The sequence below is a fragment of the Prevotella micans F0438 genome (assembly GCF_000243035.1).
Lineage (GTDB): Bacteria > Bacteroidota > Bacteroidia > Bacteroidales > Bacteroidaceae > Prevotella > Prevotella micans.
Window position 1 is genome coordinate 703,567 of the sequence record NZ_JH594522.1, and the last position, 57,671, is coordinate 761,237.

At 45.6% G+C, this 57,671-nt stretch carries 41 protein-coding genes, 2 tRNA genes and 1 other RNA gene (1 of these 44 running past the window's edge); 18 read left to right on the forward strand and 26 right to left on the reverse strand.

Annotated elements, in window-relative coordinates:
• The 7 genes from HMPREF9140_RS10675 to HMPREF9140_RS07470 form a co-directional block, all read right to left on the reverse strand.
• Positions 1-212 (reverse strand): hypothetical protein (locus HMPREF9140_RS10675; protein WP_006953038.1); only part of this gene is annotated, 212 nt, incomplete at its 3' end.
• A gap of 26 nt (positions 213-238) precedes the next feature.
• A complete protein-coding gene (locus HMPREF9140_RS07445; protein WP_006953039.1) occupies positions 239-1,510 on the reverse strand; it encodes a phospho-N-acetylmuramoyl-pentapeptide-transferase in 1,272 nt (423 codons plus the stop codon).
• Between the two features lie 12 nt (positions 1,511-1,522).
• Positions 1,523-2,989 (reverse strand): UDP-N-acetylmuramoyl-L-alanyl-D-glutamate--2,6-diaminopimelate ligase, encoded by a 1,467-nt coding sequence (locus tag HMPREF9140_RS07450; RefSeq protein ID WP_006953040.1) that lies wholly within the window; start codon positions 2,987-2,989, stop codon positions 1,523-1,525.
• A gap of 63 nt (positions 2,990-3,052) precedes the next feature.
• Positions 3,053-5,206: a penicillin-binding protein gene (locus HMPREF9140_RS07455; RefSeq protein ID WP_006953041.1), complete on the reverse strand. Its 2,154-nt coding sequence runs from the start codon at positions 5,204-5,206 to the stop codon at positions 3,053-3,055.
• A complete protein-coding gene (locus tag HMPREF9140_RS07460) occupies positions 5,203-5,742 on the reverse strand; it encodes an FtsL-like putative cell division protein (protein WP_006953042.1) in 540 nt (179 codons plus the stop codon). Before HMPREF9140_RS07460 ends, HMPREF9140_RS07455 begins: the two co-directional genes overlap by 4 nt.
• The gene (rsmH, locus tag HMPREF9140_RS07465) at positions 5,739-6,677 is read right to left on the reverse strand and encodes a 16S rRNA (cytosine(1402)-N(4))-methyltransferase RsmH (protein WP_025073411.1); all 939 of its coding nucleotides are present in this window, start codon (positions 6,675-6,677) and stop codon (positions 5,739-5,741) included. The genes HMPREF9140_RS07460 and rsmH overlap by 4 nt, the downstream gene beginning before the upstream one ends.
• A gap of 186 nt (positions 6,678-6,863) precedes the next feature.
• Entirely contained in the window at positions 6,864-8,525 is a 1,662-nt protein-coding gene (locus tag HMPREF9140_RS07470; RefSeq protein WP_006953044.1) for a putative transporter, read from the reverse strand.
• Between the two features lie 149 nt (positions 8,526-8,674).
• Between HMPREF9140_RS07470 and HMPREF9140_RS07475 the strand changes: the two genes are divergently transcribed.
• From HMPREF9140_RS07475 to rprY, 3 genes are all read left to right on the forward strand, one after another.
• Positions 8,675-11,101, forward strand: a complete 2,427-nt coding sequence (locus HMPREF9140_RS07475) for a DNA-directed RNA polymerase subunit alpha C-terminal domain-containing protein (RefSeq protein ID WP_262502420.1) — start codon at positions 8,675-8,677, stop codon at positions 11,099-11,101.
• Positions 11,102-11,346: 245 nt separating this feature from the next.
• A complete protein-coding gene (locus tag HMPREF9140_RS07480; protein WP_006953046.1) occupies positions 11,347-12,900 on the forward strand; it encodes a sensor histidine kinase in 1,554 nt (517 codons plus the stop codon).
• A 34-nt stretch (positions 12,901-12,934) separates the two neighbouring features.
• Positions 12,935-13,645 (forward strand): response regulator transcription factor RprY, encoded by a 711-nt coding sequence (gene rprY, locus HMPREF9140_RS07485; RefSeq protein ID WP_006953047.1) that lies wholly within the window; start codon positions 12,935-12,937, stop codon positions 13,643-13,645.
• A 782-nt stretch (positions 13,646-14,427) separates the two neighbouring features.
• Here rprY and HMPREF9140_RS07490 read toward each other — a convergent pair.
• The 6 genes from HMPREF9140_RS07490 to HMPREF9140_RS07515 form a co-directional block, all read right to left on the reverse strand.
• Positions 14,428-15,411, reverse strand: a complete 984-nt coding sequence (locus tag HMPREF9140_RS07490) for an Ig-like domain-containing protein (protein ID WP_006953048.1) — start codon at positions 15,409-15,411, stop codon at positions 14,428-14,430.
• A gap of 117 nt (positions 15,412-15,528) precedes the next feature.
• On the reverse strand, positions 15,529-15,906 hold the full coding sequence (locus tag HMPREF9140_RS07495; protein WP_006953049.1) for a DUF805 domain-containing protein: 378 nt from the start codon (positions 15,904-15,906) through the stop codon (positions 15,529-15,531).
• Between the two features lie 397 nt (positions 15,907-16,303).
• Positions 16,304-17,776, reverse strand: a complete 1,473-nt coding sequence (locus HMPREF9140_RS07500; protein ID WP_006953050.1) for a hypothetical protein — start codon at positions 17,774-17,776, stop codon at positions 16,304-16,306.
• 184 nt (positions 17,777-17,960) lie between these two features.
• The gene (locus HMPREF9140_RS07505; protein WP_162149804.1) at positions 17,961-19,199 is read right to left on the reverse strand and encodes a BspA family leucine-rich repeat surface protein; all 1,239 of its coding nucleotides are present in this window, start codon (positions 19,197-19,199) and stop codon (positions 17,961-17,963) included.
• Between the two features lie 1,025 nt (positions 19,200-20,224).
• Positions 20,225-21,541, reverse strand: a complete 1,317-nt coding sequence (locus HMPREF9140_RS07510; protein ID WP_006953052.1) for a leucine-rich repeat domain-containing protein — start codon at positions 21,539-21,541, stop codon at positions 20,225-20,227.
• A 90-nt stretch (positions 21,542-21,631) separates the two neighbouring features.
• Complete coding sequence (locus tag HMPREF9140_RS07515) at positions 21,632-22,591, reverse strand: hypothetical protein (protein WP_006953053.1); 960 nt, start codon at positions 22,589-22,591, stop codon at positions 21,632-21,634.
• A 433-nt stretch (positions 22,592-23,024) separates the two neighbouring features.
• Between HMPREF9140_RS07515 and HMPREF9140_RS07525 the strand changes: the two genes are divergently transcribed.
• Entirely contained in the window at positions 23,025-23,258 is a 234-nt protein-coding gene (locus HMPREF9140_RS07525) for a hypothetical protein (protein WP_018572116.1), read from the forward strand.
• Between the two features lie 281 nt (positions 23,259-23,539).
• Here HMPREF9140_RS07525 and HMPREF9140_RS07530 read toward each other — a convergent pair whose 3' ends face one another.
• Both HMPREF9140_RS07530 and HMPREF9140_RS10540 read right to left on the reverse strand, forming a co-directional pair.
• Positions 23,540-25,804 carry a fibronectin type III domain-containing protein gene (locus tag HMPREF9140_RS07530; RefSeq protein ID WP_162149805.1) on the reverse strand — a complete coding sequence of 755 codons (2,265 nt, stop codon included), beginning with the start codon at positions 25,802-25,804 and terminating at the stop codon, positions 23,540-23,542.
• Positions 25,805-25,970: 166 nt separating this feature from the next.
• A complete protein-coding gene (locus tag HMPREF9140_RS10540) occupies positions 25,971-26,159 on the reverse strand; it encodes a hypothetical protein (RefSeq protein ID WP_006953057.1) in 189 nt (62 codons plus the stop codon).
• Between the two features lie 556 nt (positions 26,160-26,715).
• Here HMPREF9140_RS10540 and HMPREF9140_RS07535 point away from each other — a divergent pair.
• On the forward strand, positions 26,716-29,691 hold the full coding sequence (locus tag HMPREF9140_RS07535) for an ATP-binding protein (RefSeq protein WP_006953058.1): 2,976 nt from the start codon (positions 26,716-26,718) through the stop codon (positions 29,689-29,691).
• Positions 29,692-29,779: 88 nt separating this feature from the next.
• Here HMPREF9140_RS07535 and HMPREF9140_RS07540 read toward each other — a convergent pair whose 3' ends face one another.
• The 4 genes from HMPREF9140_RS07540 to HMPREF9140_RS07555 form a co-directional block, all read right to left on the reverse strand.
• The gene (locus HMPREF9140_RS07540) at positions 29,780-31,594 is read right to left on the reverse strand and encodes a choice-of-anchor J domain-containing protein (protein WP_006953059.1); all 1,815 of its coding nucleotides are present in this window, start codon (positions 31,592-31,594) and stop codon (positions 29,780-29,782) included.
• Between the two features lie 614 nt (positions 31,595-32,208).
• Positions 32,209-33,900, reverse strand: a complete 1,692-nt coding sequence (locus HMPREF9140_RS07545; protein ID WP_006953061.1) for a hypothetical protein — start codon at positions 33,898-33,900, stop codon at positions 32,209-32,211.
• 15 nt (positions 33,901-33,915) lie between these two features.
• Positions 33,916-35,949, reverse strand: a complete 2,034-nt coding sequence (locus HMPREF9140_RS07550) for an alpha amylase C-terminal domain-containing protein (RefSeq protein WP_006953062.1) — start codon at positions 35,947-35,949, stop codon at positions 33,916-33,918.
• 24 nt (positions 35,950-35,973) lie between these two features.
• Positions 35,974-37,095: an MORN repeat-containing protein gene (locus tag HMPREF9140_RS07555; RefSeq protein WP_006953063.1), complete on the reverse strand. Its 1,122-nt coding sequence runs from the start codon at positions 37,093-37,095 to the stop codon at positions 35,974-35,976.
• A 225-nt stretch (positions 37,096-37,320) separates the two neighbouring features.
• On the opposite strand from HMPREF9140_RS07555, the gene HMPREF9140_RS07560 reads away from it, so the two are divergent.
• The 5 genes from HMPREF9140_RS07560 (at position 37,321) to HMPREF9140_RS07575 (ending at position 40,017) form a co-directional block, all read left to right on the forward strand.
• Complete coding sequence (locus HMPREF9140_RS07560; protein ID WP_006953064.1) at positions 37,321-37,899, forward strand: hypothetical protein; 579 nt, start codon at positions 37,321-37,323, stop codon at positions 37,897-37,899.
• Positions 37,896-38,573, forward strand: coding sequence for a DUF4230 domain-containing protein (locus HMPREF9140_RS07565; RefSeq protein ID WP_006953065.1), 678 nt, complete (start codon positions 37,896-37,898; stop codon positions 38,571-38,573). Before HMPREF9140_RS07560 ends, HMPREF9140_RS07565 begins: the two co-directional genes overlap by 4 nt.
• Positions 38,570-39,196 carry a DUF4230 domain-containing protein gene (locus HMPREF9140_RS07570; RefSeq protein WP_006953066.1) on the forward strand — a complete coding sequence of 209 codons (627 nt, stop codon included), beginning with the start codon at positions 38,570-38,572 and terminating at the stop codon, positions 39,194-39,196. Before HMPREF9140_RS07565 ends, HMPREF9140_RS07570 begins: the two co-directional genes overlap by 4 nt.
• Before the next feature lie 37 nt (positions 39,197-39,233).
• Positions 39,234-39,635, forward strand: a transfer-messenger RNA (tmRNA) gene (ssrA, locus tag HMPREF9140_RS10340).
• A 307-nt stretch (positions 39,636-39,942) separates the two neighbouring features.
• A tRNA-Val gene (locus HMPREF9140_RS07575) sits at positions 39,943-40,017 on the forward strand.
• A gap of 204 nt (positions 40,018-40,221) precedes the next feature.
• Here HMPREF9140_RS07575 and HMPREF9140_RS07580 read toward each other — a convergent pair.
• The 5 genes from HMPREF9140_RS07580 to HMPREF9140_RS07600 all read right to left on the reverse strand — a co-directional run bounded on the left by HMPREF9140_RS07580 (position 40,222) and on the right by HMPREF9140_RS07600 (position 46,959).
• A tRNA-Arg gene (locus HMPREF9140_RS07580) sits at positions 40,222-40,295 on the reverse strand.
• Positions 40,296-40,395: 100 nt separating this feature from the next.
• Complete coding sequence (locus tag HMPREF9140_RS07585; protein ID WP_018572121.1) at positions 40,396-41,043, reverse strand: trimeric intracellular cation channel family protein; 648 nt, start codon at positions 41,041-41,043, stop codon at positions 40,396-40,398.
• 58 nt (positions 41,044-41,101) lie between these two features.
• Positions 41,102-42,058 carry a D-2-hydroxyacid dehydrogenase gene (locus HMPREF9140_RS07590; RefSeq protein WP_006953068.1) on the reverse strand — a complete coding sequence of 319 codons (957 nt, stop codon included), beginning with the start codon at positions 42,056-42,058 and terminating at the stop codon, positions 41,102-41,104.
• A gap of 8 nt (positions 42,059-42,066) precedes the next feature.
• Positions 42,067-43,332: a replication-associated recombination protein A gene (locus HMPREF9140_RS07595; RefSeq protein ID WP_006953069.1), complete on the reverse strand. Its 1,266-nt coding sequence runs from the start codon at positions 43,330-43,332 to the stop codon at positions 42,067-42,069.
• A gap of 813 nt (positions 43,333-44,145) precedes the next feature.
• Positions 44,146-46,959, reverse strand: coding sequence for a hybrid sensor histidine kinase/response regulator transcription factor (locus HMPREF9140_RS07600; protein ID WP_036883031.1), 2,814 nt, complete (start codon positions 46,957-46,959; stop codon positions 44,146-44,148).
• Between the two features lie 377 nt (positions 46,960-47,336).
• Between HMPREF9140_RS07600 and HMPREF9140_RS07605 the strand changes: the two genes are divergently transcribed.
• The 7 genes from HMPREF9140_RS07605 (at position 47,337) to HMPREF9140_RS07635 (ending at position 54,355) form a co-directional block, all read left to right on the forward strand.
• Positions 47,337-47,600, forward strand: a complete 264-nt coding sequence (locus tag HMPREF9140_RS07605) for a hypothetical protein (protein WP_006953071.1) — start codon at positions 47,337-47,339, stop codon at positions 47,598-47,600.
• A 277-nt stretch (positions 47,601-47,877) separates the two neighbouring features.
• On the forward strand, positions 47,878-49,050 hold the full coding sequence (locus tag HMPREF9140_RS07610) for a hypothetical protein (RefSeq protein ID WP_006953072.1): 1,173 nt from the start codon (positions 47,878-47,880) through the stop codon (positions 49,048-49,050).
• A 232-nt stretch (positions 49,051-49,282) separates the two neighbouring features.
• Positions 49,283-49,837: a hypothetical protein gene (locus HMPREF9140_RS07615; RefSeq protein WP_006953074.1), complete on the forward strand. Its 555-nt coding sequence runs from the start codon at positions 49,283-49,285 to the stop codon at positions 49,835-49,837.
• Between the two features lie 151 nt (positions 49,838-49,988).
• Entirely contained in the window at positions 49,989-50,945 is a 957-nt protein-coding gene (locus tag HMPREF9140_RS07620; RefSeq protein ID WP_006953076.1) for a hypothetical protein, read from the forward strand.
• A 715-nt stretch (positions 50,946-51,660) separates the two neighbouring features.
• Positions 51,661-52,539, forward strand: coding sequence for a DUF6261 family protein (locus HMPREF9140_RS07625; RefSeq protein WP_006953083.1), 879 nt, complete (start codon positions 51,661-51,663; stop codon positions 52,537-52,539).
• Positions 52,540-52,728: 189 nt separating this feature from the next.
• The gene (locus tag HMPREF9140_RS07630; RefSeq protein WP_006953085.1) at positions 52,729-53,262 is read left to right on the forward strand and encodes a hypothetical protein; all 534 of its coding nucleotides are present in this window, start codon (positions 52,729-52,731) and stop codon (positions 53,260-53,262) included.
• A 136-nt stretch (positions 53,263-53,398) separates the two neighbouring features.
• Complete coding sequence (locus tag HMPREF9140_RS07635; RefSeq protein WP_006953089.1) at positions 53,399-54,355, forward strand: hypothetical protein; 957 nt, start codon at positions 53,399-53,401, stop codon at positions 54,353-54,355.
• A gap of 114 nt (positions 54,356-54,469) precedes the next feature.
• Here HMPREF9140_RS07635 and gyrB read toward each other — a convergent pair whose 3' ends face one another.
• Together gyrB and rpsT are read right to left on the reverse strand one after the other, a co-directional pair.
• Positions 54,470-56,443: a DNA topoisomerase (ATP-hydrolyzing) subunit B gene (gene gyrB, locus HMPREF9140_RS07640; protein ID WP_006953091.1), complete on the reverse strand. Its 1,974-nt coding sequence runs from the start codon at positions 56,441-56,443 to the stop codon at positions 54,470-54,472.
• Positions 56,444-56,634: 191 nt separating this feature from the next.
• Positions 56,635-56,889: a 30S ribosomal protein S20 gene (rpsT, locus tag HMPREF9140_RS07645; RefSeq protein WP_006953093.1), complete on the reverse strand. Its 255-nt coding sequence runs from the start codon at positions 56,887-56,889 to the stop codon at positions 56,635-56,637.
• A 238-nt stretch (positions 56,890-57,127) separates the two neighbouring features.
• Here rpsT and recO point away from each other — a divergent pair, with 238 nt between their 5' ends.
• A protein-coding gene (gene recO / locus HMPREF9140_RS07650; protein ID WP_025073342.1) for a DNA repair protein RecO crosses the window boundary here: on the forward strand, positions 57,128-57,671 show its 5' portion. Its footprint extends 182 nt past the window's final position; the window shows 544 of its 726 coding nt (coding positions 1-544); its start codon is at positions 57,128-57,130; its stop codon lies off the right edge, out of view.

A 57,671-nucleotide genomic window follows, 5' to 3' on the forward strand; every position in this document is an offset into this window, starting at 1 on the left:
TTTTGGCTCCAAAAGTTCCCGGAGGCCGAATAAAAAGTTTTTTTTCGACCAAAAAGTCCTCGGAGGTACGAAAAAAAATCTTTTTTGGCTCCAAAAGTTCCCGGAGGCCGAATAAAAAGTTTTTTTTCGACCAAAACGTCCTTGGAGGCCGAAAAAAATCTTTTTTGGCTCCAAAAGTTTCCGGAGGGCGAAAAAAAACTTTTTTTCATCATCTGCCTGATTGTTTCTTCGCGATTTGCTACCTGATTTTGAGGGTTATGATGGTGAGAGCTGCCAAGATTATCGTTATTATGAGGAAGCGTATCGTGATTTTACTTTCGTGAATTGCTTTGTGGGGTGTTTTGACGATGTAGTTGCATTCGGGGTCGAGCTGACTGTCTTGGGTGCGGAAGTTGTCGTGTATCGGGGTTCGTTTGAAGATGCGTTGTTTCTTCCCGTGGCGTTTGCCTGTTTTGTAGTACCACACTTGGAGGATGACGCTCAAACTTTCCACGAAGAAGATGCCGCACAGTATGGGTAGCAAAAGTTCTTTGTGGATTATGATTGCGCCTACGGCTATTATTCCGCCGATGGTTAGGCTGCCTGTGTCGCCCATGAATACTTGCGCGGGATAGGCGTTGTACCACATGAAGCCTATCAGGGCGCCGATAAATGCCATGAAGAATACTACGAGTTCTTCGGAGCCGGGAATGTACATTATGTTGAGGTAGGCGGCATATTGGATGTGACTGCTCACGTAGGCCAATATGCCCAGCGCGACGCCGATTATGGCTGAGTTGCCGGCGCACATGCCGTCCATCCCGTCGTTTAGATTTGCGCCGTTCGATACGGCTGTTACGACGATGATGGTCATGATGACGAACAGTATCCATCCGGCCGCGGTTTTGTATTTGCCCATAAAGCCCATGATGGCCGAATAGTCGAGGTTGTGGTTCTTTACGAAGGGTATGGTTGTTTTGAGGGTTTTTTCGGGCTCTTCTTTGTGCTTTATCACTACTTCTTTGCCGTGTTGATTCTCTACTTCGAGGTTCAGATTGGCCTTCACGTCGGGCGAGGCCCAGAGAACTATGCCTACAATGAGGCCTATGGTTATCTGACCGACGATTTTATACTTGCCCTTGAGGCCTTCCTTGTCGTGACGGAATATTTTTATGAAATCGTCCATCCCGCCCAGGAATCCAAGCCATATCGTGGTGGCAATCATTAGCAGAAGGTAGGTGTTACGCAGTCGGCCAAGCAAAATTATCGGCACCAGGAGTGCTACTATGATTATTATTCCGCCCATCGATGGCACGCCAATTTTTTTGACTCCGAATGGGTCTATCGAGGCGTCGCGCTGGGTTTCGGTTATTTGCTTCCGTTTTAAAAACTTGATGAACCTTTCGCCAAACCATGCCGAAATAATAAGGGCGAGAATCATGGCTACAATGGCGCGGAAACTGATGTAACCCCAAAGATGGGAACCGCTGATGCCGAATTGGTCGAGCCACCGGAAGATGTAGTATAACATAGGTTTCGGATTTTATGATTTTTGGTTTTCGCTGAATATTGAGCGCAGAATTTCGTGGTCGTCGAAGTGGTGCTTCACTCCGTTTATCTCTTGATATGTTTCGTGCCCTTTTCCGGCCACGAGCACCACGTCGCCTTTTTGTGCCATAAGGCATGCTGTGCGTATTGCCTCGCGTCGGTCGGTTATCGTGATGGTTTTCTTTCGTTTTTGTGCGTCCAGGCCTTTTAGCATGTCGTCGATGATTGCCTGTGGGTCTTCGTCGCGCGGATTGTCGCTCGTAAGAATCACTTTGTTGCTCATCCTGGCTGCTTCTTGGGCCATGAGTGGTCGTTTTCCCTTATCGCGATGCCCTCCGGCTCCGCAAACGGTTATCACGTTCCCTCCTTTTCCGTCGAGCACCTCGTGAATGGCTGCCAGCACATTTCTAAGAGCGTCGGGCGTATGCGCATAGTCAACAATTGCCGTAAATCCTTCGGGCGAGGCAATGGGCTCGAGCCTTCCGTTGACACTCTTGAGGGTACTTAGCGCAAGTAGCACATCATCGGTTTCTTTCCCCAGAAGAACGGCCGCAGCATATACGGCTAGCAAATTGCTCGCGTTGAACTTCCCAATAAACTGCACTCCCACTTCGTGACGGTCGATGTCGAGATACATTCCCTCGAAATGGCATTCAAGAATTCGAGCACGAAAATCGGCCATCCTGCTAAGCGAATATGTTTTCACAGCGGCTCGGGTGTTCTGCATCATGAACATTCCGTTTTTATCGTCGACATTCGTGAGCGCGAAGGCGCTTTTCGGCAGTTCGTCGAAGAACATCTTCTTTGCGTCTCGATAATTCTCGAAAGTTTTGTGATAATCCAGATGGTCGCGACTAAGATTAGTAAATATTCCGCCTGCAAAAGCAAGCCCGCCTATTCTACGCTGGTGAATCGCATGGCTCGAGCATTCCATGAACGCATATTCGCATCCACTGTCAACCATCTCGGCCAGGAGCTTGTTTAATTCAATCGGGTCGGGCGTCGTGTGGTCGGCAGGTAGCTCCCGACCGTCGATATAGTTGCAAACGGTCGAAATGAGTCCGGTTTTGTACCCGAACTTTCGGAACATGTCGTAGAGCAACGTAGCAATGGTTGTTTTGCCGTTCGTACCCGTTACGCCCACCAATTTTAGATTTCGCGAAGGCTCGCCATAAAATAGAGTTGCAATTTTTCCGACTGCGGCCTCAGTCGATGCCATTTGAACGTACACAATATCTTTTGAAACGTTCTCAGGCATTTCTTCTACCAAAACTGCGACTGCTCCCTGTTCTATAGCTTTGTCGAGAAAGCGATGCCCGTCGGTTAGCGTTCCTTTTATAGCCACGAACATATTTCCGGCAGTCACTTTTCGACTATCTATTTCGATACCTGTAATTTCAACGTCAACGCTGCCCTGGATGGCAATCGGCTTGACGTTCCTGAGTAATTCGTTTAGTCTCATACGTTGTTTCTTCACCTTTTATATATACATCATTTCACGAGCCCGGTGTGTCTCTCGCCTGATTCATCCCAGCTTGAGCGTACACACCATTCCTTTCTTTATTCTTGTTCCGGCGCCTATACTTTGCTCGAGCACCATGCCACGACCTAAGATTCTTGTTTTAAGTCCGCGTTTCTCCATTATATAAACTGCATCGCGAGCTCCCATTCCATGGACGTCGGGAACAAGATGTGAATTGCTAGGCTTTTCCTGTCGAAGTGTAATCGAGCGTCTGTTGCTCACAACCGTCCCCCAAATGGGCTCGCCGAACGGATAGACACCACCCCAACCGCCGTTTACGTTTATTCCTAAAGCATTCAGAACGTAATCGGCTGCCAGAAGATTACCTTTTTTAGCCGACGGAATCAAGACAGATCCCGGTGTTCGCGAGTCTTTCACATCTAGCTTCAAACTTTGCGCCATTATTCCTTCTGCAATGTCGCGAAAAACCGGACCGCACATTCCTCCGCCCGAAGCCGGTAATCCACTTTTCTGAATGCAAACAATGCAGCTATATTTCGGTTCATCGGCTGGAAAATACCCTGCAAAGCTAAGCAAATAGTTCGTTTCGCCTGATTTATAGCCCAGAGTACCCTTCGACATCTGTGCTGTTCCGGTTTTGCCGGCTACAGGGAATTTTTCTGAGCCGGCATTCTTACCCAATCCTTCCGATACTACTTCCTGCAGAATGCGCTGAATGGCGGCGATTGTTTTCTCCTTTGCAATTTGTTCTTTCACAACTTGCGGCTTGTTATCGAGCAGAATTTCATTGCCTTTCACTATTTGCTTCACAAAACGTGGGCGCATCATTTTACCGTTGTTTGCAATCGCGTTGTAGAATGCCAAAACCGATATGGGCGGAATCTGCGTTTCATAGCCTATGCTCATCCAAGGCAAAGCCGTGGCGCTCCAGTTTACATACTGTCCGTGACTGTTTTTACGTGGCATACGAATCTTTGCGGGAGCATAACCTACAATTGGAATCTTGAAATCAGTTGCCAGTCCTAAGTCGTAGATTCCTTGTACGAAATCCTCTGGGTTTTTATGATAAAATTTATCGATAAGCCGACTCACTCCGATATTCGAACTATATTTCAACGTCCATGGCAACATCAAATTTCCGTAGCCTCCACGATTCCAGTTGTGGTCACGCATCTGCCGTCCATACATATCCCAAATTCCATTTCCGGTGGCTATGGTGTAGGTTGTATCAACAAATTCGTCGTCAAGAATCGTCATCAGTGAGGCTGTTTTAAAAACCGAACCCGGCTCTAAGAGGTCGCTCACTGCATGGTTCTTAACTTCGCGATAAACCCCATCGCTGCCTCGATCTAGATTCACTATTGCTTTCACATCACCAGTCGAGGCTTCCATTACCACGGCGACGCCAACTTTACCGTTGATTTCCTTTAATTCTTTTATGAGCGCACGCTCTGCAAGGTCTTGCATGCCCACGTCGATTGTGGTTATGATGTCGGCGCCATCAACAGGCGGGGTGTCGACTATGTTTAGATATTTATTCCGCACTTTCCGTCGGTGGATTATTCCGTTCGTTCCGCGAAGAATCTTGTCGTAGGAAAGTTCCAGTCCACAACGCGCCGTGTCTTTCGCTCCGAACATGTCGCCCACAGTTCGTTGAGCTAACGACCCGAACGGCCGACGGCGTGCGTTAAATTCATCCCAATGAAAGCCACTTCGATATTTCGACAGATGGAAAACTGGCAACGACTGTACTTCCTTGAAAGTATTGTAGTCTATCCTGCCTTGCCAAATCGGCCAATGCCTACTTTCTTGTCGGAATCCGACCATGAGGTCTTTCTTGAACCGCGATGCCTTTCTCTCTGGAAATATTTTGTTGAGTCCCTTAGTGATGATATCCAGACTATCAATGAAAGCAGTGTCGTTACCGGCCTCTTTCATAGCATTGAAGTCCAGATATATCTTGAACTCGGGCAGCGAACTGGCCATAAGTTCACCATTGCAGCTCAAAATATTTCCTCGCACTGGTGTTACTGGTACATTGTCTTTCTTTTGCTGTGCAGCAACCTCCATCCAGTATGTTCTGCCGGCCGTCATTATGTAGAGTGCCTTTCCCACCACTAAAATAGCCGTCAACAACATAAGGAACACCAGAACGTTGTAACGCGGAATTATTTTCTTGTTGTTGAACTTGCTCATTTCTTTTCCGGAACGTTTATGATGTAGGGCGGACGATCGGCTATTTTGAGAACACTGTCTTTGTTTGTTTTCAACATTTCGAGGATATGACTCTCACGCGTTTTTTCAGTTAACTGACTACTACTTGATAGCGCCCGATATTTAGCATCCTTAAGTTCGATATTTAATTTATCTATCTCGATCAAATCTTTCTGAACACTGTAGCGATTAGATATATAGATAATCATGAAGACCACAATCAGCAAAATGAGCCAGATATTATTCCTCACTAGTTGGCCCGACAGGATATCGCCTCCCAGAATTTTTCTTAGCGTGAAGCCGGTTGAGAGCGGTTGTTCATCTTCGCGAGCCTGCTCCTCAATCGCCGTTTTCAATGTTTCAACTTTACTGAGACTGGGCTCTTCTTTTTCTTCGGGTGTGGGAGCCAAATCATCGGGAGATTCAACAGGTGTTCCATCCAAAAGTTCGCTTTGCTCGTCGATGTCGAGCACAACTTCCCCTCGAACTATTTCGTTATTTTCCTTATTATCGTTCATTTTGCTTTCTTCTCTGCGATTCTAAGTTTCGCGCTCCGGCTTCGCGGATTCTCATTCTGCTCGCTGTCTGTTGGAACAATAACCTTATTGTTAACCAAGCGGAGGGGAGATTCTATCCGCCCATAGAGATCCTGCTTAACCTTGCCTTCGATGTTTCCTGTTTTCATGATGTTCTTCACCATCCTGTCTTCTAAGGAATGGTATGTAATAACCGACAGTCGACCGCCTGGAGCCAACAACTCGACAGATGCTCTAAGCAGCTCGCACAAAGCCTGCATTTCGTTGTTCACCTCAATGCGTAAGGCCTGAAAGAGTCTCGCCATATCCTTCTTGGCCCGTTCTGTTTTGAAAAACTGTTCAACCAGGTCCTTCAAATCTCCGCTCGTACGGATACTTCGCCGCGTTCTGCTACTCACGATTGCCGCGGCTATGCGTTTGGCGTTCCGCAGTTCGCCGTAGACGTAGAACATATCAGCCAGCGCTTCCTCATCGTAAGTGTTAAGCACGTCAGCCGCCGTTCTGCCTGCTCTGTTATTCATTCGCATATCCAACGGCGCGTCGTTGAAACGAAAAGAGAATCCTCTTGTTTTGTCGTCGAAATGATGACTGCTTACACCAAGGTCGGCCAGTAATCCATCTATGTGCTCTATACCGTAATACATCATCCAATTTTTCAGATACCTAAAGTTTGAGCATACGAATGTGAACTCTTCTGCCGATTCATTCTCCAATTTCGGGATGTTAGCCTCGGTGTCGGCATCCTGGTCGAATCCAAAAAGTCGCCCATTCCCATTGAGTCGTGCAAGGATTTCTTTTGAATGACCGCCTCCTCCAAAGGTTGCGTCCACATAAATACCCCCCGGTTTGATGTTGAGTCCGTCGACGCTTTCATTCAGCATTACGGGTGTGTGATAAGATTCGGCGGTTGAGACCATCTTCTCTTGGATATCGATTACGGATTTTGATTTTTCTTGGAAATGCATGTGTGAGTTACGTCTTTGCGGCTTCAAAGTTAAGTAGATGTTCACAATTAATGCCTATAGGTTTATCCCAAGTATGTTGCTCTATTCGATGCTGGGAGTATCTCGAGGCCCGTCGAGCGACTCAATTCGATGACAGGATTATACAAAGAACATAACGAGGATTTGCGCGATGATGACACGCACGAACATGCCGAGAGGATAAACAGTGGCATAGCTGATGTTGGACGTTTCATCTTTCATAGTATCGTTGGCATATCCTAGAGCCATCGGATTAGCCATCGAACCACAAAGGATTCCACAGATAGTGCCGAAATCATATTTCTTGGTTCGAAGCGCTATTATTCCAATAATAATCACAGGAACGATAGTTAGAATGAAGCCGAGTCCTATCCACAACAAACCTTCGGGACGCACAACCGTGGCCAGGAAATCTTTACCGGCATCGAGCCCCAAACAGCCAAGATATAGCGAAAGACCGAGCTTTCGAAGCATCAGCGAAGCGCTACGGGTTGTGTACGAAATAATTTGCAGATGCGGACCGAAAGCGCCAACCAAAATACCCATGATTATAGGTCCGCCCGCAATACCAAGTCGTATGGGCGAATCCATTCCGGGGAGTGAAATTGGAATGGTTCCCAGAGCAAGTCCGAGGAGCATTCCCAAGAAGATACTGGCAATGTTAGGTTCTTTTAGGGTTTTCACGGAGTTGCCGAGGAAATTTTCGGCATGGTCAAGGTCGGCCGGTCGACCAACTATAGTGAGCTGATCGCCGTAGCAAAGTATAAGTTTTTCGGTCGCGAGGAGTTTTATATCGCCTCGAAGAACGCGGCTCACATTCACTCCGTAGGCATCACGAAGATGAAGCTGTCCGAGCCGTTTACCATTGAGCATGGGTTGTGATATGACTACTATTCGGCTTTCGATATTAGAGTCGATATGGTTCCAGTCTATTTGATCCCTATTCCAATCACGTTTCACCTTTTGCCCAAAAAGAATTTCCATTCCTTGTACCTCGTCCTTATTGGTCACGACAAGCAGATTGTCGCCTCTTTTGAGTTGAGTGCCGCCTTTGGGTAGGATAACCTCTCCGCCTCTCCATATTCGAGAAATGATGAACTTCATGTGGGTACCTTGGGCTATTTCAAGGATTGTTTTCCCAACCAAGGCGGGGTTGATTACAAGAAATTGTCCCACATAAGTTTGGTCGTCGTCGTCCTTATGCCGCACTTTGAGGTCACTCTCCTTCACAAAACATTTCCTGATGAAAATCATTGCGAAAATAACCCCCACAACGCCTAGCGGATAGGTAACGGCCGTTGCCAAAGCAGCCCCGGCTCCGCTTATTCCGACATGTTCGAGAGCCGACTGTGCAGCACCCAGTGCGGGAGTATTTGTTGTAGCTCCACAAAGGATTCCCACCATATCCGACATCGGAACTCCCAGAACGTAAGTCATCCCCACAGTCATCAACGTACCCAGAAGAATCACCCACATAGCCCACATATTGAGCCATGTTCCTTCGTTACGAAACGAACCAAAGAAATTAGGGCCAACATGTAATCCTAGGGTGTAGACAAACAGCACTAGGCCGAAGTTCTCACAGTACATGAGCATCTGCCTGTCAATCTGCAATCCGAAATTACCCACGGCTATTCCGAAGAAAAACACAAAGGCAACACCCAGAGAGATTCCGCCGAAACGAATCTTTCCCAATAATAATCCGACAGAGCATATCAGTGATATGACAACCATTGCCTGCAACGCAGAAGGAATGTTGAACAAGCCGTTTATCCAATCCATAAACTAACAATCTTTTTGATTTTGCAAAGATAAGGCAACGCCCTAGATTTTGTTAACCTACTTATAAATAATATCTTTGCATCGAAAGGATTTGAAAATTCAGTCACATTCAGTAACATTTGGACTATATAATTATTAACGGAATGCTCATGACTATTAATTTAAACACCAGGATTTCAGAACTGTTGCACACTGGAATAATCTCCGTTCGAACCTACAATTGCTTGTACTCAAAGAATATGAACACACTCGAAGATGTTTTAGAAAGCATTGACAATCCAATCGATTTACTTAAAATAAGAGGTTTCGGGAAAAAATCGTATTCCGAGATGCTTAATGTGATTAACAACGTCCAAGAAGAACTTACCAACCTCAAGCACACAGACAAGGAAGCTTTTCTCAACTCGCTGGGCGAAGAAATGAAAAACATAATCACCAAAGCCTACAACGACACGCTTGCTGGCAACGACTGCATATACTCCTATCTGAGAACACTCTATCCGCAGCCCATAAACCTACACGAATTCGTGATGACTAATTCGGAACGCTTGCTTGACATCGCCGATGGCTATACACTCGAAGAAAATCTCAGAATAAGATACGCCTACAGAAACTACATCTATGATGTGAAAAGAGGTATGGAGCAAGTTCAAAAGACAAACCGAAAAACTTACAGAATCTACAAACAACGCCTACAGCTCATGGAAAAGAAAATGAGCGAATTTAGCTACGAACAAAGAGCTATGCATTTCTTGTCGCCCACGGCATCGCAATATGTGGAAAAAGTTTATCAAAACATGTGTGAATCGAAGATGAACATCAGAACGAAGAACTTCAAAAATACATTCCTACCACACTTCCTTGACCTACTTAAATATGCCGATAAACCATTGGAAACCTACAGGGAAATCTGCCCTAGACAGAAAATGAAGAAGACACTTACTGAGGTATTCCGATTCAACCAAGAGTTCAGAGAATTTTTCGACAACGTGTTCTCGTTCACAGATGAAGAAATACGCGAAGAATCCATAAAGAATTCCTACCCCTATCTGAAAACTGCCCAATATCACACAGTGTTCGATTACATGCGAAAACACAACTCTCTCCCGCTGTTCTACATAATGCTACAAGGACTGCGTTCGTCGGAAATGCGGTCAGATCAAATCTACAGTATGCTCCACGGCATTTCAGGTAGATTCTGGACACTACATGAAATCGCCAACAAAGTGGGACTAACAGTTGAAAGAGTTCGACAAATTTCCATGGGGACAATCAATATACAAACAACCGAAATTGCATCAAACGAAGATTGGAAACAATACGCTAATCTCTTCGAACATGCCTATATCTGCCCACAAACCGAAGAATATATAAAGGTCAACGAAGAAGAAAAGCTCGACATCAGCTTCAACACATTCGCCTATATCCTGGCCTTGGTAGGCGACTTCCGAGTCGAAGAAGTCGACAAGCACGCTGTGCTAATTAACAAAAACAAACTCGGAGAATTTAAATTCAAAGACTGCATCGATACTCTACAAAGTTTTGTCAACACCAAATACTCCAAGGATAAATACATCCCTATAGACAACGTGCTCTTCACTGTTCCCGAAGACAAGCGCGAACAAGTCCGGGGCCTCATAGAATACATAGCCGCTGAAATCTACAACGTGGAAACAACTCCCGACAAACAACTCTTCATCCCCCAGAACTATATCGACACCCCACAGGAGGTTTACGAGATTCTGACAAAACACGGAAAACCGATGCACGTCAAAGACATCTTCCGCGAGTTCAAAGCAAAATATCCCAACCATAAATACAAAGAAGCACTACAAATAAAACCCTCACTCTATGCAAACGAACATATCAAAGCCGTAGGCAAAAGTTCGAAATACGCACTCGACACATGGGAAGGAGTCTATTTCGGAAGCATACGTGACCTTCTCGTCGACCTGCTCAGTAAATCAGACGAACCACTACACATCGACACCCTTTTTAAAGAAGTAGTCAAACATTATCCGGAAACAAACAAGTCGAGCGTCTTCTCAACAATGTTCGATATCAACAGGCAGCGTTTCGTAGCATTCGAAAGAGGATATTTCGGACTGTCGTCTAAAAAGTATTCCGACAAATACAAGAAAACCAACGGCTCACGACGTAGCAAATTCGAAGACCGATTGAATGCACTCATCCAATTCGTTGAAGAAAACCGACGCTTCCCTACCTACAACGGTAGCAACGAAGAAGCATCACTCCAGAGATGGACCTACAACATCAGGAATAACATTATTGAAATAGACGAAAAACGACGTCAAATCTTTAACGCTACCATAGAGCGATTCGAAAAGCTAGGCTATCCCAGAACGATGCAAGAATATGAGTTCCAAACCAAATGCAAAGAAGTTGAAACCTATATTGTGAATCATCACAATCTGCCTAACCACAAAAATACCCCGAAGCTATACACTTGGTTTCACCGCTCCTACGCCAACCACAAAAACTTCACCGACAAACGCCGTCGCTACATGGAAGAGCTCATCGCCTACATCTCTTCCGTTGGTCTCAACCTGGATTAACTTCATACTATTTCTGTAATTTTCGCCCATGCGGTAGGCATGGGCGAAAATTATATTCAAAATGAGCCTCCAACTTAAATACGCCCCATCTTAAATTACAATAACGCAACTAAATTTCCAGAATCTTGTTAACAGAAATAAATCAGAGCGATTATATTAACCACAAGATGTTAATGGATTAATGAATAACTATCTTTGCCCGCGTTGCATGGCAAGAGTTTATTCTTGCCAACGAGAAAAACATAATGAAGAAGAAAACGATTTGGACAATAGCCGTGATTATGGGCGTTTCGTTTCTCGGACTACTCTTATTGCAATTAAACTACATAGAAGAGATGGCCGACATGAAGCGCGAACAGTTCGACGAGTCGGTTAATCGTGCATTATATCAGGCATCGCGAAATCTCGAACTGAATGAAACACTTCGTTTTCTCGAAGACGATGTTAATCGCAACGAACTCAAAACCGAACAGCATGTCCAGCCTGTAAAGAAAACTGTTACACAGGTACACCAGCCTTTGGGAACAAACTCGCAGGGCGAAGCCTACACCTCGTTTGAATCGAAGATGGTTCAGAGCAATCCGTCGCTCACGCCGAAAGCAATGATATTGCGGAACGACAGCAGTTCGCTATCGTCCACCCGGCGGAGGATGCAAGAAATTGTTCGTAACCGATACGTCTATCAAAAGGCATTGCTCGAAGAGGTAGTTTATAATATGCTCTATTCGGCTTCGGAACGCCCCCTGTCGCAGCGCGTTAACTTCAAGTTACTCGACCAGGATTTGAAGGCCGAAATGATGAACAACGGAATCAACATTCCATATCACTTTTCAGTATGCACGCAAGATGGACGCGAAATCTACAGATGCCCAGACTATGTTGAAAACGGTGAAGAAATATATTCGCAGGTGCTTTTCAGAAACGACCCGCCAAATAGAATGGGAGTAGTTAAAGTTCACTTCCCGAACATGAACAGTTACATCTTTTCGAGTATAAGATTCATGATTCCCTCGATGATTTTCACGATAGTTCTGTTGGTAACGTTCATCTTCACGATTGTCACCATTTTCAGACAGAAGCGATACAGCGAAATCAAAAACGACTTCATCAACAACATGACTCACGAACTCAAAACCCCAATCGCAAGCATATCGCTGGCCGCACAAATGATGAACGACAAAACCCTAACCAAATCGCCCAAAATGATTGAACATCTCGGCGGAGTGGTGAACGACGAAACCAAACGGCTCAGATTTCTCGTTGAAAAAGTGCTCCAGATGAGCATGTACGACCGTAAGAAATCGGTGCTCAAAATGAAATTCGTAGACCTCAACGAAATGGTAGAAAATATAGCCAACTCGTTCACACTCCGAGTAGAACACACCGGCGGAAAAGTGCACACCGACATCCGAGCTCAAGAATCGGCCGTATATATTGACGAGATGCACTTCCAAAACATCATATTCAATCTACTCGACAACGCTGTGAAATATGCCAAGCCCGATAAACCGCTCGACGTCTATCTTAAAACATGGAACAACAACGAGCACCTCTACCTCTCAGTGCGCGACACCGGAAGAGGAATAAAACGAGAGAATCTCAGAAAAATATTCGACAAGTTCTATCGCGTCCACACCGGAAACATTCACGATGTGAAAGGATTCGGACTCGGTCTGGCTTACGTCAAAAGAATGATTGACCTACATGGAGGAGAAATCAAAGTGGACAGCGAATACGGACAAGGAACGAAATTCACCATTATTCTACCCGTACACCGGGAGAACGATGACGAACTATAGAACACAAAAATCATAAACCAAAAAAATTCTGATTATGGAAGAAAAATTTAAAATCCTACTGTGCGAAGACGATGAAAATCTCGGAACACTTCTCAGCGAGTATCTACAAGCAAAAGGCTACTCGCCCGACCTCTGCCCCGACGGCGAAGCAGGCTACAAAGCCTTCATGAAAAACAAGTATGACATCTGCGTACTCGACGTGATGATGCCCAAAAAAGACGGATTCACACTCGCCCAAGACATCAGACAAAACAACACCGACGTGCCAATCATCTTCCTAACCGCAAAACAGCTCAAGGAAGATATCCTCGCAGGATTCAAAATCGGAGCCGACGACTACATCACAAAACCCTTCTCGATGGAAGAACTCGTTTTCCGCATTGAAGCCATCCTACGTCGCGTGCACGGAAAAAGAAGTAAAGAATCGACCCTCTACAAAATCGGCCGATTCACTTTCGACACACAGAAACAGTTGCTCACACTCGACAATAAATCCGACCAAGCAACCAAACTCACAACAAAAGAAAACGAACTGCTCGCCTTGCTGTGCGCTCACTCGAACGAAATTCTGCAACGCGACTATGCATTGAAAACCATCTGGATAGACGATAACTATTTCAACGCCCGTTCGATGGATGTCTACATCACCAAGCTGCGTAAACATCTCAAACCCGACGAGCAAATAGAAATCATCAACATCCACGGTAAAGGCTACAAACTCATTGTGCCCGAGGAAGACAATTAATCTCCTTCCTCACACTTCACGCAAAGTTTCTACACTGATTCAAGCCGTCTGTAACTCGATTTCTGAGTACGGACGGCTTTTATTTGCCACGATATGAGTGTATTCTAATGTGCGAAAATCATCAAATAGCTATCATCAATTCCAGGTATTATATTTCTTATTATAATTACATCATATAGAATATAATACATTAAATTTCTATATAGAAATAAATCACACGCAAGTTCGGGAATTGTATTTCTATATGGAAATACATCATCCGAAATAGCGTATATAGTATTTTCTTATATAAATATATCTGCCGATAATTCGTGTATTCTATTTCCATATGGAAATAGAATACACGCAAATCCGTATGTAGTATTTATTTACGGAAATACAATTGCCGAAGTTTCGGCAATTGTATTTCCAGATAAAAATATATATTACTATATAATATCTTGTGTGTTTTTATATAAAAACAGATGTTATGCAGCTATCTCTAACATCACGCCTTTCTTTATCTCGAAGGATACTCATGTAGACACGATGATGTGAGTTCGTTTTAAGACAGCTACCGAACTCACGTAATTATTACGATGCTTCTCTTGAGTAGAAATACTGGTTAATCGGACTATGATGGGGGCAAAGAGAGAGAGATTCGAGATTAGTGGTCGGGACATAAAAATCCCCCTCTTCTCATCCTAATCAAATAGGGAACGAGAAGAGGGGAATTAATTGTGTTTTCATTCGCCCTCCTTATACCGAGATTTCAACAAAAGGAGAGGGGGGCGAAAAGATAATTATTTCAAGCCTTTGTATGCCGGATAGTCTTCAGTCAGTGGGTCGCCTGCAAAAATAAAGCCGCCACAACCATGAACCATATAATATTCTTGACTAGAACGCTTATACACTGTAACCTCTCGAGTTGGAATGTCGTTTATTCTCGAACCAGAAGTATATACAGATATTTCTATCAAAACTGTATTATATTTTTCATAGCGACTGTATGGATTTGCCGAAGCTTTCATGCTTACAACATAAGGATGACTGGGATTATAACCGTTGCTCCTTTCAGAACCTTCAAGGAATGTTGCAACTTGATATGGACGAGCAAGATCTTGATATTTTCCATATATTCTCTTTAATCCATCTGTTATATCACGATGGTAACTCTGATCGGTTACTAGCTTGACGCATTCCATGCCAATAGCGGGATTACGATGATACATCTCGAATGCCATCAATTCTAGGGCAACAACACCTTCTGGAGTTTTTCCAATTTTTTCGCGTACTTCCTTGAATTCTTTTACCGAAACAGGGAATCTGTTGAACTGAACCTTTGCTGTAGCATTTCTGTCATAGGTTTTAGGGTCAAAACCGCCAATCACCTTCGGGTCTATTGGCTCGAGCTCAACTTTTTTACCGGAAACGGTTATTTTGCATGTGGCGCTAGCTTTCTTACTAGATGCTGTTATGTTTGCCGTACCTTTCGATATAGCCGTAACAAAACCATCGCTGCTCACTGATGCAACTTTAGGATTGCTACTCTTCCATTCCACCTTTTTGATTTTTGTTTCAGCCGGAAGAATTGCTTGAAGCTGGAAAGTTCCATTAATGTCCATATCCAGTCGGGTTTGATTCAGCTCCACCGAAGTTGCATCGCCTTTTTCGCCGCCACCGTTGGGAAAGTCTTCTCCTTTTTCACTCTTGTCACATCCAGCTAGGGTCATTGCTCCTGCTAGGGTTGCAATAGCCATCAGGCTAAGAAAAAATTTCTTTTTCATTGTTTTCTCGTGTTTTAAAAAGTTGTTTGAATTGTGTTTGTTTTTTTATTGATCCCGCCCGGTGTCTTGAGATGGGCACCGGGCGGAGCGTTTGTTTTGTGATTGTTGAAAGAATGGTTATGCTTTCGTTACTTCTTGGTCGTCGAAACGGTTCTTATTCGTTTCGCCAGCTTGAACGGTGAGGATGAAATACCACAGGCCACCAATGAATGGTACCAGAGTGATGAAAAGCCAGCCACCGCCTTTGCCAAGGTCGTGCATACGACGAACATTAACAGCCAATGTGGGAAGCAACAGTCCGAGAGCTACAATACCATAGAGGATGAAGCCGACCATACTCATGCTTTGAGGAAGGAAACTAATGATGATTCCTACAATTCCATAGATAATGGCCATTACGAGGATGTACTGCCAATATTCTGCACGGCTTGCGCGACCTTTGAATTGAGCATACTTCTTTGTTACAATCTCTGTGAAATTACCAATGATGTTCATGATGTTTTGGATTTAAAAAATGAATGTTTATGTTGTTTTAAAAAAATGTTTTGCAGGGGAGAGGGGGTTCTTGGAATGATTTCTCTAGGGGATGGTTACTATGTGGAGAGCGTTATGGTGCTCTACCTGTGGGCCGGCTTTGCTCGGAAAGCTTAACGGGCAATTGGGGGTGGCGTAAATGAGTCTTATTCATTGTTTCTCGGTTTTCAGCTATTCCTCTGACTTCGTTTTCTAGTATTGTGAAGAGTGGAATGCCCTTTGAAATTCGGGATAAAGTTATGAAAATATTTCTAATTGCCCGATTATCCGAGATATGCAACGTCCCTCACCGGTTCAATACTTTGCAGAATAAACTGGTGAGGGAATTTCTATACTAACCAATCTGGACTGGTGTTACTCATTTCACATAGACGGTTTGCGTACCGATACCTTTATAGCGTAAAGAACCGTATTTGCCGGCGCCCATATAGTCTTGGCAGAAGCTGTAGTCGTGGGCTTCGAGCTTGCCTTTTTTGTTACGATAAACAGCCCAGGCCATCACAGAGCGGTCTTTAAGAGAGTGGACCGTCCATGAATCGCTGATTACAACAACGCGAATCACGTCGGGATCCTTTTGCTTCATTATTTTAAGAATCTGGGCGTTGAGCTGCTTATTCATTGCACCGGGCTTGAGAGTCATGGTTGGAGGCTCGGGTTCAACCTGAGCATCATCTATAATCTTCCTGCTCTCTTCGGTGTTGTTGTAGCGGGCGTAGAGCATTGTTTGCTGATTGAACTTCGAGGCGTTGGCCGAGAAATCTTTGTGTTCTTTCAGAATCTGATTATACAACTCGTTGGCGGCGAACATGTATAGCGCTTTGCGGTAAGGCGTGGGGTCGGATTCCACCTTTTGATATAATGTCAACACGCATCGGGCAATAAGCTCTATGTCTACATACTGTCGTGCCATGTGCTTCATAACCCCTTCGCGTTCTTTGGCCGAGAATCGCTCGTATGGAAACATCCAGCCTTTTGTTGCATCGGCTATGCCGGTGTTGGTTGTAACCTCGTATTCTTTAACCATTGTTAGCCACCTGTTATCGTTAACCATTAACATGGCCAGATTCCACACAGAATGCCAGCTGTTGGGGTCGGCAAAGAATAGTGCGGCCCAGGCGTAACGGAATTCTGCGTCGTCCATTTGCATGGCGAGTTTTTGTCCGTCTTCCGAAATGAGTTCTTTAGATTCTTCGTCTACTCCATAGCCCCAAAGCTGTATATTACTAATAGTTCTAACCAAGCCTGTTGACGATGTAAAGCAATTCTTCATTAGAGTAGAGAAGGCCACATCGCTTTGATTGATGCGCTTTTGCCCCAAAGCATATACCACCGGGTATTTGTAGTAGGGCTGAAGCGGAAAGAGGCTCGGCTCAAGATGTTCGAATGTGGCGTATAGTTCCTTGTACGACTTGGTGAAACCTTCGGGCACCTCGTCGCTGTTGGCGAACTGATTGGAAGCCAGAGCTTCTTTCGATGGCTTGAACTTCTTTTTGTAGATGAGCATGAAGTCGGCATCGTCTTCGTCTATGGGACTGCTTGAAGAGCTACTCTCCACTACGTTTACGCCGGTTTTCTTGGCTACTTTTTTACTAGCCTTTTTAACGGCTTTACTAGCTTCTTTCTCTACGTGCTGCTCGGCTTTATCAATTGCGTTGTCAACAGCTCGTTCAGCGGCTCTTTCTGCTCTGTCTTTCACTCCTTGTTCAATTTTTTTCTGAACGCTATTCTTGGCCTTGTTGAGCAGGTTGCCGAACTGCGCATCGGCTGGCGATGTAATTGCGAATGTTAGTACGATTGCTACCAACAATGCGATGATTTTATTTGCTTTCATCTTAATTGTGTTTAGTTATATTCTTTCTATTGTTATGAGATTGGAACACTTTCTTATTGTAGTCTTTTATTGCGTTATTGAGATTGAGAGCCTTAGTTGATGAATCGTAGCAGGCTTTGAGATGACCAGCGCCTTGGCGGCCATGCTCGATGGGATTTGTTTTGTTTTCATTATCTAAAAAATTCTATTTGATTACTTTCTTTCCGTTTACAATGTAAATGCCCTTGGGCTGGTCTTTCAGCTCGCCCGATACTCTTATTCCGCCCACGGTGTATACGCCTTTCTTGTGAGGCTCAACATCGGCCTTGGTTGTTTCGATACCTGTTGGATTGAGAGTGAAATAGCCTGTTTTGGGATTAGCCATCGCCGCATCGACTTTGGCGGGGTCGAAAGGCACAGCGCCTTTCAGCTGTGTGCAACCATCGAACATATTGTACGACGATGCGCATGTCCATGTATTGTTGGAATAGATGGTTTGCAAATTGCTACAGCTCTGAAACATGCGCTCCATGTCTGTAACTTTCGATACATCGAAATAGGCTAAATCCAAAGACTTAAGATTTACGCAATGCCAAAACATACTTGCCATTGAGGTAACGTTCGAGGTGTTGAACTTCGTAACATTTATCGAATTGAGGGTTTTGCAGCCTGAGAACATACCAGCCATATTTTCCACGTTCTTGGTGTTGAAGTTCGATACATCGAGTGTTTTTAGGACTCCACAGTCGGCAAACATACCTCCCATATCAGTTACATTTTCAGTGTTGAAGTTCTCTAAATCTATAGACTCCAAACTCCTGCATCCGGAGAACATGTATTTCATATTTGTAACGCGGTCTGTCATGAAAAACAAAACGTCAACCAAAGGGAGCGCTTCGCATCCATAGAACATATTGCTCATGTTGGTTACAGACGATGTATCGAAGTTCGATACATCGAGCGTCGAGAGTTTCACGCAGCTGCTGAACATGCTACCCATATTGGTTACGTTCGAGGTGTCGAAAGTCTTAGCATTAATAGAGGTGAGTTCAAAACACATGTTGAACATATAGCTCATATCCGTTACACTCGATGTGTTGAGGTTTTCAATGCCAGTGATGTCTATCAACGCTTGGCAATTAGAAAACCATTGGAAGGTACTCGTTGGCTGATAGTTATTAAACGACTCATCGAACACCACATGGGTTAGCGTTTCGTTGGGTTTCTCGTAAGTTCCGGCCCAATCGGGAGTGTTGCCTGAACTCGGAATGTCGTAAACATAGCCGCTCGGATGGGTCGACTTTTTCGTGTCGTAGTAGAATGTAATTGTTCCGCCATCGTTGCTTCTAACCACGTAGGCCTCTTTCGATTGTGCCATTGCAGTTATGCTCCACATCATCGCAACTGTTGCAATGACGGTAGTTAGTAACTTTCGTAGTCTCATAGAAATAGTGCCCTCCGTGGACTCACGCATTACTTTTGTGTGAGAACGCCGTGTCGAGGGCGTGGGCGTTAGAGTTGAAAATGTATTGTTTGTTTTTATTTTCTATTGAGAGGGGTGAGGAGGGGTGAGGGGGGATTTTTGCATCGTCCTAAGTTTGGGAAACGTTCCCGCCAATTGATTTGGCTCGTCCAACTACTTGGAAGACGTCCCGCCAATTGATTTGGCTCGTCCAACTACTTGGAAGACGTCCCGCCAATTGATTTGGCTCGTCCAACTACTTGGAAGACGTCCCGCCAATTGATTTGGCTCGTCCAACTACTTGGAAGACGTCCCGCCAATTGATTTGGCTCGTCCAACTACTTGGAAGACGTCCCGCCAATTGATTTGAATCGTCCAACTACTTGGAAGACGTCCCAAAAACTTACCGACTGTAACCCAACGGATGCCAATTCGGCCGTCAGGCCGCAGTAGGGACAGACCCCGTGTCTGTCCGCCCGGTTCGCAGAACCGGATTCACATGCGGAAATATGTTTTGCGGTCGGGCAGAACGAATTGGCTTGGGGGGCGGACAGACACGGTGTCTGTCCCTACTGCGTGCCGTTCCGGCCCGAATTGGCGCGACCTATCGGCCGAATCGGCATTATTCGAGCCCATCTAAGACCTGATGCTCTTACGGGACTGTAGCCTCTGGGATTTTGTTATGGAAATAAATATTGTTTTTTGAACATTTCTCGGTCGCTTACCGAGAATGTGAAGGGCTGGGGTTGTGAAGGGGTGAAAGGGGTGAAAGATATAAGGGGGTAAACGTGTGGGGTACAAATGTGTGGGGGTGCAAATGTGTGGGGCGCAAACATGAGGGATTAAGGATGAGGGGATGCCGAACAGAGGGGATATGAACGTGAGTTTGAGCTGCGAGTAGCTGCGCTATGCAAGCTAACAAGGGGGCGCCGGTTAAGGCGCTGTTCCCCCTTGAGAGCGTTTACACAAGGGGATAATCCCTTGTGAGCGTTAGCATGAGAGCAGAATTATTCACCTTCGTAATCTTCAAAGGTTCGATAACCATCACTGCCGATGTAAGCCGTACGAGCTTGCCAGCCTTTCGACTTGAGTTCTTGAACTTGTGCCCTGGTTAGGGTTTGAGAATTCTCGCCTTTGAAATGGAAAGCGAAATTAACGTCGTATGTCAAACCTTTGGCCTTGCCTCCCAATTTCACGTTTTCATACGTTAGCTTGTTACCGTAACACCACACATAAGTCCAATTGTTGCTGCTCGACATATCGAGGCTAGTGAGGTAGTTATCAGCACAATCAAGATTGTAGAGATTGGTATTCTTCGAAATGTCGAGTGTGGTGAGTTCGTTTTCAGCGCACTCTAAAAGTCCAAGGAGAGTGTTCTTGGTTACATCCAATGCATTAAGCCCGCACTTATTGCAAGCAAGCAGGGTGAGTTCGGTGTTTCCTGAAACGTCGAGTTTGGTGAGAGGGTTTTCGCTGATATAGAGCTCTTTAATACCAGAAAGGCGCGAAAGGTCGATGCTTGTGATGCCCTCTTTTTTAATATCGAGCATAGAGATTTTGCCACTAATCACTATGGTTTGCGATTTGATTTCGTATTCAAAATTGTATTGGTCGTACTTATAATAGGGATCTTTCACTTTGGTTGCGCCAAGAACGTAGACATCTTCTACATCAGTACCGAAGGATATTGTTTGGCCTATGCTCTTGTTTGTATTTATAACAACTGCCGAGTAATGATCTACTTCGGCCTTTCCTTTCCATTTGGTTTCAAAGGTGTATTCCGTGCCCTGGTAAGTTATCTTGGCGTTTGTTATTTCAACGCTGCTCTCGCCGGTTATAGCGTCGATGTTATATTTCATCGTGCCGTCTGAGAATTTGGCATACTTAGGATCGTTGTGGGCATAGAAAGTAGCTTTTTTGCCTATTAGATATTGGACACCCCATTTTTCTCCCTTACCACTTATACTCTCTGTAAGATCGAAGGTTGTACCATTTTCGTTAGGATCGAAATCAATCGAGAGATGCTCCCACTTGTCGCCATCTTTAAAGGACAGCATAATATCGTATGAGTTATTCAAACCATCGGTGACCACAACGGCTCTCTTCACTTCTCTCATTTTGCCATTAATCTTTACAGCTTTCTCGAGGGTGAGGAGGTTTGGATCATCGGGTTTGGGATCCGGTTTGGGATCCGGTTTTTCCGGATTCGGTTTCGGAAGGTCTCCTTTACTGTTGCAGGCCGTAAAGGCGAGCGAAAGAGTTAACACACATGCAAGCGCGAAAGTTGCTTTCGCCAGGCTTGCGGAAAAAATTTTCTTCTTCATTTTGATTTTGTTGTTAAATGAATAAATGAATTAAATATCAGGAACGCTTCATTGCGCCACCTGTTTGGTGCGGGGTGTTGTTTGTAGGGCCTATTTCTTAATCACCTTCTTGCCATCAACGATATATACTCCTCGGGGCAGGCGGCTAAACTCTGTTGTGAGGCGAATGCCTTGCAGGGTGTATGTGCCGCACTTGGGAGAAGGGGTGAGGGGGGTGTTGACTATGGGATTATCAATACCGGTGGAGGGATGCCAGTCTTTGGGTGCGCAGATAACTTCGTCGGTTATCACGTTTCCGCTTCCATCGCACACGGCGCTTTCTCTTGAATCCCATCGTGCTCCGGAGGGCGTGTGGAATTTGTAGCCACTGCCCATTGAAAAGTTGTTGAGCTTGGCTATAGAGCCTGCCCTGCCTTTGGCTATGAGTGCGGCATTGCTGCCGATGCTTAATGTTGAGCGGCCGTTAGATTCGTAACCGTATAGTGCGCCGATGGCTGTACCGAAATTGGTGTGCACTTTTAGTTCTTTGCATTGCACGTACATTTTGCCGTCTACATAAATGTTTATGGCGGCGTATCGACTACGGTTTCCGCCTCGGTTGTTAATGGTGAGTGTTCCGGTGCCCGCGAAAGTCATACTGGGGTCGGCGCCACCGTTTCGGCGTGCTTGGTGAAAGGCTGCTGTTCCGCTGTTTATTACGTTGTTGCCAATGAGATTAACCCGCAGCACGTCTCGACTGCTGTTAAACACCACGCCGTCCAAGCTGCCGGGGTTGAGGTTTAGGGTTATGTTGGCATTGTCGAGCGTTAGGGTGTTTGTTGCGAAGTCGAACGTTACTTTTCCGCTGGCCTTGCAGTATTCGCCTCCAAAAATTCCAACCTGTGTGAAGTGGTTTTTAAAGGCTGCAATGAGGTCGTTGCAGTTTGATTGGGTTACTTCTACGCCTCCGAAGTAGAGGTCTTGCGCCTGTGCCTTTTGCGGCGTGGCAAACAGGGCTATAACCATAGCAACTATTGCCGCGAAGATGTTTTTGTGTATTTTATTCTTCATAAGATAAAAGTGCCCTCCTGCCTACCTACGTGTATTTGTTTTTATGTAGGAACGCCGTGTCGATGGCTTGGGCGTTTGTGTTATTATTTTGTTTGATGCTTGCGGAAGTTCCGCGGCAATGAAACCGTTTGGTTTGAGCCTTGCGGAAGTTCCGCGGCGATGAAACCGTTTGGTTTGGGCCTTGCGGAAGTCCCGCGGCATTGAAACCGTTTGGTTTGAGCCTTGCGGAGGTTCCGCGGCGTTGAAACCGTTTGGTTTGAGCCTTGCGGAAGTCCCGCGGCGATGAAACCGTTTGGTTTGAGCCTTGCGGAAGTCCCGCGGCGATGAAACCGTTTGGTTTGGGTCTTGCGGAGGTTCCGCAGCGTTGAAACCGTTGTGTATTATATTCGCGAGTAGCATACTATCTTTGCATCATTATCAACATTTTACAATTATGACAAGCATAAATCTTAATCAAGAACTCTTTCGCCAATTATCTCTCATTGCAGGCGACGAAAAACTTATGCGCAAAACCATCGAGGCTATTAAACTCATCGTTAAGCAAGCGAAACACGACGAAACGGAAATGAGCCGTGAAGAATTCATGACGCGTGTAGCAAAAGCCAATCGCGGCAAAGCCATCAGTTTTAAAAACGTCGAGGAAATCGACAAGTATGTGCGTTCCTGAATGATGAAGTGCTGTCTGCCCCACGCCAATTCGAGCCGATAGGCTCGCTGTAGGGACAGACCCCGTGTCTGTCCGCTCGGTTCGCAGAACCGAATTCACATTAAGAAAATATGTTTTGCGGTCGGTAGACCGAATTGGCGTGGGGCGGACAGACACGGGGTCTGTCCCTACAGCGGCCTGACGGCCGAATTGGCATTGATTGGGTTGCAGCATTCCACCCGAATTGGCTTTGATGTTACTGTCGGCGAATCCCATAATTCGTTTTCCTTCCGCTAAAAAATTTATTTCTTAATTACTTTCTTGCCATCCACAATATATACTCCTGCTGGCAGGCGGCTGAACTCTGTAGACAGGCGAATGCCTTGCAGAGTGTATATTCCGCGCTTGACGGCAGGGGCTGGATTGTCGGCAATAGGATTCTTGATGGCGGTTGCGTAATCCATTATTTGTACTTCACGGCAAATGTCGGTGCCGTTGTAGAAAGTTACAGCGGGAGTATGGAAGTCGTCATCGAGTCTTGCTCTCACAATTTCGACTTCCCTACCCTTACTATAGGCTTTGACGCCAGACAGATAAATATTGTTTGTGCTGTAATCATCTATTTCGCTGTAAATGGCAGCTGCCGTTCCGTTGTTTTTTGCCGACACATACGAATCGTAGAAGTAGAAAGAGGGATAGGCTTGTGTATTTTCGGGTGCTCTTCCTTCAATCGGAGCAGTGGTAATTACTCGGCACTTTCCGCGGAAGTATAGGGGGCCCTCCGTCCTAATTCCAGATACATCATAGCTATTCATTATGTCGATATCCAAGCTGCCTGGGCCTACGATGTCGAGCCTTCTCTGCCCGTTTTTTATTGCAAGGGTGCTTGGCATATTGATGTGGTTTTCACCCTCGAGTTCTATATTATGGTCTTTATCTCCACCGAATATTATTCCGATAGCATTTTCTGGTTCTATAGTAGCATTTCTGAGTGTTAGAGTGACATTTTGTGGGTCGTATTTCACCGTGCCTCTCACACCGGGAATCACGCTTAGATCGTCGCAGTTTTCGGAAGTTACCTGCACGCCGGCAACATATACATTATATTTAGTTAGAGGTGCGAAAGTGGTTATATACCGTTCGCCATAGCTGCTTAAGTTTCCGGCTTCATCGACAACCCACACATTCACTTCATATCTTGTGTTAGGCTCGAGGTTTCTAATGGTGTAGGAAGTAATATCCTTTGGATAGGGCCTTTCATGGCTCTTTCCGGAGGATGTACTGCTTTCCCAAGTCACATAGTAGCACAATTGGTCATAGTCAGTGTAATTATCGTGGGCACCATACCATTTCACTTCTATGCTGTTAGTTGAAGTAGCCTTAGGATAGCCTGCTATATATCCATATGGTACGGGGGGTACGTTCTCAGCAAAATACACCGTGCATGAAACAATATTGCCGTTAGAGAAACATAGGGCATTCTCCGAATTATTGAAGGCTACGTTTTCAGGATAGGTGATTTTGCATTCTTTCATTTCGAAGATGTTCATTTCTCTAATGGTGCCATACTGTCCATAGATCTTTCCACGAATATTATTGATGTAGAGGGCACCATGTTTTTCTGGAATACGACCAGCTATACCGTATATTCCCTTAATGTCAACAGTGATATTATGCAACAATAGTTCGCCTATCTCTGTTTCACCTTTATTTTTCGAATAACAATAATCAAGACTGATTGCTGTTTTGTTTTTGCTTGCCACTTCCAACGTACCGCTACCGTCTATTTTACCTCTACCCTTAAACAAGATTGCAACGTCGTCCGCTGTTATTGAGCATTTGCCAGTTACATTGATTTTCTGCAAGTCGTTTCCTTCTTTTAGATTGAGATAGTTGTCGAATTCAATTCCAGAAACACTTTCTCCCCAAGCCTCCACTGAAGAATTATCAAGGTTAATCTCATTCACTTCGGCAATGGAAGCCATATTATTTCCGACAGTACTGAGAATAACAGAGTTTATAATATTTAGAGTTTCTCGTTTGGTACCCCTTATGCCCCAGCCCAGGGTTGTAAATGCCTTTACTTTCAGATCTTTGATAGTTAAAGAAACTCCGTCTTCCATATATACTCCTTCATGATGATGCGAGTAAGCCTCTAGAACTGGTGTTATTCCGTTGAATTCTTCTCCTACAAACGTGGTGCTCTTCTTTAGTCTGATGGCATCCGAATCTTTGGATCTTAAATTGTTATATCCGCGAATTTTCACTGTTAACCCTTCGCAATCGTAGTTCTGGATGCAATGATTGTAACCACCGGTACGCTCTATTTTTACATTTTCTAGAACGAGCGTATTCGTTGCAGGAACGTAATACACATAGTGGTTTTCGCTGGGACGAAAGGCCTTTATGGTGTTGCTTTTGATGTTATTGCAGTTTTTGTCGGTCACTTTTACGCCTCCAACATAGAGGCCGTAGTCTTTAGCATGCGCCAGTTGTGGCATGGTCAGCATTGCAATGAACAGTGCGACTATTGCCGCTAGATTGTTCTTGTGTAATGGCTTATTCATAAAACAGATGCCCCCCATAGACCCACTTGTGTTTATTTTTTATGTGGGAACGCCGTGTCGAGGGCGCGGACGTTTAGAGTTTAACTGAAATATTTTTATGTTTTATATTCCTTTTAATTAATAGGGCTCATTTGAAAGAGCAATGAAGCAAGGCCTTCGGATAGAGCTAGCATATTTCGCTATTTGGCGGTTTATCATTGCAGCCCCTGTCGCCATCATTTCGATTCACTCCACGGCGATTAAGTTCGTCGTTTACTATTTCACGAATAGTATCGAGTAACTGCAAGCGCTCTTCGGAAAACTGTAGGTTGAGAGCTTGCTGTTCTCTACTTTCATTATCTCTTTTCTGGTTCATATTTCCAGGGGTCTTATATGGTCGCTATAATGATGTTTTTGATTCACTAAAAAATTCAATGCAAAATTAGAAGCGACCTGAACTAGCCCCCCTTTCATTATCGGACAAAAACCTATCATTATCGGACATTTTACACACCCGCCCAAGTGTCAGTATCTTGCAGTTTGTGCGCACACTCTATTGGCACATAGTATTTTAGCAGTGACATGTTTACCGAATTTAACAACTATGGAAAAGAGAAATATTTGCTGAACTCATTACCTGAAAGCATCATCCTGACCGTACACACTTAATACTTCTTGCATACGACAAGGATGTGTCCAAAAGATGCCTAACAAGTAGAATGAAAAATGCATTCTACCGTTTTGACCATTGGAAACGCTTTCTCAATAGCTTTAGTTACTGGGTGAAGCATTAATTTTGCCAAGCATAAAATTGGACTTTAATTTCGTCCATCCTATTAACAGTAGATTGATATACGAAAACATGACTTCGTCAATAAAGAGTCTTCTCCTGATAAGAGTTAGGTATAAGTAACAATGAAAACTATCTCTATATGAGCAATTATAATAAATCTCTTTTAGGCAACGCTGTTGATACACTGCCTCGAACAGTTTGTAATGTACTAATGAATCTTTTAGTGTTTATGAAAACAAAGAGCTTTCGTTGCAGCCCAAGCCTGTTTGCAACTTTTATTCTGTGTTCCATCTTGTTGGCTGCATGCAACAAAAAACAGGCGTCAGAAGAAAGGAAGGTCACAAGTGGCACAACTCAAACGCTGCAGAAAAAGAGCGGGAAGAATATGGAAGAGTTGCTGAAAGACTTCGAACAGCAGAATGAAAAGGAACGCGTAGGTACAGCCAACCTCATCTTGGACATCATCTATCAGGAAGAAATCACTGACAGTTTACTCAAGGTAACCACTCATACGCCCGCCGACAGCGTGGAACTGCTGGTGTGGTATTGGGCGAGCGAACATTTCTGGGATAAACAGGATTACAACGAAAGTATGCGATGTGTCATGAAAGCGTTGCCGTTAACCTATCGTATCGGCAATCAGGAATCACAGAGCGACTGCGAACAACTGATGGGACAGATTCATTTCCGACGGTCGGACTTTGTGCATGCTTTAGAACACGTAAACAAAAGCCTCGAAATTGATAGGAAGATGGGCGACAAGAGTCGAATAAGCAGTTCACTCAACACGCTGGCCGCAATATGCCTCACGGCAAAGCAGCCCAAGGACAGCGAGCACTATATTCTAGAAGCCATAAGTTACAGTACTGCTGCGCAGGATTCAAACCGAATGGCAATACAATACGGCATCGCATCGGAGGTTTATCACACCCTAGGGAAGGAACGTCTTGCACTCGACTATGCCCAACGCGCCTATAGTATGGACTCCATTTTAGGCAATACGGAGAAGATGGGTATTCGTTTGTCGCAAATGGCAGCAGCACAGATGGCGATGAGACACGATGGCGATGCCGAACGCCTTATGAAACGAGCCTTGCCTATGCTAGAAAAAGAAGGTTACGAGCTCTCGCTCTCCGTGTGTCGCAACCAGATGGGCGAATTGCTCAACCGTCGTGGAGCCCATGCCGAGGCTGCCCAACTTTTAAGGAAATCGGCCGAGTCGTGCGAAAAACGGCAAGATGTTTACAACGAGAGTCGTGCGCGAAAGGGACTTTATGAGGCCCTAAAAGGCACGAATCTCGCCGAGGCCGACAAGCATCTAGTACGATATGTCACACTGCAAGATTCCATCTATCACCATGAAATGGAACAGGCCGTGAGCCAGAACAATGTGAAATACAAAACCGAAGAGCTAGCCTTCCAGCAAGAGCGCGAACGGGCGGAGAAACGTTTCATTCTCTTGGGGGGTATCGCTTCGACTGTGGTGTTACTGCTCGTCATGGGTATTCTAATCTATTCTGGTCGGGTGCGCCGTCGCAATCATCGCATATTGAAGCGCATGTCAGCTCTGCGCGAAAACTTCTTTACCAACATTACCCACGAGTTTCGCACGCCGCTTGCCGTAATCCTAGGATTGAGTCACGACCTGCAGACCGTCGAGACAGATGGGGTAAAAGAAAAAGCACAGGTCATCGAACGACAGGGCAATGGTTTACTAAGGCTCATCAACCAACTACTTGATATTTCGAAAGTGAAGTCGGAAGTAGGTAACCCCGACTGGTTCAACGGCAATATTACCGTCTACTTCGAGATGATTATAGAAAGCTGGAACGAATATGCACGCAACAAAAACATAGACCTGCAATATTTCTCGAAGGATACTGTGGAGATGGATTTCGTACCCGATTATGCCAATAAACTAATAAATAATCTCCTCTCAAATGCTTTCAAGTTTACACCAGAATACGGTAAGGTGAGCGTAGTTGTGTGGAGGAAGGATGACCATTTGCTTATCGACGTTGCCGATACGGGTTCGGGTATGGATAAGGAAACGATAGAGCATGTGTTCGAACCATTCTATCAGTCGAACAACAATTCGCACAACATCGGTTCGGGTGTCGGAATGGCCCTTGTCAAGCAAATCATAGATGTCGTGGAGGGAAGCATCACGGTTGAAAGCAAGCCGGAAAAAGGCACAACTTTCCACATTAGCATTCCCATCAGAAACAATTGCAAAAGGCAATTACCCATAGAAACGGTAACCAATAACAATCCAATACTGCCCGAAACAGGAAAAATGCCCGCCGACAGCGAGAAAGGCGATAACGAATGTAACTTGCTCATCATTGAAGACAATCACGACATTGCCGCCTATATAGGCTCGCAGTTTGCCGACGAATATGCAGTTTCATATGCCTCCAATGGACGGGAAGGGCTTGAGAAAGCTCTCGAGTTAGTGCCCGACCTTATCATAACCGACCTCATGATGCCAGAAATGGATGGCTTGGAAGTATGTAGGCAAGTACGAAAAAATGAAATCATAAGCCACATCCCAATCATCATCGTTACTGCGAAAATCACCGATAAGGAACGTATTGAAGGTATCGAGGCTGGGGCCGACGCCTATCTGATAAAGCCTTTCAGCAGCGACGAACTACGTACATGGACTGAGAAACTGCTGGCTGGGCGACGCCTATTGCAACAGAAATTTGCAAACATGTCGGCAGAATCCGAGGAGAGCGAGGAGTCGAGTACCACTCTCAAGCGGGAAGTAGAACTGCATTTCATCAACAAAGTAACCGACTTCATATATATGCAAATCGGTCATAGCAAAGACATCAGCGTTTCTCGCCTCGCCTCGAATATGTGCATGAGCGAACGACAATTCTATCGAAAGATAAACGCTCTGACAGGTTATACGCCGTCGGCATACATCCAACATCTCAAAATCAAGAGAGCCTGCAATATGCTCGACAGAAATCCAAATATAAGTTTTGTTGAAGTGGCCGACCGATGTGGTTTCGACGCCTATCCCAACTTTGTGCGAGCTTTCAGGCAGGTGTGCGGCGTTACTCCGACAGACTATCGTAAAGAGAGAACTGCACCTGATGCCTAGGTTAGGAGGGTTATATATCAAAAATCCCCCGTTAGACTAGAGGTCTAACGGGGGATTTTTTGATAAGTGCTGTCCAAGCACTTCTTCTCTATTTCTTAACCACTTTTTGTCCGTCGACAATATAAACTCCTTGTGGCAAATCCTTAAGTGAACGGCCCAGACGAATGCCACTGACAGTATAGATGCCATGCTTGGAAACAGGCGTATCTGTCGCGATATGTTCTACTACAGAAGCGTTGCCGTATATTGTTACATCATCGATGTTGACGCGGAAGTTATTCGTGCAGTTGAAGTGGCGGAAGGCTATGTACTTCGTGCCGCTCGGCAGGGCGACATCGAATGCCTGCCATTGTCCCTGTGTCATCGGTTGGATATGGGAAGCCGATGCGGAACTGGCGCCTATCGTCCATTCCTGTACTATTTGGAAGTCGTTCTCATTCTTACTCGTTGTCGATGCGCACAGGGCGAAGTGGTCGCCCGTAGCATCCTTATCTTGTGCGCAGGCATAGAACGTTACGCGTTCAGCACCACTAACGTCCGGGGAGATGAGATAGTTGTTCGGTGTGAGCGCGCTACCGCCGTTCCAGGACGACGATGTGGCGCAGCTGCCGCCACCACGACCTTCCTTGAAGAGAATCCAGTTCATCTCGTCGCCATCGGCATCAATTGCTGTCCAGCCGGCCGGCAGAGTTGTAGAGGCTTGATTATTGTACTTATCATCGGGTACGCTCTCGAAATCTTCCATAAGGATTATTCCGGGGCCTGCGCCTCGGGTTATGGTTACCTGACTCGATACGAGTTGTCCATCGAGTGCAATGCCTTTCAGCAATGCGTCGTAGTATGCGCCCTCGGGCTTGGTGATAGAACTACCGTTAAGGGTGAGATTTTTAATTCCGGTCACGGTTTTATAAGCCGACTTGCTCTTTGCTTTTAGGGTAGATTTGTTGATGGTTATTTCGGCATCCGAATTGTTTGTGCCGACAGAACCGTCGGACTCGATGTCGCAGCCTTCAATTGTAATTTTAGCCTCACTGACAAGATACAGTCCAAAGTTCTTTCCTGACAATTTGAGCTTTCCGCCATTGATGGTGCAGTACGATTTTTCGGTGCAGATAGCGGCAAAGTTTGGAGAGGTAATGGTGCAGTTTCCTTTTACGAGGATGGTTAGTTCGTTTATTTTCGACTTGATGCCTGCGTTTTCGCCAGATGCATTGATGGTAGCTCCATCGAGCGTGAGGGTTTTGCTCGATGGGTCGTAGCTCACCGTACCGCTTGCGTTGGGAAGGTTGTTGCAGTTGGCTGAGGTTGCCTGTGTGCCGTTGACCCATAGGTCGTATAGCACAGTTTTATCGGCATACACCTTTACATCGTCGAGCAGGATTCTTAACAGGTCGGTGCTCTGGAAGTGACGGAAAGCGATATATCTTGTCCCGGCCGGCAGATTTACTTCTCTTTCCAGACTTGCCTTTTCGTTCGAATAAACAAGGGTTTCTTCTTTGACTATTTGGAAGTCGCTCTCATTCTTACCCGTTGTCGATGCGCACAGGGCATAGTGTTCGGCGCAGAAATCTTCTTTGCCTAGCGACCCGATTTTGTAGGATACCTTGGTGGCTCCTTCCACCAAGGGTGTGATGAGATAATTGTTGGGTGTGTAGGCAACAAAATTATCGTTTCCATCATCGTGTGCCGATTCCGACGCCATGCAACCATCGGTTTCGTTATCGAAAAACTCCCAGTCGTGGCTATCTCCATCGGCATCGATGGTTGTCCATCCTGCGGGTATTCCTTGCTTGTCGAAACTCTCCGACAGAATTATGCTTTGGGCCTCAACAGACAAGGGAATCATTGCGGCGAACAGTGCGACTATCGTAGCGAGATTGTTCTTGAATAGATTTGTTTTCATGAAAAGAAAAAATGCCCTCCATGGGCTCACTCATGTGTTGCGTGAGAACGCCGTGTCGAAGGCGTGGGCGTTAAGGAATAAAAAAGATTTTCGGGGGTGAAGGAGTAATGTTAGAAAGGAATCTCTTGTCGTCCTTTCATGGGCTTTTGAGTGCGGTAGAAAACAAGAGAACGTTGTTTCAGAGCGCTGGCACTCTGTGGTGTAAAACAGGGTCTGTTTGAGATGAACTCCAGCCCGCTGACGAAAAACAGGGTCTGTTTGGGGCGAACTCCAGCCCGCTGACGAAAAACAGGGTCTGTTTGGGGCGAACTCCAGCCCGCTGATGCAAAACAGGGTCTGTTTGGGGCAAACTCCAGCCCGCTGATGCAAAACAGGGTCTGTTTGAGACGAACTCCAGCCCGCTGATGTAAAACAGGGTCTGTTTGAGATGAACTCCAGCCCGCTGGTGCAAAACAGGGTCTGTTTGGGGCGAACTCCAGCCCGCTGATGTAAAACAGGGTCTGTTTGAGACGAACTCCAGCCCGCTGGCGAAAAACAGGGTCTGTTTGAGAATAAATCCCGACCCCATTCCCCCATACGGATTCCCCTCGGCCTATCGACCGAGGGGAGAAGGGTCATTCGGTACTTATCTTTCGAATGTTGATTGTGCCGTCGGCATGCTGCTCGCGAATGATTGTGAGACCGCGAATCGGACGGGCTATTTCACGTCCGGAGGGGTCGTAGTAGCGGGTGGAGACTACGGGCGAGGAGCTGGCGGCGCGGTCGATACCGAGCTTTTCGGCTACATCGATACTTACCATCTGCGAGTAGCTCGTACCGTCGCCACCTTTATAAACCGAGCGTACGCCAAGTTTACTGTAGTTTGGATGACCGTAGATGTAAACAGTGCGCGTTTTGCCGTTTAGGCTTATGTTGGCGCCGCGAATGTCTTGATATAGATAGGGCACTTCCTGTGTGTCGGCGTTGGCGATGTTCCAGTAGGTTTCGGGCGAGAAAGTATAGGGCTGGTCGTCGATGTAGAGCCTGTAGTAGAGCAGGAGTTCATTTAATGGGTCGCCGCTATCGTTGGTTGGAGGTATGGTAATTTTTACTCTTTGCCACTTACCATTCTTATCGGCTCTGAAGTCTTTGAGTTCCATTACGGGTGTGGCGGGAACTGCGGGGTCGTCGTCGAATTCGAGGATGTTTGGAGCAATAAAATCGTCGATGGTATAGAAGACGTTCTTGCCGACGTTGCTCACCAAGGCGACGGGGAAGTCGGCAGAGATTGAGTCGAGGTCATCACCGGTAGTATGTGGTATGAGTTCTATTTCGCTCTTTTCGGTGAAGTTGAAGTATTTCTTCCCGGCCTGTTCGTCTACTCTGGCTTCGGCAGCAAGAATATAGGCGTGACAGTTGTAGAGTTCGTCGACGCCCAGATATTGGTCGGTTTTTATTATAAGTGCGGGGGCACCGCCGGAACCTATTCCGAACTCTGCCTTTATTCCTGCTTTGGGTATTTCGTTGTTGATGTTAGTGACATAGAGTTCAGGAGGATACGAGCTTTCATCACCTATTCCGCTAAGCCATTTGGTTTTGCGCTTACTTAGGTCGTTGGGGTTGGCCAGGTGGGTCATTTTAAAATAATCTATATCGTCGTCTGCAGGAATCTTTACCGGCCGGTCGTTGTTCACGGTATAACAGATGTTGTAGTCGCCTATGTAGAACCACTTTCCGTCGGCGTCGCCCAGACCGAGTAGACAGTCGTCAATTTGTTTGAGAGTGTCGTTTCGCCATATAAATTTGACGGTCGTGTTTTCGGTGTCTTTGACGAATTTGGTACCGTTGGGTTTCATACGATAAAGGTAGTACGGGTCGCCGGCATCGATGGTGTAGAGTTGCGGAGTTTGAATGAGGATGGTATCGCCGGCGAGGCGCTGTGCCTTCATCCATGGTTTACCGAGGGCCAGAACATAGGCCTGCGAGAGAGGTTGCTGAATGTAAACGAATCCGTCGGAACCTTCGACCACGGCTCCGAGGGCGCCGTCGACGTTTTGCTGATAAGCTTGTCCGATGCCCAGTCCATAGGCGTTGGATGTTACATACATGTTGTCAACCAATCGTCCGGCGGGCGTTTCGGTGAGCGGCTTTTCGTTGGTTGTACCCTTTGCCGGTTTCATTCCTGCCGGCAGCGAGGCGGCCAAAGTTGAACTTTCTGTTCTGAATCGTTTTTGGATTCTCTCCGTCTTGAGGTCCAGATTTGTTTTCTGAGCCATGCTGTTGCCTGCAATGAGCACGGCGAGCAGCGATAATGCTAGTTTCTTCATACTGATAATTGTTATTTATTTCTTCCGGAGCACAACGGCACTCCGTGCTGGAATGTAGATTTTGAGCCAGCCTTTCTGTTGTGGCTGGAAGAGCGGGTCGGGATTGGTGAAGTGTTCAACAGAGTCGTCAGCGAATCCGTTGCCGCCGAACCTGGTTGAGTCGGTGTTAAGCACAACATTGTAGGAGCCTTCGGGCACGAGGAATCCGTAATCGGTGAACGAACGTACAGGCGAGAAATTAAATACGAAAATGAGTTCGCCTCGGCTGAAAGCTAATACCTGGTCTACGTCATTATGCCAAATCTCCTGTACGGGTGTACGATTGAAGTTTTTCTCGCTTTTGATAACGGCGAGCATTTCCCGGTCGAAGTCACCCAGATAGTGATAGCACAACTCCGGATTATCTACGAGATTCCACTGCCGGCGGGCGTATTTATAGCTCCATCCGTTTCCGTCGCGCGGGAAATCAATCCATTCCGGGTGGCCGAATTCGTTGCCCATGAAGTTGAGGTAGCCACCATTGATGGCTGCGGCGGTTACAAGGCGAATCATTTTGTGTAAAGCTATTCCGCGGTGCACGGTTTCGTTTTCGTCGCCTTTTTTGAAATGCCAGTACATGTCGGCGTCAATGAGTCGGAAGATAATTGTCTTGTCGCCCACGAGTGCTTGGTCGTGCGATTCGCAGTAGGATATTGTTTTCTCGTCGGCCCGTCGATTCCTTACCTCCCAGAAGATAGACGAGGGTCTCCAAGCCTCGTCGGGCAGTTCTTTGATTGTTTTTATCCAGAAGTCGGGTATGTTCATCGCCATGCGATAGTCGAATCCGTAGCCGCCATCTTTGAATTTGGCTGCCAGTCCGGGCATGCCCGATACTTCTTCGGCTATGGTGATGGCGTGCTTGTTTACTTGGTGGATGAGTTCGTTGGCGAGGGTGAGATAGCATATGGCGTTGTCGTCTTGATGTCCGTTGAAATAATCGCCATATCCGCCAAAAGCTTCTCCGAGGCCATGACTGTAGTAGAGCATCGATGTGACGCCGTCGAAACGAAACCCGTCGAAATGGAATTCCTCGAGCCAGTATTTGCAGTTCGAGAGGAGGAAGTGAAGCACTTCGTCTCGTCCGTAGTCGAAGCATAGAGAATCCCATGCCGGATGTTCGCGTCGATCGCCGGGATAGAAATATTGATTCGGGTCGCCGGCGAGATTGCCGAGTCCTTCGACTTCATTCTTCACGGCGTGCGAGTGCACAATGTCCATTATCACAGCCACTCCATTTCGGTGGGCTTCGTCGATGAGAGCTTTGAGTTCTTCAGGGGTCCCGAATCGAGAACTGGGTGCAAAAAACGAGCTTACGTGATAGCCGAAGCTGCCGTAGTAAGGATGTTCCTGGATGGCCATAATCTGGATGGCGTTATATCCGTCGGCTACGATTCTGGGCAGGATTTTTTCGCGGAACTCGGTGTATGTTCCAACTCCTTCGAAATCTTGTCCCATCCCGATATGGCATTCGTAGATTAGCAGCGGAGTTACCGAAGGGCGGAATGTTTTGCGTCTCCATCGGTAGGTTTTTTCGGGATTCCACACCTGTGCCGAGAATATTTTCGTATTCTCGTCTTGCACCACGCGCTGTGCCCATGCCGGAATGCGTTCGCCCTCGCCGCCGTTCCAGAAAACGCGCATTTTGTAGAGGTCGCCGTGGTGCATCATTTGGGGTTCGAGGTTCAGTTCCCAGTTACCGGAGCCTTCGATTCGGTGAAGTTTGTATTGTTCGTCGATAGACCAGTTGTTGAAGTCGCCTACCAGATATATGTTGGTTGCCGATGGTGCCCATTCGCGGAAGGTCCAGCCATTTCCGGTGCGGTGCAGACCGTAATATTCGTGCCCGCTTGCAAATTCGGCCAGTGTTTGTTTTCCGTCATCGGTGAGTTGTTTGATTTTCCAGAGTGCGTGTTCGTGCCGTCCTCGTATTGCGTCGTTATAGGGTTCGAGATAGGGGTCGTTTTTCACGAGTCCCATGATGTTCTGTGCTGTTGTTTTCTTTTTTGCCATAATGATGATATTTATCTGAGTTACTTAATTTTCGACGTGCCTGACTCCGTCTTCGTAGACTCCTCGGGCGGTTATGTTTCCGTTTTGGTCGCGTTCTACGAATGGTCCGTGCCGCCGGTCGTTTCGGTATGAGCCTTCGAAGCGTACTCCGTCGGCCGATTCTTCGATGGCTGCCCCGTTGAGTTTTCCGTCGTGAATGACTCCTCGGAAGCGTGAGCCGTCGGATGAGTGTATTATTATTTCGCCTTCGAGCATTCCGTTTTTGAATTGTCCTTCGAAGGTGTTTTTTTCTCGTTTTGTGAGTTTTCCTTGCCCGTTCTGCACGTCTTGTTCCCAGCTGCCGGTGTATATGTCGCCGTTATTCCAGGCCATGGTTCCGAATCCGCTGCGTTGTCCGTTCAGGAAGCTGCCGGTGTATCGCGAGCCGTTTCTGTAGGTGAGTATTCCTCGTCCGGTTCGTTCGCCGTTGAGATAATCGCCTTCGTATATGTCTCCGTTGGCGAACTTGTGTACTCCTCTGCCACCGGGCAAATCGTTTTTCCACTCACCGTTGTATTCGTCGCCGTTGGCGTAGACGTATCTTCCTCGTCCTTCTTTAAGGTTGTTAACCCAGTTGCCGTCGAAGTTCGAGCCGTCGGGCCATACGAATTTTCCGTGTCCATTCTTTTTATCGTCGTGCCACTGTCCGTCGTAGTAGGCGCCTGATTTGAAAGTGTATCGTCCTTTTCCGTTTCGTTTGTCAATCATCCATCCTCCGGTGTAGATATCGCCGTTGTGATAGGTCATCCGTCCTTCGCCGTGTTTGAATCCTTTATACCACAGGCCTTCGTATCGGTTTCCATTCTTGTAGACGTATGTTCCCCGACCGTGTTTGAGTTCCTGGAACCATTCGCCGGAATATTTCTCGCCGTTTGCCTTGAGCAGTTCGCCTTTACCTTGGCGGATGCCGTTTTCGTATTGTCCGATGTAGATGTCGCCGTTCTTGTAGGTTACTTTTCCCTTGCCATACGGCTTTCCGCGGAACATTTCGCCGTGATAAACGCCATCGTTTTTCACGTTGCATGTTCCGATTTCGATTTTCTGGGCCCGAATCGGGCCGGCGAACAAGAGGAAAAGGAATATAATATGGAGATATTGGATGTTCATTGATTGTGCTGATTGCTATTTTATTTGCAACCCTTGCAAAGATAATCTTTTTTCGTTGTGATGGGCTGGCGTACCGTTTTATACAATGCTATTATCCGGGCGGTTTATACTCAGACATCCCCGGCAGAGGTTCTGCCGGGGATGTCTTACATCGAACCTGCATAGCTTAATGTTACAAACAGCGATTATCTTTGCAGGGTCATTCAAAGAATCAAGTTCTTTTTTATGGAAAAGAAAATCTTTCTTCTAATCGCGATTCTTACAACGGCTCTTCCGGTCGACGCACAACAAGTTCTCGTTTGCGACGGAGCAACCAAATTCCCGCTGCGCGACGTTCTGGTAACCACCGATGGGCACCCGGTGGGAAGCACCAACTATCTCGGACTCATCAGTATGCCAGCCGATTTCGTAACCGCAACATTCAAACGAAAAGGATTCGTACCCGAAAAACTATCGCGACAAGAAGTGATGAGCGACACCATATTCCTATACCCCGGAGAACACTATCTAAACGAGGTAGTAGTAACCGCAAAACGCATGGTAAACGGGAAAGAATTGCTCGAAAAAATGCCTAAACGCGACATACTGGATAAAGCACCGCCGCATGCCATGGGCGAATTCGACCTGGCACTCATGCTCGATAAACGATTCAGACGCGATAAGGAACATGTTGAACAAACAAGAAAGATTTTCAGGAAAATGGATAACCCGACAAACGATCCAATCATAGATGCATATCTCAAAACACAACAAGAAAAACGCGATTCGGTTCGCAACAAGGATAAAGAAGAAGAAAAGAAATGATGAACATCAAACACTTATGTATCGCACTAACCGTTGTATTCATATCGTGCTCGGATAGAGAAAAACAGCAACCGCCCTCTGATACAACCGTTGACACAATGCAAACACTGGTTATGAACGTCCAGAAATGCTCCAGATTATACACCTCTGAATATCGCATCCACAAAATCATAACCCACAACGATCAAGTGCAACTCAAAGGAACAATAATGAAACACCGGTTCGACATCGACCTGCCACTAGGCGAACGAAAAGTTGCAATCCCAATGGACGCCGTCATCAAAACATACGTCGACATGCGAAACTTCTCGGAAGAAAATATAAAACGCAACGGACGGAAAATCACCATCACCCTGCCCGACCCCCGAATAGCCATCGTAAGCACGAAGATAAATCATCAGGAAATGAAACAGTTCATACCCATACTGCGAAGAAACTTCTCCGACGATGAACTGTCGAACTACGAACAACAAGGCCGACAGCAAATCATCAACCTGATTCCGCAAATGGGAATCGTAGAAAACGCACGATTGAGCGCCGCAAGACAAATAATTCCAATATTCACCGCCATCGGCTACGCAGAAAAGGACATAACCATACGTTTCAAACAAAAATTCAGTCTGAACCAACTTCAATCACTCATCGAAAACACAACAACAGAGGAAAAACAATGAAAAAAAGAGAAAAAATAATACTGAGCCTAATCGAAAACCGGCGAATCATCAAATGGGCACTCATCGCCTCCGCAATCCTTATGCTAATAGTCGCAAGCGCCGTAATCTTCTGGCTCAATCACGACAATAAAATAGAAACATCCGTCGACGAACGAATAAACATAACCCCAACCCAAATAAGACAAATCGAAAACATCGGACAATGGGAATTCCTCTCCATATCAGACGAAGAAATGATCGACACTACCCGACGAGGATTCTTCTCCGACGCCCAATTAGTTCGCATATACTACGGAACCCTCCGACTCGGCATCGACCTCCAAAAAACAACCCCGCATTGGCTCTGCGTCGAAGCCGATACACTCCTGGTCGCAACCCTGCCGCCAATTCAACTGCTCGACTACAACTTCATAGATGAAGCACAAACCAAATCATTCATCCAATCAGGAAGCTGGAACCCATCCGACCTCGAAAGACTCTACCAAAAAGCCCACAAAACAATGCTCAAACGTTGCCTAACCCAACAAAACATAGCCACAGCAAAAGAAAACGCCGAACTCCAATTCACAAGCCTCCTGAATTCAATGGGATTCAAGGCTACCCGAATCGAATGGCAAGAATAACACCAAAGAATATTACCTTTGCCACGCAAACCTTCCAGGGCCTGATTGGAATTGACGGCAAGACGAAATGGTATGCAAGCATGCGGAGCCTCGTTAGCTAGCTCCTAAAACAAAGCGAACAAAAATTTAATTGGCGAAAATAATTACGCTCTCGCTGCCTAGTCGAAGCACAGTAGACTATCGGCTTTATCCCATCACAAGGTGAAGGGACGAGACATCGCTCCGAGGATCTCTTTCCGAATCCAAAGAACAAGCGATGCAGAATAAATCGGAAATAGCATGAGTAGGCCTCGCTACTCATGTGAAAACCAAAGAGGCTAAGGCAACAGTCGGTGGCTCGGGTCTTGCTGTTGCACCAAAACCAAAGGCCGAGATAAGCATGTAGAAAACATATGGTTTCCTTGTGCGGACGCGGGTTCGACTCCCGCCAGGTCCACATCCTCCTCCCCCTACATCCTACCTAACTCTCATCCATTCCCGCTCCTGTAAGTAAACCTTCCATTTTCCCTCTTCTTCCTACGCCACGAAACAAATACCTCTCTGTTTCCAATCTTTTCTTCTCCCTCCATCCTCATCCGGTAACCAAATTTATCCGCTTTTCCTTCGTCTCTTTTCCGCCCTCTCTCAATCACCTAAGAAATATCTCCTTATCCCCCTGTTTCCGCCCTCTATTACCCGAAAAAAACAAAGAAAACTTGTGAGGTAAATAAAAACTACATACCTTTGCATCGTTCCAAACAAAGGACGGGCGTTTAGCTCAGCTGGTTTAGAGCATCTGCCTTACAAGCAGAGGGTCGGCGGTTCGAATCCGTCAACGCCCACAGGGGTGATCCCTCGTAGCCCTCCGGGGCTGCGGGGGAATTTTTTTTATCCATATATTTCCACTAAACAACTACACTCGCATAACTTTATAAAAACCGAGATTAATAGATGAAACTCCATTATCAACCGGAATAATAAACAAAGAAAATCCCTGACAGCTTATGCCATCAGGGATTTCTCTAAATAATCTATTTAACACTTCGTGATTCCGGCGGGATTCAAACCCACAACCTCTTGATCCGTAGTCAAGTGCTCTATTCAGTTGAGCTACGGAACCATTTGAATGGTTACATTGAAAGATTCCGTGTGTTACTTCCTAAATGCGTTGGCAAAGGTATGGTTTTTGCCTTGTTCTGACAAGATTTTACTTTCGTTTTTTAAGAATTAGTCTCTGGGAATTCGTGTAACCTCGGGAGAGTTATGTGATAACGGACTGCGATGAAACGGATTATGCAGACGAGTGAGAACGTTGCTATGACATTGAGCGGTATGCTCACATCGAGTTCGTAGAGGCCCCAGTAGAGGAGACCACCGGCAAGACTGGCCATAGCGTAGATTTCTTTGTGGAAGATTACAGGCACGTTGTTTAGGAGGACGTCGCGAATGACGCCACCGGCAACTCCTGTGATACAGCCCATGATAATGGCTAGCCAAAAGGGATGACCCTGTGCGAGGGTTTTCTGCAGACCGGCTATTGTGAAGAAGGCCAGTCCGAGCGTGTCGAACACGAACCATGCGTTGTCGAGCTTACGCATCAGGCGGCGGGAGATTATCACGAGTACGAGGGCGTAGAAAGTGCAGGAAAGATACTTCACATCGGTTGTCCAGAAGGGTGGAACGCCCAACATGACATCTCTGATTGTTCCGCCGCCGATAGCCACTGCTATTCCGCAGACATATCCGCCGAACCAATCGAAATGTTTGGCAGCCGCATGTCGTATTCCCGAGATTGCGCAGGCAAAGATTCCGAGAATTTCGATGACTTGTTGCAGAGTACGGATTACTTGTGGGTCTGTGTGCAGCATAGCTCTGAGTTGATTTGAATAAGGGTGTGTCAAAAGCGGCACACCCTCATTGTTTTGTTTATGGGTTTACAACATTTTGCGGAGTGCCCTCGAGGAAACTCCTGACGTTCTCAACGCATATTCCCATGAGACGCTGTCGTGCTTCGACGGTTGCCCAGGCAATGTGCGGGGTTATGAATGCGTTCGGGAGGGTGAACAGCGGATTATCCTCGTGCGGTGGCTCGTCGGTGAGAACATCGGCGCAGTAGGCCTTTATTTTATTTTCGGCGAGTGCTTCTGCCATGTCGTGTTCGTCGACGAGGGCTCCGCGGCCAGTGTTGATGAGGATTGTATCCGGGTGCATCTTTTCGATGGCTTCTTTGTTTATCATCCGAGTATTCTCGGGGGTTAGCGGACAGTGCAGGCTAATCACATGCGACGTGTTATAAAGCCCATCGAGTGTTGTCTTACGAATCCATTCCGGCAGGTCGTTACTGTTTTTACTTGTGAAAGCCGACACATCCATACCCAGTGTATGTGCAATCTGCGCGACCTTATAACCGATATTCCCGAGTCCTACGATTCCGAGCGTTTTGCCCGACAGTTCCATCAACGGTTCGTCCCAATAGCAGAACATATCCTTTCGACACCACACCTTTTCGCGCGATGCTCGGGCGTAGTGGTCAACCTGGGTAGCTACGTTCAGTAGGTGGGCGAACACGAATTGTGCCACACTGTTGGTGCTATAAGCCGGGATATTCGTCACAATGATTCCACGTTCGCGAGCGGCTCGTATGTCGATATTGTTATATCCTGTTGCCAGTTCGCCGATGTATTTCAGTTTCGGCAGTTGGGCAATCACTTCTCGTGTGATATTGATTTTGTTAACCAAGATTGCGTCGGCATCTTTGGCACGGTCGATGATTTCTTCGGGTGTCGAGTTGTCGTAAACAACCAGGTCGACCAATTCTCTGAGCGGTTCCCATGATATATCGCCAGGGTTGGCGGCATATCCGTCTAAGTCTACAAATTTCATACGTATATCTATTCTTTAAATCGTTTGCCCCAACATTGGAGCATCCATTGATATTGTTTCTCTTCGGCGGGCGAATGTTGAGCGTGCCAGAAGCGTTTGTTCGTGAGTGAATCGGGCAGATATTGCTGTTCTACGAAGTGTGACGGATAGTCGTGCGAATATTTATATCCATCGCCATATCCCAGTTCGTTCATCAGTTTCGTTGGGGCATTGCGAAGATGCAGCGGAACGGGCTGATTGCCGCTTGCTTTAACCTCAGACAGTGCTGCATCTATGCCCATATAGGCCGAATTACTTTTAGGCGACGTTGCCAGATAGACAACTGCTTCGGCCAGAGGAATACGTCCTTCGGGCCAGCCTATTTTCATAACGGCATCGAAAGCGGCATTGGCCAGTAGCAGGGCGTTCGGATTAGCCAGTCCTATATCTTCGGCCGCGCTGATAATCACACGCCGGGCGATGAACTGCGGGTCTTCGCCTCCCTCAATCATCCGAGCCATCCAGTAGAGGGCTGCGTCGGGGTCGCTCCCGCGAATCGACTTTATGAAGGCCGAGATGATGTCGTAGTGCATTTCGCCATCCTTGTCATAAGCCAGCGGATTCTGCTGCAAACGCTCCTCAACCATCTCGTCGGTTATTTCGACTGTCTCGGCGTCATCCACAAGCAGCTCGAGAATGTTCAGTAGTTTCCTGGCATCTCCCCCGCTATAACGCAGTATAGCTCCGGTTTGCTTCAGGTTGATATGCTTTTTCTGCAGTTCCACGTCGCGCGTAATAGCATTGTGCAGAAGTGCCAACAAGTCGTCCTTATCCAGGCTCTTCAACACATAAACCTGGCAGCGCGACAATAGTGGCCTGATAACCTCGAAAGATGGATTCTCCGTCGTGGCTCCGATGAGTGTTACAATCCCTTTTTCGACCGCCCCGAGCAACGAATCCTGTTGCGATTTCGAGAAACGATGAATCTCGTCGATGAAAAGGATGGGTGAGGCCGAGTTGAAGAACCGACCGTTACGAGCCTTTTCGATGACTTCCCGAACATCCTTAACTCCGCTTGTCACGGCCGACAGGGTGTAGAACGGTGTTTCGAGCCTCTTCGCAATGATTTGCGCCAGAGTTGTCTTGCCCACTCCCGGAGGCCCCCAAAGAATGAACGAAGAAACTCGCCCGGCTTCAATCATTTTCCGCAGAACGGCTCCTTCTCCCACTAGATGCTGCTGTCCGATGTAATCTTCGAGCGTGTGAGGTCGCATTCTTTCAGCTAACGGTTCCATTTTCTCGCTTTTTCACTTCAACATTCTATTGCGCGCAAAGTTACTGAAATTAGGATAATATACATTTTCTCAACCCTCTACCCGATTTACCTCAAAAACCTTTGCCGAAAGCGAGCCGAGGTTTTCTTTCACTCAATCCGACAGGTATGAATGCGAACCGAAATCTGGGACAACCTATACGCACTCGGTTGAAATTCTGCCACCGTTTTTATTGCTCCATCGTATTTATATTTTGGTGTAAAAACAAATTATTTAATCTATCATACTACTATGATGATGTAATAATAAAAATATTACGGCATCATAGTGCTATTTTGGTGCAATTACAATTTTGTTGCAGCATCGTAGTGCTATTTTGGTGCAAAAAAAACTCTATTGCAGCATCGTAGTGCTATTTTGATGCAATTATAATTCTGTTGCAGCATCGTAGTGCTATTTTGGTGCAAAAAAAATTCTGATGCAGCATCGTAGCAATATTTTGATGCAAAAAAAACTCTGTTGCAGCATCGTAGTGCTATTTTGGTGCAAAAAAAATTCTGTTGCAGCATCGTAGCACTATTTTGATGCAAAAAAAATTCTGTTGCAGCATCGTAGTGCTATTTTGGTGCAAAAAAAACTCTATTGCAGCATCGTAGTGCTATTTTGGTGCATTAAAAATCATTTTGCATCATCGTAGCACTACGATGATGCAAAAACAGTAGCGGGAGATTAAACTAAGGGATTATTTGAGGTGCTGCAGAGCAGGGCTCGGTTTCGCGAGGGAATGTTTGTTTAGAATGGTTTGGGGGCTGATTAACAGATGGGTCGTACGAGTTAGTCTTCTTCGTAGCCTCGTTGATATTGGGTTGGGGTTATGCCGCAGACGTTTTTGAAAGCGCGAACAAAGTTGGAATAATCGGTGAAGCCGCATTGCTGGGCTACGTCGCGGAAGTTTATCTCGGGGTTGCGGTCGAGGAGTTGTTTTGCGCGGCGAATTCGGATGCGCTGTAAATAGCTCGTGGGGGTGTGACCGGTAAGGGCGGAGAGCTTGCGATAGAATTGGGTGTAGCTCATGCACATTTGCGAGGCGAGCTGTTTAACGTCGATTTCTTTTTCGTTGTTCATCATGATGTATACGCGGTCGGTTAGTTTAGTTAGGAATCGGCGGTCGGATTCGATGTTGCGATCGATGGGGGTGTTGTCGGGTTGTTCGGTTACCTCTTCGATTTGGGAGTATTTTTCGCGAAGCATGTTTCGTTGTTCGACGAGTTTTTCGACTCTGGTGCGGAGTTCGGCGCTGTTGAATGGTTTGGCCAGGTAGGCGTCGGCTCCGGCTTCGAGTCCGGCCACGCGGTCGGCTTCGGTTATTTTTGCTGTGATGATGATGATTGGGATGTGATTTATGATTTCGTTTGCCCGTATTTTGCGGCACACTTCGAGTCCGCTCATTCCTGGCATCATGAGGTCGGTTATGATGAGGTCGGGCACTATTTCTTGTGCTTTTTCGAGTCCTTCGGCGCCGTTGGTTGCGTAGAAGGTTGCGTATTTGTCGACAAGTTGCGAGCCGATGTAGGCTGCAACGTCGCTGTTGTCTTCGATGATGAGCAGGCGCAGGTTGTCGTTATCGGTTGTCTCGCTGTCGTTAGTTTTTTGGCTTTCCTGTGGTAGTAGCGGGGTGTTGGATGTCTTTTCGGGTTCTACGGGCATGTAGCGTTTCTTGCCGTGGAGGATGGGGATTGCGAGGTGGAATGTGGTGCCTTTGCCGAGTGTACTTTCGGCTGTGATGGTTCCGTCGATGGAGTCGACGATTTGCTTGACAAGGGCTAGGCCTACGCCGGTTCCGATGGTCGAGTTTTCATTTGGTGCTTGATAGAATGGTTCGAAAATGTAGGCGATGTCTTCTTCTGATATTCCGCTTCCGGTGTCGGCGATGTCGAGCTTAAGGCGGTTGTCTTCTTTCCATAGGAAAACGGTTATCTTACCGTATTCGGGGGTGAATTTGAAGGCGTTGGATAGAAGATTGTTCATGATTTTGTTGATATAGTCGGGTACGAAGTCGGTTAGAATGTCGCCCTTGACTGTGTATTGGAGGTTGACTTTGCGTGTTCGTGCATAGTCGCGATAGCTTTCAACAATCATTGAGATGTGTGTAGCGATGTTTCCACTTCGCCAATCGGGTTCGCCCACAGCCGATTTTACCTTGGAGATGTCGAGAAGTTGATTAATGAGCGTGAGGAGGTTGTTTCCTTGTCGCTGGATGATGAGGAGTTTTTCGCGTGTATCGTTGTCGGTTTTCTTGTCGTCGACGATGTTTCGGCTTAGACCTAGGATTACGCTCAGCGGGGTTCGGAATTCGTGGGTGATGTTTGTGAAGAAGTTTTCGCGCAGGCTGCTGGCTTGCTTGAGGGCTTGGTGGTTGCGTGAACGAATGCGCTGAATGTAGTACATCAGCGAAAGCACAGCCAAAAGGAATAGTACCACGAGGGCGAACACTCCGTAGCTGATGTTTTTGATGGTGCGTTCGGAGGCTAGTTCTTTCTTTGCGCGGTTCACTTGTTCCATTTGTCGGTTGCGCTCAATGCGTAGACTTATGTTTTGGATGTGGTTCATTTTTTCCATGTCGACTACACTGTCTTGCAGGGCCGCCGACCGGACATGATGTTTGAGGGCGTTACGATAGTCGCCCTTCTGTTCGTATATTTTGTAGTATATGTTATGGATGTCGGCGAGGTGTTCTTTCGATTTGATTTTCTTAGCTATGGCTTCCGACTTTTGAAGGAGTTGCAGAGCTCGCTCTTCGTTTTTCATGATGTAGTCGAGGTTGGCCAGAGCTATGAGCGAGATTAGGGCGTGCCATTCGTCTTTCCAGGCACGCATCATGTTGTATGATATTTCATATTCTTTGTAGGCCTCGTCGTACTGATGAGCTTTCTCGTAAAGCAAGCCGAAGTATGTGTGGCAAAGTGATATGCCGAGTTTGTTATTGGCTTTCTTGTTGAGTTCCATCGAGCGACGGAAGTAGATCCAAGCGGAGTCGTAGAGTTTTTTGTGTTCGAATATGGAGCCGATGTTGGCGTTGTTTATTGCCTGACCGGTGTAGCTGCCGATGGCTTTTTCGCCGATGAGCGCTAAGCGTATTGCACTGTCGGCCCGGTCGTAGTTTCCAATGGTCATGTAGATATTACCCAGTCCGTTGAGCGACATCACTCTGTTTTTTTGCGCCATGGACGAGGTGTCGGTGCTTTCTTCGCTTATTCGCCAGGCGCGATAGTGATATTCTTGTGCGGCGTCGAACACTCCCAGTCGGCGGTAGTTGGTGCCGATGTTGTTGAGTGCCTGCACCCATTCGATTGTATCGTGTTCGGCTTCGGCTAACTTGAGGCATTCGCTATGTATGCGTAGAGCCTCATCGAACTTACTTTCATTACGATAAAATTTGCCGATTTCGCGCAAGGCTACAATGCTCCCCAGATAGTCGCCTTGTGCTTCGAAATGTTTATAAAGTTTATCTAGTTCTTTAATGGAATGTGCTGTCTTGACTATGCTGTCGACCTTTTGGCGCTGCTCGGATGGGTAACAGGTGCTCTTGTTGCAGCATGATGAAATGAGGAATATCAATATCGTAACGGCACATAACGTGCCTACCATTGTCTTAGCGATACAGATTTGCTTGTTAAGTAAAGAATGGAGGGCGCTCTTCATATCGGGCGAAACACTTAAAAAAATTTCGGGCAAAAGTAAGTATTTCAGATAAGAAACCACAACAATCGACCATTCCCTGCCACGTTCAAAAAAGTCGAGAATGGAGAGAAGATTCTGCAAGACGCAACAAAGAGTAGGTTTGTTAATTCCTGTAAACCTGTCACTGCTCAACACCATGTTTCAAAGGGTTTCAGATAGATATAGTGCAAGATTTTGCAAGATGGCGAAAATGAAGATTGCAAGATTTTGCAATGATATTTGCAAGATTTCGCAATGCCACTTCCTTGGAGCCGCTTCTAACTTTGCAAAAAAGATTTAGCACAATGAGACATGACCAAAACAATCCGAAAAGGGAAAATAAAAATCTGGAGTTCTGCGACGACCGAATGGAACTTCTAGACACTATCAAAGAAATGGTTAAGAACGAAGTGAGCAAAAGCATACATTATATAAAGAAGGTGGGAACTATCAAGAACGCTACTCCCGAAACACCGCCTCCTGAAAAATTAAGCCAACCTAGCACCTTCCGCATGAGATTACGAAAGGTGCTGCAATCCATCTTTAATTGCTTGTTAATTATGATATAGATGGGCCCATATATATAAAAGGTGGATAGGAAAAATAGAAACTCATATAAATGCCTCAATAATATATGATGATATGCGAATAGGCCGACGCCGATGCAACATGTAATATTTCTTTTTTATAAGCATACACTCACGAGCAAGGACGTCGGCCGTCGCATTGATAAAACGGTAAACAACAACATTTAAAATAAATAGCCGACCGCCCGTAAGGACGAGAAGCAACAAAAAGAGAGTAAATGAATAGAATTTAAAAAGTGAAACTTTAATTTTTTCAAGAATGAAAATAACAAATTTCTTAGCAAGCTTCGCGAGAGTAGTTTTCGCACTTGCAATAACATTAATCAGCAGCAGTTCATTAATTTCATGTTCGGATAGTCCAAATCCCGAGCCAGACCCAGATCACGGTGGAGGCACAATCAACGAGTTGAACATCGATGGTTCGCCATTCAGAATCTCGAGTGCACAGTACAACAGCGACAAATACGGAAAGGGGAAATATGAACTTCGCCTCGGCGACTTCAAAATAAAAAAAATCGTGCCACAGTCTAATAATCCTCAGGCATCCGCTCAGCAAGAAATAGTGCTTGAAATCAACGCTATCGATAACGGAAAGCAAATTGCCATGGACAATAGCAATAACGAATGGAGATTCGTGGCACCAGGATTGGAATGCAACAGTGGCGGTAAGTTGGCCGACAAGGGGAGCTATATGAAAGTTACCCGCGAGATTGGTACAATGAAATTTACTATTGAGCTTAACGTAATCAGCGGAGGCAAGAAGGTTATCGGAAAATATGCCGGAACATTCAAATCGGACAAAATAGGTAGCGATGTCCAATACGGCTTCTCTATCGACGGCCAGAACGTAACATCGAACAACATTGCGAGTCTGCCAGCCCTAAAGAAGGGAACCATTAGTTTCGATGCTTCAACCAACACTCTTACACTCAACAATGCCGACATTGAGGGCGAAACCAATCATCCTGTAATCAATTTCAGCAAGAGCGGTGTTCATTTCACCATCAAGTTTATTGGCAAAACCTCCATCGAAAGTAAAAGAGACATAGCCATAGCGGCCAAAAACGACAATGCATTAACCATAATCGGAGAAAAAAACGCTTCCCTTGAACTAGAGGCTCTCAATATCAAATTCGCAATCATTGCATCTAAAGACATCACACTCAAAGGCGACAAGACTAATATCAAATCAGAAAGTGCAGTTCGTTCTGAAAAAGGCAAGATTTCAATCGCAACCAAATGCAGTTTTAAAACCTCACGAACCGATGGAGCCATTCAAGCATATAACGGAATCGAGTTCGATAAGAGCTCCTACCTTATAATAAATGTGGAGGACTACAAAATCGGAAAAAACAACGAGAACTATCAAACAATTATGGATAAAGACGGTAACCCGCTCAAAGAGGTTGTCTTCATAGAACGTATAAACTAAGCGAACGACGCTGGGGGAAGAAGAAGTTCCCTTCTCCCCCCAGTAATGCTACACTTTGAATCGCTCCTTAAACACACTTTTATTGACAAACAACATTTAATTAACGCCTACTACCGCGGGGCAGGCATGAGTTAAAATGTCTCATCCATTCCATCACCCCTTCACCCCCTCAGGCGGCACAAAATGTGCGCCTATCAACAAATAGTTTTATTAATAAAAAAGAACAACAACAATGAAAAAGAATTTTCTATCAGCAAACCTGACGAAAGCAGCTTTCGTCATTGCAACAGTATTTACTATCTCATTGGCATTCTACGCTTGCAGTGACAAGGACGAGCCAAATCAAGAGAATCCAACCGAACTCAAGGACCAGGCGATGATTAATGGCAAAGTGTATAAAATTAAGAGCGCCAAGCTGGTTAATAAAAACAAAGATCTCTCCAACCTTTTTCTCTATTTTGAGAACGGCGAATATATGGTTATCCATGCCTACCCCAAACATAATGACACACCTATGTATATGGACAGCCAAGACTATAAGTGGAGCGTTTTATATTACTCAAATGATAATAAAATTAAATTCTTTGTAGCCGAAGACCCAGGTAACGACAAGTGTGACCGAGGAATTATCAAATTCAGCGTCAACCAAGAAACCGGTCTGTGCAGCGTAGAAATCAAAGACGGACATATCCCAGCCAAATCCAATACGGATGGCGACAAGCAAGAATACACCTTCGCTACAAAATGGGCTGATCAAGCTCAAGTAGACAACTCCGAATTGCAATAAACATCTAATTAACGCCTACTTCCGCGGGGCAGGCATGAGTTAAAATGTCTCATCCATTCCATCACCCCATCACCCCCACCTTTTCAGGTGAATCCCGAAAGGGAGAATCCTACCAACAAACCTTTTTATTAACAAATAAACAACAACAACAATGAAAAAGAATTTTTTATCAGCAAGTCTGACGAAAGCAGCTTTCGCTCTTGCTACAGTATTGACTCTATCGCTAACATTCTCGGCTTGCAGCGATAAGAACGAGCCCGATAATCCAACCGGACTCAACAACCAGGCGAAGATTGATGGCAAAGTGTATAACATTAAGAGCGCCGAAATTAAGAAGCTTAAGTCTCAAGAATTCTCTTTATCTCTCTATTTGGATAATGGTGAATATATGCATATCCATATGTATCCTGAAATGAATGGTAAAGCTATGAGTTTAAATAGCACAGATGGTGATTGGGCAATTCAATATAAAACGTTCTTCATAGCCTCTACAGAAATGAATAACAAGGGCGACCGAGGAACTATCAAATACTCCATCAACCCCGAAACCGGCCAGTGTAGCGTGGAAATCACAGACGGATATATATCTGCCGAAAAGAATACATCTGGCGACAATAAAGAACACTCTTTCATCTTGAACTACAACGGTAAACCGAAGAAATTCATGCCCGAGCCCAGGAATTTGTACGTAACCTTAGACGAAGAAGAGAAGCCCATTATTAAAGCTGAATACAAAGACGAAGGCAAAGGCAACTACACTTTCTATCTCAACCTCTCGAACGACGGTACGGAAAAGGTGCTGCTCAACCTGAACAAAGACCTACACATGACCGAGAGTGCCATCGAACTGAACAAAAGAGAAGAGAAGCACAGCAAAGGAGAGTATTATTGGTTGATAAATTACTATAACCCCTACGGCAACTGTTTGATTAATACTTACTCCGATCTAAACAGTGATATCCCCGTCTTTACCACCGGCACTTTCACCTTTAAGGGCTCGTTCAAACTAGGCGTCGACATCAAGTTGAAAAACGGGCTCGTAAAGGGTACCGACGGTAAGGAGCACTCCCTCGTATTTAGCTATACCGGCACGATGACTAAGCTGTAAACGCTGCGCACACTAAATATCTTATTTATATCAGCCCAACACCCGGGCCGGATTGACCCGGGTGGGCTGAATATGTAAGTACAGACACAGAACGAACAGAAAGACGCCCGGACAGATGGGACGGACAGACACGGGGTCTGTCCCTACATGCGGGCGGAACGCCCGAGTTGGCATACGGACGGGAAATCGGGCGGAGATTATTCTCAAACAGACCCTGTTTTGAACCAGCGGGGCAGACTTTGCCTCAAACAGACCCTGTTTTACACCAGCGGGTCAGACTTTACCCCAAACAGACCCTGTTTTATATCAGCGGGTCAGACTTTACCCCAAACAGACCCTGTTTTGAACCAGCGGGTCAGACTTTACCCCAAACAGACCCTGTTTTATATCAGCGGGTCAGACTTTACCCCAAACAGACCCTGTTTTGAACCAGCGGGTCAGACTTTGCCTCAAACAGACCCTGTTTTACATCAGCGGGTCAGACTTTGCCTCAAACAGACCCTGTTTTACATCAGCGGGTCAGACTTTGCCTCAAACAGACCCTGTTTTACACCAGCGGGTCAGACTTTGCCTCAAACAGACCCTGGACGAGAATAAAATATTAATCCCCATCCCCGCAGCAGTTATTATCTAGGATTATCCTCTGAGATTACCCTCGAAAAGAAGCTGTCGATAAAGATTTAACAAACAAATTATTTCAAACAGATTAAACAGTATGAGTACAAAATCAACAACACACTTAAAGATTGACAATGGCGGATATAGCCAGTACGACAACTCGCTTCACGCCCAGTTTCACAGAACGCAATACAATTATGTGGCAGCCGTGAACATTGCAAAACTCAATATGCCGGCCGAAGTACTCGGCGAATGGAAGAAAAATATCGACGCCGAAGTTGAAATCAACAAAGAAACCGAAGCCTCGATTCACACAGCGAAACTGCTAGCAAAAGATAGAGAGCGTGATAAACTGCTAACATATCTCTTCGGCGAAATTAAAAACAACAAAATCGCACCCGACGACTTAAAACAACAGGCTGCCGAAAAGCTCGACGTAATTATCAAGCCATACTACGGTATTCAAAAAGACCCTATGGAATCCGAAAGCCTCCACATTGTGGGTATGCGAGCCGACCTCGAAAAATATCCCGGTGAAGTAGCCGCCCTGAATCTCATGCCGGTGGTTGCGAAGTTATATACAGTGAACGATGAGTTCGAAAAACTCCGCAAAGAACGTCGCGAAGAAACAGGTATCATCACACCACTGAACTCACGTGAAATCCGATTGAAAACAGATGAATCCTTCTCCAAAGTGTGCATCTACATTCTTTCGGCCAACCTGCACGCTACAACCGACGAAGACCGTGAACTCATTTCTACCCTCATCACGAATATGAACAAAACATCCCACGCTTTCCGTGCCAATAACAACGAAATCATAGCACAACGCAAAGCCGCAGCCAAAAAGAAAAAAGAAAAAGAAGGCGGAGGAGGAGAAGACGACAAAAAGAAACCGTCTGACCCAAAGAAACCCGACGACGGGAAAACTCCCAAACCCGGACGGGAAGAAGACCCCGGAGAAGATAAAGCCTAACTTCCCGGAAGAAGAGCCGCCAATCCAGTCCACAGATAACGGCTCCGCTCCATAGCCCGTAGAAGGGCGACAACCCTTAGGTAAGGGGGCGAAGCACCAACGAACCCCCTACCCTAAGGTCTCCACACCAAAGCCCCATAAAGGAAACAACCGAATCGCTATGATAGAGACCAGCAATCAAAAACAAATATGAAAAGAATCTCAATCCTCCTGCTCTTCCTTGGACTCATGAGCCTGAGTGCCGTAGCGCAAAAAAGCAAACTATCGCCCAAAAAGGCGGCGACAAAAACAATGAGCTCCACACAAACCAAGTTCTACAAAGGCGCATGGTTCTCAGTACGCTATCCGGCATCGTTCAAGGCCCAAAGCGAGATGCCATCGAAAACCGGTGGTCCTGGCACTTACGATTCGGCAACGTTCACCTCACCCGACGGAACCGTAACATTCTGTATCTACGCCCCGAAATATAGCACCACGATTCCAAAAGAACTTTTCGGCGACAACTTCGTAGACACTGAAAAACGTCCTGAAGGTGGCATCACCTCCTACTCATCGTTCTATTCGCCCAAGTACAAGCGCACATGCAGCTACATGGCCTATAGATGCGAAGAAACAGCATTTCTCTACGTAATTGGTCTACGATACACAACCTACGAAGCATTCGAGAAGTACAAAAAACAATACGATGCCTTCAAAAAGTCGCTCCTCCTATACGACGACTAAGTAAATTGAAAGCAAACCTCATGACTATCGACGACGCAAAACAAGAAATCAAAGTCAAGAAAATCATGAACAACACAGCCAGGATAAGATGTAGCAACCGTATATTTTAATATCTTTGCGAAAACATCATATCTATATGAAGAACTATAATGTTATTATTGCTATCGCACTACAACTACTTGTAGCTAGCTCGTGCGAAAAAGCAGTGGTCGACGAGCCGATAGACAACACGACCTACACTGTGAATCTGTTCCCGAAAGAAGAGAACATCTCTATCACCGAAATCCCATTATCCCGAGCCGGCGATGACAAGAAAATCTACGCCATCAACGTCTCCGAAAAGAAACCAAGAGGTACCAAGGTGGTTAAATATGCCTACGGACTGTTCTCGGATCCCGAACGAATCGCCCTAAAACTCAAAAAAGGCTATCATTATTCCATCGAATGCCTAATCGTAAAGGATGACATAGAATCGCTCTATAATGATAACGGCGAATATCTTGCCCCGTTCTATCATGGCGTCGAGAAAAAAGACACTTTGCCTACTAAACTGACAAACCAATTTGTCTACTCCTCGAAACACAATCTCTTCGCTCTAACATCTGGCTACACACATATCTCGGCTACGAAAAAGGTCAGTCATCCACGTCTTTACAAATTCTATGGGAAGGTCGAGAATTTTACTCCCAGTAGCGACGACGAAAGCATCACCATCGATATGAAACGATGCGTATTCGGCTTACACTTCCTGATAACCCCACCCGAAGAAGGCGAATACACCATCTCATATCTGAACCGAACAATCAACCTGAAAGCCGGTTCACCTGCCTATGATGAACAATCGATTTTCAGCTTTAAACTCCCCGATAAATGTATTGCTCCACAATACAGCTCACTTATGGAACTAAGTCTTAAGTGGACACATTCCGACGGAACCTTTACTACCGAAACCAAAGACATAACCCTACGTCGTAACTTTATCCAAGTAATCAAAATAGAAGGTAATAAGGGGGCGAAAGGTTCCAAGATATCCTTAAATGAAGAATCCGGAGCCCTGTCGAAAGACACTATTCTTTGGCACTTCAGCGGATAGTTGGGGCTGATTAAAGGAGTAGTCCCAACACATATAGCATACTTCAAAACCAAAACTCCTCTGACTTCTTTTCTTGAGTCAGAGGAGTTTTGGTTTTTACGACTTATGAAAACCTTAGGCGTCTATGTTTGCGTAGGTCGCGTTTTGTTCAATGAATTCGCGGCGCGGCTCTACATCGTCACCCATGAGCATTGAGAATATCTCGTCGGCTTCGGCAGCATTCTCTATATTCACTTGCTTAAGAAGACGAGTCTTGGGGTCCATGGTTGTTTCCCAAAGTTGTTCGGGATTCATTTCTCCTAATCCTTTATATCTCTGTGTATGGATATTTTTACCATCTTCGGTTCCGTCGCCATACTTGTCTATGAACATCTGGCGCTGCTGCTCGGTGTAGCAATATTCGCTTATCTTTTTGTAGGTACATTTATAAAGCGGCGGAGTAGCTATGTAAAGGTGTCCTTCTTCGATTACTTTAGGCATGAAGCGATAGAAAAGGGTCATTATGAGGGTGTCGATGTGGGAACCGTCGACATCGGCATCGGTCATAATGATAATCTTGTCGTAACGTAACTTATCAGTGTTCGCCTCATAATCATCTTCACCTTCAACGCCGAATCGTACACCTATGGATTGGATTATATTCATCACTGATTCTGCCTCGAATACTCTGTGACGCTGAACTTTTTCCACATTCAAAATCTTTCCTCTAAGCGGAAGAATTGCCTGGGTATATCTATCGCGCCCCTGCTTTGCCGAACCTCCTGCCGAGTCGCCCTCAACGAGGAAGATCTCACAGTCCTTCGGGTCTTTCTTCGAACAGTCGGCCAGTTTGCCAGGTAGTCCGCCACCGCTCATAACATTTTTGCGCTGAACGCTTTCACGTGCATTTCGGGCGGCTATTCTTGCCGTGGCGGCAAGAATCACTTTATTGCAAATTAGCTTTGCTTCATTGGGATGTTCTTCAAGATAATTGGAAAGTGCTTCACCTACGGCTTGTTGCACTGCTCCAGACACTTCACTATTGCCAAGCTTGGTCTTAGTTTGCCCTTCAAATTGCGGTTCAGCCACTTTGATGGAAATAACGGCCGTAAGACCTTCTCTGAAGTCTTCGCCTGCAATTTCGATCTTCGCCTTTTCAATCTGTTTGGATATTGTTGGTTCGCCGTCAGCGTAGGCTTTCAAAGTCCTAGTAAGAGCGGTACGGAATCCGGTTAGATGAGTGCCACCTTCTATAGTATTTATATTATTTACATAGGAGTGGATGTTCTCCGTATAGTCAGTGTTATACATGATAGCAATCTCAATAGGTATGCCTTGCTTTTCAGTTTTCAGGTATATTACATCGTTGAATAAATGCTGACGATGTCGGTCTACATATCGAACGAATTCTTTCAGTCCGTCTTCTGCATGGAATGTTTCTGTGCGTGTTTTACCAGTTTCCGGGTGGGGGTGCATGTCAGTGAGAATAATCTTTATTCCGGCATTCAGATAGGCCAATTCTCTCATACGGCGTGCAACGATGTCCCATTGAAATGTTGTTGTGGTGAAAATAGAATTATCTGGCCAGAACTGTTGTCGTGTTCCGGTTTTTTCGGTTGTGCCGATGATTTTCACAGGATAGAGCGGTTTACCTTTTTCATATTCCTGCTGATAGATATTCCCATCTCGGAATACTTGCGATTTCATGTGTGCTGAAAGTGCATTGACGCAGCTAACACCTACTCCATGCAATCCGCCGCTGACTTTATAGGAACCTTTATCGAATTTTCCGCCAGCATGCAATACGGTCATCACGACTTCCAATGCACTTTTGTGTAGTTTTTTATGTTCGTCGACAGGAATTCCTCGTCCATCATCCTCTACGGTTACTGAACCGTCTTCATTGAGTGTAACCTCGATATTCTTACAATATCCGGCCATTGCCTCATCAATGGAGTTGTCGACCGTCTCATTGATTAAATGATGGAGTCCTTTTTCGCTAATATCTCCGATATACATTGCTGGGCGTTTCCGCACAGCTTCCAAGCCTTCGAGGACTTGGATATTACTGGCCGAGTAATTGTTCTCGTTCTCTTGAAAATCTGCCATTTTGTTAGATTCCTCTTTTTTAATAGTACGCAAAGATACTAATAAACACTAATATGAGAGGTTGGGCTGGACCGAAAAATATTTAAAACTAAGTAGTGATTATCAGTAGTTTTTCTAGAATAAAAAAAGATAGGCATCTACTTTATGATGCCTATCTCTTGTAAATCTTTAAAGCTATATTCTTAATGAATCTATCCTAGAGTAGCAATATGTTTGCAAAGGCCAGATTTCAGGTTTGCGGCCTTGTTCTTATGAATGATATTAGTTTTTGCAAGCTTATCAAGTATCTTTTGTACCGACGGATACATTTTTATTGCTTCATCCTTATCGGTTATAGCACGAAGTTTACGTACTGCATTACGCATAGTCTTTGCATAATACTTGTTATGCAGTGCTCTCTTTTTGTTTTGACGGATTCTTTTAAGTGCTGATTTGTGATTTGCCATCTTTATATGTTTGTTTTATTCTTGTAGTCCCTAGCAGAGTCGAACTGCTCTTTAGAGAATGAAAATCTCTCGTCCTAACCGATAGACGAAGGGACCATGTATAAGTGATTTTTCCGTGTGCAAATTTAGACGATTTATTTTGACATCCCAAACTTTTCTGAATATTTTCTGAAAATCACTACAAAGTAGTATTTTTGGTTTCCATTTATGGACACTTTTGTTATGGGAGAATATTGAAATAATGGTCAAAACTAGAGCGATTGTGTTGCGGAGTATTAAGTTTGGCGATTCTTCATTGATTGTGGATATGTTTACGGAAGAGATTGGGCGTATTTCATTTATTGTTCGTATTCCGAGGACTTCGAGAGGGAAGATTAAGAAGCAATTCTTTCAGCCGATGAATATTCTTTATTTGGAGTTTGACCACAGGACAAGAGTTGAGTTGCAGCGTTTAAAGGACGTGAGTATCGCCTATCCTTTTTTCTCTATTCCGTTTGAGCCGACAAAGACGAGCATTTTACTCTTTTTGGCGGAGTTTCTTTTTTATACCACAAGGAATGAATTGCAGAACGTGAACCTTTTCAAGTATATCGTTTCTAGTTTGGAATGGTTAGATAATGTTCGAGACAGTTTCGCTAACTTTCATCTCGTGTTTATGTTGCGTTTGAGTAAGTTCATTGGGTTCTTTCCGAACTTCGAGGATTATTCTCCCGGATGTTTTTTTGATTTGCGCAATGGATGTTTTTGTTTGAAGATTCCGTTTCATTCCGATTTTCTTTCTC

Bases quoted from the DNA above. Each gene is read 5' to 3' on its own strand.
- HMPREF9140_RS07525 (WP_018572116.1), top strand. From the start codon at position 23,025: ATGACAAGCATAAATCTTAATCAAGAACTCTTTCGCCAATTATCTCTC.
- HMPREF9140_RS07620 (WP_006953076.1), top strand. From the start codon at position 49,989: ATGAAAAAGAATTTTTTATCAGCAAGTCTGACGAAAGCAGCTTTCGCT.
- HMPREF9140_RS07615 (WP_006953074.1), top strand. From the start codon at position 49,283: ATGAAAAAGAATTTTCTATCAGCAAACCTGACGAAAGCAGCTTTCGTC.
- HMPREF9140_RS07490 (WP_006953048.1), bottom strand. From the start codon at position 15,411: ATGAAAAAGAAATTTTTTCTTAGCCTGATGGCTATTGCAACCCTAGCA.
- HMPREF9140_RS07505 (WP_162149804.1), bottom strand. From the start codon at position 19,199: ATGAGACTACGAAAGTTACTAACTACCGTCATTGCAACAGTTGCGATG.
- rprY (WP_006953047.1), top strand. From the start codon at position 12,935: ATGGAAGAAAAATTTAAAATCCTACTGTGCGAAGACGATGAAAATCTC.
- HMPREF9140_RS07515 (WP_006953053.1), bottom strand. From the start codon at position 22,591: ATGAAGAATAAAATACACAAAAACATCTTCGCGGCAATAGTTGCTATG.
- rpsT (WP_006953093.1), bottom strand. From the start codon at position 56,889: ATGGCAAATCACAAATCAGCACTTAAAAGAATCCGTCAAAACAAAAAG.
- HMPREF9140_RS07610 (WP_006953072.1), top strand. From the start codon at position 47,878: ATGAAAATAACAAATTTCTTAGCAAGCTTCGCGAGAGTAGTTTTCGCA.
- HMPREF9140_RS07550 (WP_006953062.1), bottom strand. From the start codon at position 35,949: ATGGCAAAAAAGAAAACAACAGCACAGAACATCATGGGACTCGTGAAA.
- HMPREF9140_RS07540 (WP_006953059.1), bottom strand. From the start codon at position 31,594: ATGAAAACAAATCTATTCAAGAACAATCTCGCTACGATAGTCGCACTG.
- HMPREF9140_RS07630 (WP_006953085.1), top strand. From the start codon at position 52,729: ATGAAAAGAATCTCAATCCTCCTGCTCTTCCTTGGACTCATGAGCCTG.
- HMPREF9140_RS07460 (WP_006953042.1), bottom strand. From the start codon at position 5,742: ATGAACGATAATAAGGAAAATAACGAAATAGTTCGAGGGGAAGTTGTG.
- HMPREF9140_RS07445 (WP_006953039.1), bottom strand. From the start codon at position 1,510: ATGTTATACTACATCTTCCGGTGGCTCGACCAATTCGGCATCAGCGGT.
- HMPREF9140_RS07495 (WP_006953049.1), bottom strand. From the start codon at position 15,906: ATGAACATCATTGGTAATTTCACAGAGATTGTAACAAAGAAGTATGCT.
- rsmH (WP_025073411.1), bottom strand. From the start codon at position 6,677: ATGGTCTCAACCGCCGAATCTTATCACACACCCGTAATGCTGAATGAA.
- HMPREF9140_RS07635 (WP_006953089.1), top strand. From the start codon at position 53,399: ATGAAGAACTATAATGTTATTATTGCTATCGCACTACAACTACTTGTA.
- HMPREF9140_RS07535 (WP_006953058.1), top strand. From the start codon at position 26,716: ATGAGCAATTATAATAAATCTCTTTTAGGCAACGCTGTTGATACACTG.
- HMPREF9140_RS10540 (WP_006953057.1), bottom strand. From the start codon at position 26,159: ATGAACCAGAAAAGAGATAATGAAAGTAGAGAACAGCAAGCTCTCAAC.
- HMPREF9140_RS07565 (WP_006953065.1), top strand. From the start codon at position 37,896: ATGATGAACATCAAACACTTATGTATCGCACTAACCGTTGTATTCATA.
- HMPREF9140_RS07590 (WP_006953068.1), bottom strand. From the start codon at position 42,058: ATGAAATTTGTAGACTTAGACGGATATGCCGCCAACCCTGGCGATATA.
- HMPREF9140_RS07500 (WP_006953050.1), bottom strand. From the start codon at position 17,776: ATGAAAGCAAATAAAATCATCGCATTGTTGGTAGCAATCGTACTAACA.
- HMPREF9140_RS07510 (WP_006953052.1), bottom strand. From the start codon at position 21,541: ATGAAGAAGAAAATTTTTTCCGCAAGCCTGGCGAAAGCAACTTTCGCG.
- HMPREF9140_RS07585 (WP_018572121.1), bottom strand. From the start codon at position 41,043: ATGCTGCACACAGACCCACAAGTAATCCGTACTCTGCAACAAGTCATC.
- HMPREF9140_RS07560 (WP_006953064.1), top strand. From the start codon at position 37,321: ATGGAAAAGAAAATCTTTCTTCTAATCGCGATTCTTACAACGGCTCTT.
- HMPREF9140_RS07455 (WP_006953041.1), bottom strand. From the start codon at position 5,206: ATGAGCAAGTTCAACAACAAGAAAATAATTCCGCGTTACAACGTTCTG.
- HMPREF9140_RS07480 (WP_006953046.1), top strand. From the start codon at position 11,347: ATGAAGAAGAAAACGATTTGGACAATAGCCGTGATTATGGGCGTTTCG.
- HMPREF9140_RS07530 (WP_162149805.1), bottom strand. From the start codon at position 25,804: ATGAATAAGCCATTACACAAGAACAATCTAGCGGCAATAGTCGCACTG.
- HMPREF9140_RS07625 (WP_006953083.1), top strand. From the start codon at position 51,661: ATGAGTACAAAATCAACAACACACTTAAAGATTGACAATGGCGGATAT.
- HMPREF9140_RS07605 (WP_006953071.1), top strand. From the start codon at position 47,337: ATGAGACATGACCAAAACAATCCGAAAAGGGAAAATAAAAATCTGGAG.
- HMPREF9140_RS07555 (WP_006953063.1), bottom strand. From the start codon at position 37,095: ATGAACATCCAATATCTCCATATTATATTCCTTTTCCTCTTGTTCGCC.
- HMPREF9140_RS07600 (WP_036883031.1), bottom strand. From the start codon at position 46,959: ATGGTAGGCACGTTATGTGCCGTTACGATATTGATATTCCTCATTTCA.
- HMPREF9140_RS07595 (WP_006953069.1), bottom strand. From the start codon at position 43,332: ATGGAACCGTTAGCTGAAAGAATGCGACCTCACACGCTCGAAGATTAC.
- HMPREF9140_RS07545 (WP_006953061.1), bottom strand. From the start codon at position 33,900: ATGAAGAAACTAGCATTATCGCTGCTCGCCGTGCTCATTGCAGGCAAC.
- gyrB (WP_006953091.1), bottom strand. From the start codon at position 56,443: ATGGCAGATTTTCAAGAGAACGAGAACAATTACTCGGCCAGTAATATC.
- HMPREF9140_RS07450 (WP_006953040.1), bottom strand. From the start codon at position 2,989: ATGAGACTAAACGAATTACTCAGGAACGTCAAGCCGATTGCCATCCAG.
- HMPREF9140_RS07570 (WP_006953066.1), top strand. From the start codon at position 38,570: ATGAAAAAAAGAGAAAAAATAATACTGAGCCTAATCGAAAACCGGCGA.
- HMPREF9140_RS07470 (WP_006953044.1), bottom strand. From the start codon at position 8,525: ATGGATTGGATAAACGGCTTGTTCAACATTCCTTCTGCGTTGCAGGCA.
- HMPREF9140_RS07475 (WP_262502420.1), top strand. From the start codon at position 8,675: ATGACTATTAATTTAAACACCAGGATTTCAGAACTGTTGCACACTGGA.